At 56.9% G+C, this 57,671-nt stretch carries 29 protein-coding genes, 1 tRNA gene and 1 CRISPR repeat array (1 of these 31 running past the window's edge); of the genes, 16 read left to right on the forward strand and 14 right to left on the reverse strand.

Annotation, left to right across the window (positions count from 1 at the left end; translation table 11 throughout):
- Window positions 1–224 precede the first annotated feature (224 nt).
- Window positions 225–9,652: a CRISPR direct-repeat array (repeat unit 37 nt; unit sequence GTTTCAATGCACTGCGTGCTGTGTGATTCCTGCCAAC).
- Window positions 9,653–10,365: 713 nt separating this feature from the next.
- The 13 genes from cas6 to L6R21_22145 all read right to left on the reverse strand — a co-directional run bounded on the left by cas6 (window position 10,366) and on the right by L6R21_22145 (window position 30,004).
- Window positions 10,366–11,190 carry a CRISPR system precrRNA processing endoribonuclease RAMP protein Cas6 gene (gene cas6, locus L6R21_22085; GenBank protein ID MCK6561898.1) on the reverse strand — a complete coding sequence of 275 codons (825 nt, stop codon included), beginning with the start codon at window positions 11,188–11,190 and terminating at the stop codon, window positions 10,366–10,368.
- A 78-nt stretch (window positions 11,191–11,268) separates the two neighbouring features.
- The gene (locus tag L6R21_22090; protein MCK6561899.1) at window positions 11,269–15,021 is read right to left on the reverse strand and encodes a T9SS type A sorting domain-containing protein; all 3,753 of its coding nucleotides are present in this window, start codon (window positions 15,019–15,021) and stop codon (window positions 11,269–11,271) included.
- Between the two features lie 115 nt (window positions 15,022–15,136).
- Window positions 15,137–15,529: a hypothetical protein gene (locus tag L6R21_22095; GenBank protein MCK6561900.1), complete on the reverse strand. Its 393-nt coding sequence runs from the start codon at window positions 15,527–15,529 to the stop codon at window positions 15,137–15,139.
- Window positions 15,529–16,017 carry a hypothetical protein gene (locus tag L6R21_22100; GenBank protein MCK6561901.1) on the reverse strand — a complete coding sequence of 163 codons (489 nt, stop codon included), beginning with the start codon at window positions 16,015–16,017 and terminating at the stop codon, window positions 15,529–15,531. The genes L6R21_22095 and L6R21_22100 overlap by 1 nt, the downstream gene beginning before the upstream one ends.
- Window positions 16,018–16,278: 261 nt before the next feature.
- Entirely contained in the window at window positions 16,279–17,247 is a 969-nt protein-coding gene (locus L6R21_22105) for a hypothetical protein (protein ID MCK6561902.1), read from the reverse strand.
- 37 nt (window positions 17,248–17,284) lie between these two features.
- Window positions 17,285–19,633: a TIGR03986 family CRISPR-associated RAMP protein gene (locus tag L6R21_22110; GenBank protein ID MCK6561903.1), complete on the reverse strand. Its 2,349-nt coding sequence runs from the start codon at window positions 19,631–19,633 to the stop codon at window positions 17,285–17,287.
- Entirely contained in the window at window positions 19,606–20,259 is a 654-nt protein-coding gene (locus L6R21_22115; GenBank protein ID MCK6561904.1) for a hypothetical protein, read from the reverse strand. The genes L6R21_22110 and L6R21_22115 overlap by 28 nt, the downstream gene beginning before the upstream one ends.
- Window positions 20,256–22,013 carry an RAMP superfamily CRISPR-associated protein gene (locus L6R21_22120; GenBank protein MCK6561905.1) on the reverse strand — a complete coding sequence of 586 codons (1,758 nt, stop codon included), beginning with the start codon at window positions 22,011–22,013 and terminating at the stop codon, window positions 20,256–20,258. Before L6R21_22120 ends, L6R21_22115 begins: the two co-directional genes overlap by 4 nt.
- On the reverse strand, window positions 22,010–24,556 hold the full coding sequence (locus L6R21_22125) for an RAMP superfamily CRISPR-associated protein (GenBank protein MCK6561906.1): 2,547 nt from the start codon (window positions 24,554–24,556) through the stop codon (window positions 22,010–22,012). Before L6R21_22125 ends, L6R21_22120 begins: the two co-directional genes overlap by 4 nt.
- A gap of 1 nt (window position 24,557) precedes the next feature.
- Window positions 24,558–26,225 carry a hypothetical protein gene (locus L6R21_22130; protein ID MCK6561907.1) on the reverse strand — a complete coding sequence of 556 codons (1,668 nt, stop codon included), beginning with the start codon at window positions 26,223–26,225 and terminating at the stop codon, window positions 24,558–24,560.
- Window positions 26,226–26,239: 14 nt separating this feature from the next.
- On the reverse strand, window positions 26,240–27,946 hold the full coding sequence (locus L6R21_22135) for a hypothetical protein (GenBank protein MCK6561908.1): 1,707 nt from the start codon (window positions 27,944–27,946) through the stop codon (window positions 26,240–26,242).
- 99 nt (window positions 27,947–28,045) lie between these two features.
- Window positions 28,046–29,182: a CRISPR-associated ring nuclease Csm6 gene (csm6, locus tag L6R21_22140; GenBank protein ID MCK6561909.1), complete on the reverse strand. Its 1,137-nt coding sequence runs from the start codon at window positions 29,180–29,182 to the stop codon at window positions 28,046–28,048.
- Between the two features lie 745 nt (window positions 29,183–29,927).
- Window positions 29,928–30,004 (reverse strand) — tRNA-Met (locus L6R21_22145).
- Between the two features lie 854 nt (window positions 30,005–30,858).
- Here L6R21_22145 and L6R21_22150 point away from each other — a divergent pair.
- From L6R21_22150 to L6R21_22165, 4 genes are read left to right on the forward strand one after another with little or no spacing between them, the layout of a single operon-like run.
- A complete protein-coding gene (locus L6R21_22150; GenBank protein MCK6561910.1) occupies window positions 30,859–33,558 on the forward strand; it encodes a protein kinase in 2,700 nt (899 codons plus the stop codon).
- A gap of 51 nt (window positions 33,559–33,609) precedes the next feature.
- Window positions 33,610–36,156: an FHA domain-containing protein gene (locus L6R21_22155; GenBank protein ID MCK6561911.1), complete on the forward strand. Its 2,547-nt coding sequence runs from the start codon at window positions 33,610–33,612 to the stop codon at window positions 36,154–36,156.
- Window positions 36,157–36,179: 23 nt separating this feature from the next.
- Window positions 36,180–37,820, forward strand: a complete 1,641-nt coding sequence (locus tag L6R21_22160; protein ID MCK6561912.1) for a protein phosphatase 2C domain-containing protein — start codon at window positions 36,180–36,182, stop codon at window positions 37,818–37,820.
- Window positions 37,821–37,849: 29 nt separating this feature from the next.
- Window positions 37,850–40,234 (forward strand): protein kinase, encoded by a 2,385-nt coding sequence (locus tag L6R21_22165; GenBank protein ID MCK6561913.1) that lies wholly within the window; start codon window positions 37,850–37,852, stop codon window positions 40,232–40,234.
- Window positions 40,235–40,263: 29 nt separating this feature from the next.
- Here L6R21_22165 and L6R21_22170 read toward each other — a convergent pair whose 3' ends face one another.
- Window positions 40,264–41,622 carry a hypothetical protein gene (locus L6R21_22170; GenBank protein MCK6561914.1) on the reverse strand — a complete coding sequence of 453 codons (1,359 nt, stop codon included), beginning with the start codon at window positions 41,620–41,622 and terminating at the stop codon, window positions 40,264–40,266.
- A 461-nt stretch (window positions 41,623–42,083) separates the two neighbouring features.
- Here L6R21_22170 and L6R21_22175 point away from each other — a divergent pair, with 461 nt between their 5' ends.
- From L6R21_22175 to L6R21_22230, 12 genes are all read left to right on the forward strand, one after another.
- Window positions 42,084–44,120 (forward strand): glycosyltransferase family 39 protein, encoded by a 2,037-nt coding sequence (locus tag L6R21_22175; protein MCK6561915.1) that lies wholly within the window; start codon window positions 42,084–42,086, stop codon window positions 44,118–44,120.
- A 216-nt stretch (window positions 44,121–44,336) separates the two neighbouring features.
- Window positions 44,337–45,290, forward strand: coding sequence for a sigma 54-interacting transcriptional regulator (locus L6R21_22180; protein ID MCK6561916.1), 954 nt, complete (start codon window positions 44,337–44,339; stop codon window positions 45,288–45,290).
- 72 nt (window positions 45,291–45,362) lie between these two features.
- On the forward strand, window positions 45,363–47,570 hold the full coding sequence (locus L6R21_22185; GenBank protein MCK6561917.1) for a polysaccharide biosynthesis tyrosine autokinase: 2,208 nt from the start codon (window positions 45,363–45,365) through the stop codon (window positions 47,568–47,570).
- Window positions 47,567–49,078 carry an O-antigen ligase family protein gene (locus tag L6R21_22190; GenBank protein ID MCK6561918.1) on the forward strand — a complete coding sequence of 504 codons (1,512 nt, stop codon included), beginning with the start codon at window positions 47,567–47,569 and terminating at the stop codon, window positions 49,076–49,078. Before L6R21_22185 ends, L6R21_22190 begins: the two co-directional genes overlap by 4 nt.
- Window positions 49,078–50,223, forward strand: coding sequence for a glycosyltransferase (locus L6R21_22195; GenBank protein ID MCK6561919.1), 1,146 nt, complete (start codon window positions 49,078–49,080; stop codon window positions 50,221–50,223). The genes L6R21_22190 and L6R21_22195 overlap by 1 nt, the downstream gene beginning before the upstream one ends.
- 9 nt (window positions 50,224–50,232) lie before the next feature.
- Window positions 50,233–51,723 (forward strand): oligosaccharide flippase family protein, encoded by a 1,491-nt coding sequence (locus L6R21_22200; GenBank protein ID MCK6561920.1) that lies wholly within the window; start codon window positions 50,233–50,235, stop codon window positions 51,721–51,723.
- A gap of 22 nt (window positions 51,724–51,745) precedes the next feature.
- A complete protein-coding gene (locus tag L6R21_22205) occupies window positions 51,746–53,026 on the forward strand; it encodes a glycosyltransferase (protein MCK6561921.1) in 1,281 nt (426 codons plus the stop codon).
- Window positions 53,027–53,125: 99 nt separating this feature from the next.
- On the forward strand, window positions 53,126–54,277 hold the full coding sequence (locus tag L6R21_22210) for a glycosyltransferase (protein MCK6561922.1): 1,152 nt from the start codon (window positions 53,126–53,128) through the stop codon (window positions 54,275–54,277).
- Between the two features lie 188 nt (window positions 54,278–54,465).
- Entirely contained in the window at window positions 54,466–55,206 is a 741-nt protein-coding gene (locus L6R21_22215; GenBank protein ID MCK6561923.1) for a polysaccharide deacetylase family protein, read from the forward strand.
- The gene (locus tag L6R21_22220; GenBank protein MCK6561924.1) at window positions 55,203–55,916 is read left to right on the forward strand and encodes a polysaccharide export protein; all 714 of its coding nucleotides are present in this window, start codon (window positions 55,203–55,205) and stop codon (window positions 55,914–55,916) included. The genes L6R21_22215 and L6R21_22220 overlap by 4 nt, the downstream gene beginning before the upstream one ends.
- A gap of 81 nt (window positions 55,917–55,997) precedes the next feature.
- Window positions 55,998–57,164 (forward strand): glycosyltransferase family 2 protein, encoded by a 1,167-nt coding sequence (locus L6R21_22225; protein MCK6561925.1) that lies wholly within the window; start codon window positions 55,998–56,000, stop codon window positions 57,162–57,164.
- A gap of 434 nt (window positions 57,165–57,598) precedes the next feature.
- Window positions 57,599–57,671, forward strand: partial view of a hypothetical protein gene (locus L6R21_22230; GenBank protein ID MCK6561926.1) — the start only. It continues 2,339 nt past the right edge of the window; the window shows 73 of its 2,412 coding nt (coding positions 1–73); its start codon is at window positions 57,599–57,601; its stop codon lies off the right edge, out of view.

Raw genomic sequence — 57,671 nt, forward strand, 5'->3', positions numbered from 1 at the left:
AGGCTGTTGCTTTTCTTGCCAATTGCCCATTGCCCCCTGCTTCGTTTCAATGCACTGCGTGCTGTGTGATTCCTGCCGAGCAAGGGGCAACGGACAAGGGGCAAGCATTGGCTACGGGGGATGCACTCAGGGCTCTTTCCGTCCGAGCAAGGGCCAAGCATTAAAATGGGCGGCATACTCAAGGCTGTTGCTTTTCTTGCCAATTGCCCATTGCCCCCTGCTTCGTTTCAATGCACTGCGTGCTGTGTGATTCCTGCCAACTGGTGCAAGTCAACTACCGCCTGACGGATGGCTTCGTTTCAATGCACTGCGTGCTGTGTGATTCCTGCCAACCCCCACCGCCCCCACCGCCAGGCTCAATTTTATTGAGTTTCAATGCACTGCGTGCTGTGTGATTCCTGCCAACGGTGCGACCGGCGACGTCGCGAAGTTCCAAGCAATCGTTTCAATGCACTGCGTGCTGTGTGATTCCTGCCAACCAAGAAGGATTTCACGTATCTTCTTGCTAATCACGTTTCAATGCACTGCGTGCTGTGTGATTCCTGCCAACGTTGGTAATACCCCGTATGGCTGGACCCTTGTTGCGTTTCAATGCACTGCGTGCTGTGTGATTCCTGCCAACAAATCGGAGAAGCGGCAAGCGAGCTGGTCATGCTCGGTTTCAATGCACTGCGTGCTGTGTGATTCCTGCCAACTCTCCACCAGCGGGCGCGGTGGCAAGGTATCCTTGGGTTTCAATGCACTGCGTGCTGTGTGATTCCTGCCAACGCTGTAATAGTTGGTGATGTGCGGTTTGATTCTGTGTTTCAATGCACTGCGTGCTGTGTGATTCCTGCCAACTTTGATATGACCTGGAAACTCCCCGACAGTGGTTGTTTCAATGCACTGCGTGCTGTGTGATTCCTGCCAACCATGTGATAAGTGCCATGGCAATTACCGAATAAGTTTCAATGCACTGCGTGCTGTGTGATTCCTGCCAACAAGTGGCGGTTCAAACAGCAGAACCGCATTCAAAGTTTCAATGCACTGCGTGCTGTGTGATTCCTGCCAACATATATAGTCGAAGTAGCCGCAGTATCTGGGCTTAGAGTTTCAATGCACTGCGTGCTGTGTGATTCCTGCCAACGCAAGGACCGTGACCGCACGGTCAAACTGCGCAAGTGTTTCAATGCACTGCGTGCTGTGTGATTCCTGCCAACATGGACAACAAAATGCCCTCAGCACTGCAACAATTGTTTCAATGCACTGCGTGCTGTGTGATTCCTGCCAACCGAGAATTATCCCGTGCGCGTGCGCTACACCATTGAGTTTCAATGCACTGCGTGCTGTGTGATTCCTGCCAACTGGCAAAACAACGACCCCGGGAAGTAAGGCCCGAATGTTTCAATGCACTGCGTGCTGTGTGATTCCTGCCAACAGGAGGAAATTCCTATGTTACGGGCATTTAAAATCATGTTTCAATGCACTGCGTGCTGTGTGATTCCTGCCAACTGCGCTCGGTAATGCCACCGCGGCCATCAATAAGTTTCAATGCACTGCGTGCTGTGTGATTCCTGCCAACACAGGGCTTATATATCCATATGAGGATATTATCTTTCGTTTCAATGCACTGCGTGCTGTGTGATTCCTGCCAACGGTGAATTAGTATGCCTGGAGCAGCGGGTTCAAAGTTTCAATGCACTGCGTGCTGTGTGATTCCTGCCAACGAATACGAAATTATCGATGGTGCCGCGTTTATCGTTTCAATGCACTGCGTGCTGTGTGATTCCTGCCAACACCGTTTTACAGGAGGAACGCGTCGCTCCAGTTAAGTTTCAATGCACTGCGTGCTGTGTGATTCCTGCCAACACTCGGTTCCGCCGACCCCCACTTTCCTGGAAAAATGTTTCAATGCACTGCGTGCTGTGTGATTCCTGCCAACGTACATGCCAGTCCTGTGATGGACAGGGAAGGGTCGTTTCAATGCACTGCGTGCTGTGTGATTCCTGCCAACCCTCCGGACAATACCAGTGGTGTGATATCAAGATTGTTTCAATGCACTGCGTGCTGTGTGATTCCTGCCAACACCCCTTGCGTGGGTGACCCCGGCGGGCGGAAGAGGTTTCAATGCACTGCGTGCTGTGTGATTCCTGCCAACTTACCAGCCCACCGTTTTACAGGAGGAACGCGTCGGTTTCAATGCACTGCGTGCTGTGTGATTCCTGCCAACGAGACGGACCTCAATCAACCGCATCGTCCAGACCTGTGTTTCAATGCACTGCGTGCTGTGTGATTCCTGCCAACCAGGCATTGAGCAACAGCCACAGTGAGGCTGAATGTGTTTCAATGCACTGCGTGCTGTGTGATTCCTGCCAACCGATTCTGTTTGAGCAGGATAGCACCAAGCTGTGCGTTTCAATGCACTGCGTGCTGTGTGATTCCTGCCAACTAAACTCGGAGAAGATGCATCATGAAGAAAATAATAGTTTCAATGCACTGCGTGCTGTGTGATTCCTGCCAACGGCTACTTTTCATACGACCATGGCGACCAGTGGCATGTTTCAATGCACTGCGTGCTGTGTGATTCCTGCCAACCAGTCACCATCGGTTCGGTCGATGGCGTGGTTATGTTTCAATGCACTGCGTGCTGTGTGATTCCTGCCAACTAAGCATAAGTAGCATAAAGGAAGGTGAGAATGTTTCAATGCACTGCGTGCTGTGTGATTCCTGCCAACAGGGAAAGCGACCCTCCAGACGCCATTTGAGGTGCGTTTCAATGCACTGCGTGCTGTGTGATTCCTGCCAACACATCTTTAGCGGTGTCCACGATTCCGGTATCGGTTTCAATGCACTGCGTGCTGTGTGATTCCTGCCAACCCCCAAAACGCAAACCCCCAGTCCCCCCTCTATTTCGTTTCAATGCACTGCGTGCTGTGTGATTCCTGCCAACTCAGGATGACATTCTCAGCCGGGGATGACATTAAGCGTTTCAATGCACTGCGTGCTGTGTGATTCCTGCCAACTGTTCAGAGGGGCGCTCACTCTTGGGCAAGGTGAGTGTTTCAATGCACTGCGTGCTGTGTGATTCCTGCCAACTACCTGGCCGTGGATGGGACCGACATTCATGATTGGTTTCAATGCACTGCGTGCTGTGTGATTCCTGCCAACATGGGAAGTGGATCAACCTCCAGCCGACCCCGAACGTTTCAATGCACTGCGTGCTGTGTGATTCCTGCCAACGATGAGCCTAATGAGGCATGGGTGCCGGCTGGTGGGTTTCAATGCACTGCGTGCTGTGTGATTCCTGCCAACCCTCGTTTCAAGTCGCCGTTCCTGTGAGAGTTCTCGTTTCAATGCACTGCGTGCTGTGTGATTCCTGCCAACTGCTCAAAGGAGGTGATCTCAATGGGCGCCAAGAGTTTCAATGCACTGCGTGCTGTGTGATTCCTGCCAACAGTGAGCAGCAATCCGACTGGTGCCACGGTTCTGTTTCAATGCACTGCGTGCTGTGTGATTCCTGCCAACCGGTTTTCGTCCGTGGTGGGGCAATTACATCCTGTGTTTCAATGCACTGCGTGCTGTGTGATTCCTGCCAACCGTTGGAAAGCTTGGGTGGCAGGCGAGCGAAAAAATCAGTTTCAATGCACTGCGTGCTGTGTGATTCCTGCCAACGCTCCCCCGAGCGGCGACAATCCGCCCAAGCGAAAAGTTTCAATGCACTGCGTGCTGTGTGATTCCTGCCAACTCCCGTTAACGACCGAAGAGCTGCGGCACGGTCCCGTTTCAATGCACTGCGTGCTGTGTGATTCCTGCCAACAAAACGACAGTATATTGTGCTCGCTCAAAATACTGTGTTTCAATGCACTGCGTGCTGTGTGATTCCTGCCAACAACCCCTTATGGAGGACTTATGAGTCCCTGTTACCTGTTTCAATGCACTGCGTGCTGTGTGATTCCTGCCAACCTTAAGTTGTACAATGGGCATTTAGCCCATTTTGTTTCAATGCACTGCGTGCTGTGTGATTCCTGCCAACGAGTCCGTCCGTGGTGAGATGGTGGCGAAATATCGTTTCAATGCACTGCGTGCTGTGTGATTCCTGCCAACGATTCGGACGCGAGTATCAAGACCTTCTACCCATTGTTTCAATGCACTGCGTGCTGTGTGATTCCTGCCAACTCTTTGGGATGGGTACATCACCCGCCACATTGAGCTTGGTTTCAATGCACTGCGTGCTGTGTGATTCCTGCCAACGTTCAACAACATTGTTGTGACGGTGTTCCCGTTGTGTTTCAATGCACTGCGTGCTGTGTGATTCCTGCCAACTCACTCTCCCGGAAGTCTCTAAGGCTTCTGCCAACGTTTCAATGCACTGCGTGCTGTGTGATTCCTGCCAACTCGACCCACAGTAGAGGGGACCGTGCACAGGCTTGAGTTTCAATGCACTGCGTGCTGTGTGATTCCTGCCAACATGAGAACCCGGAGGTTACCGAGGCGGTGAAGATGTGTTTCAATGCACTGCGTGCTGTGTGATTCCTGCCAACACTCTCATGCGTAACGCAGGGGAGCGGACAAGACCTGTTTCAATGCACTGCGTGCTGTGTGATTCCTGCCAACTTCGTAAATCCATGGTGGATTCGGGTTTTTGTTATTGTTTCAATGCACTGCGTGCTGTGTGATTCCTGCCAACGGATTGGAAAACAGTCCTAGCGCCGATACTGCAGTTCGTTTCAATGCACTGCGTGCTGTGTGATTCCTGCCAACCCGGAAGGACACGACCATCTCTTATGCCGGGTCCGTTTCAATGCACTGCGTGCTGTGTGATTCCTGCCAACCACCCCCCTCACGCAGGACGCTTGAGGGAATGATTAGGTTTCAATGCACTGCGTGCTGTGTGATTCCTGCCAACGCCGGAGCGTCGAGTTCCCTCCGGCTTCAAGAAGGGTTTCAATGCACTGCGTGCTGTGTGATTCCTGCCAACTGGGTTGATGACCGCTGCCAGCGACTTCGCCGTCTGTTTCAATGCACTGCGTGCTGTGTGATTCCTGCCAACACGCGGGACGCTGTTCTTTCTCATAAACGATAGGTATGTTTCAATGCACTGCGTGCTGTGTGATTCCTGCCAACATGGCCATCGTTAACGGCCTCCGTGAATCGGTTGAGTTTCAATGCACTGCGTGCTGTGTGATTCCTGCCAACCAAAGGAGATGTGTCCTATGAAAACCAGAGAAATCGTTTCAATGCACTGCGTGCTGTGTGATTCCTGCCAACGATTTCAAGGAGAGCAATCAATGTTTGAGATTAAGTTTCAATGCACTGCGTGCTGTGTGATTCCTGCCAACTGAATGACCTCGAGGTTGTGGTGATCGGCGGAAAGATCGGTTTCAATGCACTGCGTGCTGTGTGATTCCTGCCAACTTTTATGAGCTTCGTGGGTGGTGGACAATCGAATGGTTTCAATGCACTGCGTGCTGTGTGATTCCTGCCAACGGTCGGAGACTCGGTAGTTGCGACAAACATCACATGTTTCAATGCACTGCGTGCTGTGTGATTCCTGCCAACTTGACCTCATTGGGCATGAGGTCGCCACAATGGTTAGTTTCAATGCACTGCGTGCTGTGTGATTCCTGCCAACAAGGTCATGAGCCACACCGGCGCTGTGCTGTTTCAGTTTCAATGCACTGCGTGCTGTGTGATTCCTGCCAACTTTCCCGCAGAGCCCAACACTGGATGTGTGGGTACGTTTCAATGCACTGCGTGCTGTGTGATTCCTGCCAACATCCGATTTTGGATGAGGAAGGCAGTTCACGCAACGTTTCAATGCACTGCGTGCTGTGTGATTCCTGCCAACGTCATACGCTCCTTGGACGGCGCATTGGAAGTCAAGTTTCAATGCACTGCGTGCTGTGTGATTCCTGCCAACTCAACGTAACTAGTAATGTGTAATCTGTAATTCGTGTTTCAATGCACTGCGTGCTGTGTGATTCCTGCCAACGCCACCAGCAGTTGATTCATCCATTGTCGCAGTTTGTTTCAATGCACTGCGTGCTGTGTGATTCCTGCCAACTCTCAGTTGCACAGGCACCCTCGGGTTGGCACGAATCGTTTCAATGCACTGCGTGCTGTGTGATTCCTGCCAACTTAAAAAACGGCTCTTTAACAACGAACAGGGTAGTGTTTCAATGCACTGCGTGCTGTGTGATTCCTGCCAACCTGGATTCTCTCATCGAATGGGCAGAGAAAGTTTGTTTCAATGCACTGCGTGCTGTGTGATTCCTGCCAACACCGCCCCAGCGGGCACCAATCCCCCTGCGACATATAGTTTCAATGCACTGCGTGCTGTGTGATTCCTGCCAACCAGTGAAAGGCGATCCCAACTATATGTACGTTCAGTTTCAATGCACTGCGTGCTGTGTGATTCCTGCCAACCGGGAAAGTCGTGATTAACCCTATCAAGGAAGATTTGTTTCAATGCACTGCGTGCTGTGTGATTCCTGCCAACCCGCCCGGGCTACGCCGGAATCGTCGTGAACAACTGTTTCAATGCACTGCGTGCTGTGTGATTCCTGCCAACAGCGACAACGAGCTCCGCCACGGACCAGGTTTTCGTTTCAATGCACTGCGTGCTGTGTGATTCCTGCCAACTCCACATCGTCGGCGGCTCGACCGCACCGAAGCGTTTCAATGCACTGCGTGCTGTGTGATTCCTGCCAACCGCTTCCGGCAGATTGGTGGCTGGTTTGGTTTTGTTTCAATGCACTGCGTGCTGTGTGATTCCTGCCAACCGTGCAAATGTTTCTCTCGGCTCACATCAGGTAAGGTTTCAATGCACTGCGTGCTGTGTGATTCCTGCCAACCCAGCGGCGCGTGGGTGCGTGCTGACAAGAAAAAGGTTTCAATGCACTGCGTGCTGTGTGATTCCTGCCAACAAGAAGCCCCGTACACCGCCTGGACGTTCTTCAAATGTTTCAATGCACTGCGTGCTGTGTGATTCCTGCCAACCGGTAAACCTTGCCGGACGACAGCCATTCAACATGTTTCAATGCACTGCGTGCTGTGTGATTCCTGCCAACCACAAATACATGCCATACCTTTCGGGAGATGAAAGTTTCAATGCACTGCGTGCTGTGTGATTCCTGCCAACGCCCAAAAAGTCGCGACCCCCAACCCTCAGTTATACGTTTCAATGCACTGCGTGCTGTGTGATTCCTGCCAACAGATTGACGAGGAGGACGAGAATGACAACGACCTTTGTTTCAATGCACTGCGTGCTGTGTGATTCCTGCCAACTCAATACCGCCGGCCGCGAGAAAGTTGTGCTGAAAGTTTCAATGCACTGCGTGCTGTGTGATTCCTGCCAACGGAACCTCCAAGCCGTCCGACCCAGTATCTGCGTTTCAATGCACTGCGTGCTGTGTGATTCCTGCCAACCTAATTCGAGTCGATCTTTTTGACGAGATTGACGAGTTTCAATGCACTGCGTGCTGTGTGATTCCTGCCAACAGGCTGGGCTATTGCCGCCTTCCTGTGCGTTTCAAAGTTTCAATGCACTGCGTGCTGTGTGATTCCTGCCAACACCTTGGCGACTATTGATTATTACGTCGGCCAAGGCTTGTTTCAATGCACTGCGTGCTGTGTGATTCCTGCCAACTTGGACGGTTGAGCGATCACTCATCGGTGACAATCGTTTCAATGCACTGCGTGCTGTGTGATTCCTGCCAACGATGGCGGCATTGGCGCAGGAAATTCGCAAGATGATGTTTCAATGCACTGCGTGCTGTGTGATTCCTGCCAACACTCCCCCAACCGGGCGATACCAATCGCTTATCCGTTTCAATGCACTGCGTGCTGTGTGATTCCTGCCAACGCATGAGTTTCACAACCGCCGTAAGGGGAGTTTGGTTTCAATGCACTGCGTGCTGTGTGATTCCTGCCAACTTGTGAGTCGTTTGCTTCAGGTCGAGGCAATTGACTCGTTTCAATGCACTGCGTGCTGTGTGATTCCTGCCAACTACGAGATCGCAAGGATAGCCTCGGCACACGGGATGTGTTTCAATGCACTGCGTGCTGTGTGATTCCTGCCAACACAAATCGTTGTATCAGAGCACGCTCATCCCGGACGTTTCAATGCACTGCGTGCTGTGTGATTCCTGCCAACATGAGGGAGAGGTTGTTCCCCACCGACCCGTCTCTGTTTCAATGCACTGCGTGCTGTGTGATTCCTGCCAACGAGCGTGCAAAAAGAAAGTAAACGCGCCGACCGTTGAGGTTTCAATGCACTGCGTGCTGTGTGATTCCTGCCAACATCCTGCCACACGCTCATTTGGCAAGGAAAGTTTTGTTTCAATGCACTGCGTGCTGTGTGATTCCTGCCAACCCCCTCCCTCCACCCCCCGTTCCTTCCCCAGCTTCGTTTCAATGCACTGCGTGCTGTGTGATTCCTGCCAACCCTGTCGGAAATAAAGGCCTCAACGTTCAGTCAGAGTTTCAATGCACTGCGTGCTGTGTGATTCCTGCCAACATGAGAAGGCGAGATCAGACAAGAGCTTGATGTTGTGTTTCAATGCACTGCGTGCTGTGTGATTCCTGCCAACAGTTGTTAAACTTACCATAGGAGAAGTGCAATGAAGGTTTCAATGCACTGCGTGCTGTGTGATTCCTGCCAACTGCGTTAGTCGCGCTTCACTCCGGTTGGTCTATATGTTTCAATGCACTGCGTGCTGTGTGATTCCTGCCAACCCCGAAAACGTGCTTCTTGACGGAGCTACCGCTGGGTTTCAATGCACTGCGTGCTGTGTGATTCCTGCCAACCATGCCACTGTCCGGCACCCCTCGGCGGGATCGGTTTCAATGCACTGCGTGCTGTGTGATTCCTGCCAACGAGCAGGTACCCTTCAGTGGTGATCCCGACCTTAGGTTTCAATGCACTGCGTGCTGTGTGATTCCTGCCAACCAAGAAATCAGCTTCCATCGTTGCAACGGGTGGTGTTTCAATGCACTGCGTGCTGTGTGATTCCTGCCAACCTTCGCCCCACATCACCGGATAATTGATTCGTCTCAGTTTCAATGCACTGCGTGCTGTGTGATTCCTGCCAACGTGTGTCCCGTTTTCCTAAGGGACACACAATCTGTGTTTCAATGCACTGCGTGCTGTGTGATTCCTGCCAACACGTTGGTTACCCTTCCAGCCGACCAACCGGGTTAAAAGTTTCAATGCACTGCGTGCTGTGTGATTCCTGCCAACGATGCCGAGGATGCGTACAACGAAGCATTGAAGCGTTTCAATGCACTGCGTGCTGTGTGATTCCTGCCAACTCGCTAGATGTTCAGCTTCGGAAACATCGGAAAAGTTTCAATGCACTGCGTGCTGTGTGATTCCTGCCAACAGAGCGCTTTGGGTTTTGCCACCCGAAGAGGCTACGTTTCAATGCACTGCGTGCTGTGTGATTCCTGCCAACCCGGAGTTGTGAGACGAAGATTGTTGCTAGTGATTGTTTCAATGCACTGCGTGCTGTGTGATTCCTGCCAACGCTGAACGAGCTGATTCGATACAAACCATGAGATCGTTTCAATGCACTGCGTGCTGTGTGATTCCTGCCAACAAAACGAAGTAGATACGCCGCTGTCGTCAGAGCCTGTGTTTCAATGCACTGCGTGCTGTGTGATTCCTGCCAACCGCGGCAGATTTCCGCCACCCTATCTCTCTGTTTCTATTTAGCCATTTTCGGCCGATTCCAACACCCCCTGTTTTTACCCCAGTTAATTTTGTTAAGTCCGCGATTTTCATAAGGCAAATCCAACATCTTCTATAGCTTGACAGTGCCTCTCCTTTCAACATCATTCCATTCAGTAGCTTATCTCAGAAAATCCGGCCATTACAAGAATGTCAAAACTTCCTGTTTGAGCCATACCGCATCAGAAAATCCTGCGGCTTTCCCTCATTTTTTCATCACCTTAACCAGAAAAACCTCTGCGCGGCCCCACGCCACGTTGGTGTCATTCCAACTCAGTGCCAAAGTGCTACAGTTTAATCTAAATAATTCATTCTATTACAGCATGGTGTTCCAGCGGCAGCTCCCGTCCGTTTGTCAACAAGTAAACAAAGGGTAACTCGCATCATCATCATTATTCCCATCATCTTGAATCCGTCTCGCTCAAACAGGACACCCGCGTTTTTGTCAGCAGCGTACACTCAGCCGGCATGCGGTCCTTTTCTGCTCATCTAATTTTCTGTTTAGAATAGACCTGCAGCATGTGGCGCCAGACTTAAATTTCTAAACCAAGCCGAATTTTTCGGTGTTTTTCAGACTCCTTTTTCCGCTGGGGTGGCTGCCGGAGGCCTCAAGCGGCCGGGTCGGTCTTTCCAGGTCAGCGTCACGGCCTCTGCTCTCAGCCGTCTGCGAGTTGCCACGCTTGTCCCATGCCCATGGTGGTGTGCGAGCCGACGCCGCTGAAGTAAGCAAATTTCGCCAACAAATGCAAGCTTTGGCGATAGATGTTCGGCATGGCCGGGTGCAACGCAAAGCGGGCCACGCCGGTGAAACCGACACGCCGGTATTTTTTGAGATCCACCATTTGCGTTTCCAGGCGGCTGTAGGCGAGATGAATGCTGTCAACGAAGTGCTGCACCTCCTCCACCGGCAGGGCAAAAGGGCTGGCGAGTTGCCATTTGTTGAGCAGGTAGCCGAAGACATAGCGCGGCACGGGCAGCGGCAACGCGTGATCGTTTTCCATGAAGCAGGTGGCTGAGTCGAAGCGCAGGGTAACGGACTCGGGCAGTTGGCCGGCTTCGGTGGCAGCTTGCACTTCCGCGGCCAGGGCCGCGAAGGTGGTGGTGCCGGCGTGATGATGCTGCGCCGGCGTGAGGCAGGCCGGGCCGGGCGTGAGCGTGCGGTCATCGAGTTGGGGACCGGGTTGCCGGGCAGCCGCCTGCGCGACAAGCTCGCCGAAAGTCTCTTCCAAGGTCGTGAGGCGGAACCAAACGGTTTGGCCTTGCCGGATTTTGCGCCAGGGGCCGTCGTGGGTGAAGTGGCCGTGCAAGTCGGAGAGGGCGTAGGGCCGGGTGTAGTTTTTGTCGTGCAGCCGGGCGGCGAGTTCGGGCTGGTGGTGTTGCAGCCAGTGCAAGAAGGCGGCATGGAGCAGCCGTCCGGCGTGGCGCGGCACGGCGGTGTCGAGGCCGGCGGTGAGAGGAAAGACGATGCTGGAGAGATTCATGGCGAGGAGCCAATAAAGATAAGGAGCCAAGGAGCCAAGCAGCCGGACTCGGTTATTGGGTGCGGTGTGCGAGTCAGGCTATTTCAGGAGCAAAAGTTTTCGGGTTTGCGCGAAACGGCCGGTAGCGCTGGTTGCTTCCAGCCGGCAAAGATAAACGCCGCTGGGCAGGAGCGCGCCATGCTGGTCCTGGCCGTTCCAGTTCAAGTGATGATCGCCGGCATTTTGCCGTTCGCCGCTGATGAGCATGTTGACCTTCTGCCCCACTGCGTTGTACAGCGCGAGAGAGACAGTTGCCGGCTGCGGCAATTGATACCGAATTTGCGTGCCGGCGTTGAAGGGGTTGGGATAATTCTGCAGCAATGCAAATGATGCGGGCAAACTCACGCGTTCTTGCACTTTGGTCGCATTGTCAAAGACAGCCGCGAGGCGATGATCAGCGCGAATGTTGGCAAAGGTATATTCGCTGATGGGGCCTAGAGAAACACCGTCAACCTGCACGTCGAGAATTTCTGCGCCGCTATCGGGCACGACGTGAAAGCCGAGGCTGTTATTGTAATTGACGAAAATCGTATCAAGTTCAGCATACGTGGAATCCATGGGAACGAGGCGACCGTTGCCCTGGGTGTGCGCGAGGATTTGAAAGGCGTGGAGATAGGCATCGGGGCTGCGATGCGTTTCGAAGATGCCGTCGCCGTTGGCGTCGAGGAGAAGCTGCATGGTTGCAGAAACGGGTTGTGCGAGGCGCAGCGAGCACAGGGCCACGGTTGCGGGTTCCACGGCAACGTTCGCGAAGGTTGCGATGATGCTTCGGCTGCTGTTGGTGAGATCGCGAATCTCGAAATCGAAGCTGCCGGTATCGCCTTGGGCCGCGATGCGCACGAGGTAGCCGAAGCCGCTGGCAGCTTGCGGCAGGCGGATGCGCTGCCGCTTGTGGCCGAGGGAATCGCGGTTGGCGAGATAGCGGCTTTGCGGGATTTCCTCCTCCCAGGTTGAATCCGAGGTCGGGCCGGTGTGGCGGCCCGAGGCGTCATAAACGTGTAGATCGACCGGGCTGGCTACAACCAGACTCAGTGAAGCCTGGCGTTCAAAACCGACTTCATCGATCCATACCTCGGAATCAATGCCCAAGCCGCCGGCGTCAAGGGCAAATTCCAAAGTTTGTATGGTGCCGCGCATTGCGGTGACGTCGATGAAGTTCCACCAATACGAGTCATTGGAGCTGCCGAGCGGAATGGGTTTTTCTTTATCACCGACACGCACGATCAATTCGTCGTTGACGCTGCTTTTGTGAGCGCGATAGGCAAAGTGGATGAGATCGGCGTCGTGCGGGATGAAGAAGTAATTGTGTTTGAGCGAGGCGTCGCCGCGATTGAGCACGAGATGATAATCTTTGCCGCCCTCTGCGCCCTCGTCGCTCACGTTGCCGCCACCCCCGCCGCCATGAAAGTGCCAACCGGGCATGCGTTGGCCGATAGCAAAATTGGAGCCGAAATCGAAATCGCCGTTGAAAATGTGGTGCTGGTTGAAGTAGCGATCTTGGCTATGAGAAATCGTGCCGCCGGGCTGGCCGTGGGGCAGCGTGGCGATGGTTGCAATGTTGCCGGCCACGGCTTTGCTGAAATTGTATCCGCGCGTAGTGCGTTGTTGATTGGGATACCACGTGCCGCCGATGTTGATTGCTGCGCCGGTACCGTCTTCTTCTGCAGCGTGATCGATGGTGCCGTGATACCAGACGTGAATATTCGAGTGCGACATGTCGTGGTAGTTTTGCGAGGTCTCCGACAAATCCAGGCGGTACCGGCCGGCGGTGATTTGTTCCAGTCCATTCAAGCCCGCGCCCAGGTGCCAATAATTGTCCGCATAGCTCACGTTCTTCCAGCAAACGACGGCATCTGCGGGCTGATCGTTGATGAGCGTTGGTTCTTCAAGGTGATTGACACTGTAGTCATCGGCAGTCAAAGGATCGGCAATATGATCGCCCTGCAGTTTATCCCACGGATGCGCATCGAGAGTGGTGAAGTGAATGTTGGTGTCGATGTTCAAGTTGGGCTGCAATTTACCCGCCGAGCTGGTCCACGCATCGAGGCGCTCTATACATTCGCTCGCGACGATTGTGCCTCGGCTGTGGCCGATGAAGTGGAGATTGTCGAGACGCCACTTGCCTTCCAATGCGCCCTTGAGCAGCAGCGCGGCGAGCGCATCGCCCGCGCCTTCGGCAAATCCGAGCGTGGCAAAATCGGATTCCGTGATCCAATCCATCACGACCACGCGATCACCGCCGCCGGCTACGCTGCGCTCGTTTTCCTCGAGAATTTGTCCGTCGCGCAACGTGTAAACGATCCCGCCTGTTCGCCGGGCAATAGCCTCGGCCATGGTCCACAGCCAATTCGGGCGTGTGGGAGAGAGAGAAAGACCATGAACCAATACTGTCGTCACTGCCGGTGCAATCGTGAAGGCTGCATCACTTACGTCGCGCGTGTTGGTGTCGCCGGCATCGATGACTCGAACCAAACAATTGGTTGAAGGCGCATTCGGAATTTCCCAGGCAAACGTGCTCATGGCGGCATCGATATTTTGCGCGATCGGCAGCCAGGTTGTGCCGGCGTCAATGCTGTATTCGAGATCAAGCCATTGCACTTCATTGCTGGTCCACCAAATCGATTGCGTCGCACCGGTTTTCCAATTCTCACCGCCATTGGGGGAGAGCAGGGTGAGCCCTTTACCCGCAGTTGCAACCGTGCTTGCAAAATAAATTTCACGATTCCCGTCACGATCATCCTGCCACACGAAATGCCCGTTGCCATCGGCGAGAATGGCCACCGCCGGGCTGGTGGAGTTTGCGCCGAAATCGGAAATGCGCGTGTCGGGTATCGTCTTTGTGTTGTTGTCTACCATGCTATAATAGATTTCCGGCGCGCCGTCGCGGTCATCCTGCCACACCGCGAGCATCTGGGTTTCCGTGTCGTCATTGGCGGCGAGATCGAGCGCGGAAGTGTTGCCCGCCGCCTCGGTGAAAACCGCGCCGCTGAAATGCACCGCCTCCCAATTGTTGTTGATGCGGTCGAGAAAAAAGAAATAGCCGCGATTGTCATCAACCATTGCAATGCGCGGGTGATCGGCGCTGGCACGACTAGAAACGTTGAAGCAGCATTGCGTGTGATTGTCTGGATAGATGCGATGAAAAATGAGACGGGTGTCGAGGAAAAAGCCAGTGTAGTCTTTGTAAGCCACGTAGAAGCTGCCCTTGCCGTCGCCGTCGATATGAGGTTCACGGGTGAGATAAATGTACTCCGTGTCCAGGATGATTTCATTGCCCACAAACGCGCCGGCGGGAGAAATCTTGCGAAAACCGATTTCATGCGCCACGCCGTTTTGCTTGGTCCAAGTCACGCCGGCCGTGCCCTCGGGCTCGACGGCGATGTCCGGTGTTTCACTGTTGCCGCCGGTCACGCGCTTGGGCGCGACGAGGCCTTCGCCCGCACGGTTGAGTTTGCAGTAATAAATCTCGTTGCCTTCCTGCCAGGCAAGATGTGCATGGCCTGAGGCATCGACGGCGATCTTGGGCCGCTGCGAGGCGCCGCCGGTATTGGTCACGTGCACGTCGCTCGTAAGCTTGCGGCCCTGCGGACTGACGAGACAAAAGTAGACTTCCCAGTTGCCGTCGCGAGAGTCCTGCCAGGTGACATAGGCATTGCCCGCCGGATCAACTGCGATGTCCGGCGCTTCGGAGGCTGCGGGGTCTTGCGTAAGGCGGAGGTTGGTGAAAGACTGCGGCGCGAGATGAGATTTGGCAAAATCTTCCGGCGCAGGAATTTTCAAAACAGCGGGCATGGGCCCTGCTTCAAAAGCGTGTTGGCTGAATGCCGGCGCGGTTGTAAAGAGAAACACGAGCACAAGAGATTTGAATTTCATATGAGTCCCCTTCTTCTCAGGCAGATTGCCTTAGTCACTTCGTCAAATCGAATTGTTCAAATTCCTCTTGCGTGCAGGGGATGGTGAGCACCGCGTCGCCGCTGCCGTCCATGATTTGGTTGATTTGCGCGAGGAATTCAGGTTTATTCAAGTAGCTTAATGAAAAGCGGCTGCCTTTGGTTTTCATGGGAATCATGCCGAGGCGGCCGAGAATTTCTGCGCGGGTCAGCTCGGCGCGGCGCAATTCCACGGGCAACTCCAGCGATCCTTTCCCGCCATGTTGCAGCGTAACGGTGATTTTTTTGCTTTGCCGGGCTTTTTCATTCTGTAGATCTTTTTGTACTCTGCGCGCCTTGAGCCACGCCAAAAGCGAAAAGAGCGCGGCGAGCAGGCCGACGAGGGTGCCGAAGGTGTTGATGAAGTCCATTATTGTTCCTTGCGTTTTTTGAGCCAGGGGTCACAATCGCGATGAATGTGCACGCCGATCTCACGCTTGCCGTGGGTGCGATAGAGCGGCGACTCGACGGCCTTTTCAATTTGCGCGAGGATGAATTCCAAGCCGGCAATTTCGTCTTCGCGATTCATGCGGTCGTTCTCGGCCATACAGATGAGATGGTCGATGCCGCCGTGACGCAGCATGAGTTGCAAACGAATGCTCTCATTCGGCGCAGCAGCCATGGCTTTTTCGAGGAATTCCTTTTCGACTTCAAGCTGCTGTTTGTGGACTTCTGCAGCCTCGCGCTGGGCCATTTTGTCATACAACTTTTCTTCGTATTCCTGCCACACCTCGACGCGGAGGTAATCTTTCTCTTCGCGCTCATAGCTAGGCGAGAGCACGCCATAGGTGCATTCATCGATGGCTTGCTCGACCCATTCCACTTCCTGCGCTCTGGTTGATTCTCGAAATTGTTCCAACGCTTACAGCGCCTCGGGATGGTTGGCGTGCGCGAGTTCCATGACGATGCGTTTGAGCTCTTCTTGCGTCGTGGCCAAATCGTGGAGGCGAGTGATCCACGATTTGAGCTCGGCGGGGGTGAAGTTGGGAAGCATGAGGAGGCTCCTTTCCAGGGCTTATTCAATTTTTTTCCATCACTGTCGCCCATTGTACTGTTGGCCTTCCATGATGATGAAGCCAAAACCTTTCTGGCGTCAGTAAACTCAATCTGTCCCATGAGCTTAGTTCTTCACCGCACAAACTTCGCCAATATATCGCGCATAATCAAGCAGTGAATTGGTCATCTCTTCTATCTTTGAGCCAAAAACATTGGAAATTGCCGGAGAAAGCGCAATCTCATCAGGCGGTGGAGGATTGGTAATGGAATACCGCGCCCTAGGTTTATTCGTTTCATCCATCTTGGACTCAAAAGTATCGGAGCTCACTGGAGAAATATCCCTCTCATCAGGTTGCAGAGGCTTGTTAATGAGATCGGTATGAAGGCGTAACAGATAAGCGTAATCACCCTTCCCTTTGATATTCTCAAGGTTTGAGCGATACCTTCTACCAGGCCGGCTCGGGCTGTGAACAAACTGATGGCGCAAGCAAAACAAAAGCTGAATGTCAACATACGCATCAAGTCGAGCTTGCTCCGATTCGAAAATACTGTTGGCCGGCCCAAGCTTGTTGAATGGATTCTTTTGCAGCATTTGCTTGTAAATCTGATTAACGCTGTCGAAGTTTTGAAATGACCGGCATTCTTTGGAAATATAATCATCGAGGTCGATAGGATTGGGAGGAACGGCTACACTTACCGATAGCCCAACCTTTTTCTTTACCGCGCCGGCTAAAAAGGCGTCAAGCCCAACGACCAAAAGCGCCTGTTCAATCAAGAAATCGCGCAAGAAAGTTTCGAACGCTGTGCAATATGCTATGGCTGTTCTGCGATGCGTTTCTCGCTGCCAGATGTTCAATTCCGCCTCGGCAAAGGAACGCTGGGCATATTGCTCTTGTTCATTTTCTCTCAACCTCAGAAGCTCGGCCGCTGGTTGTTTTTCTTTTTCTGCAAAGTCCAGTTCCGCAAATGCCTGCTTCCATTGTTGCTCGGCCTCTGATCTTGATGCAATCAGGAGTTGTGTGATTTCAGCGCTTCGTCTTCTGATGACCTCGATATCATCAGCGATTTCGATAAAGCGATCCAACGCATCCATAGAACGATCTTCCTCTGAAAATTATGCTCGAAAGGTATCAATTGACCACTGCGCCATCCCGCGTAATCAACGGCAAGCCGCGATCTTCGGTTGCCAGCGCTAGCGGTTGATGCACGTAGCGATTGTTGCCCATGAACCATTCGAAATTTTTGCCTTCGGGATCGGGCCGGCGTGAGGAACGCGGATAGTGAATGGGCAAGTTCGTAGCTTGCTCGCTCAACAACGCCCGCAAGTCTTGCACGTTTGGCAATGCATCGAAGTTGGCACAGCGGTGAAAATCCGCGAGGACAGCCTTAAAGGTTTCCACCAAACGGCCTTGCCAATTGGGAACCGGTTGCCAGCCGTCATGCTCAAGGGAATCATAGCGCTGCCCGGGATCGAGCACCTGCAACTCTTTGATCGTGATTTTGACGCTACCAAAGCCCAGCGGCTTCGCAAATCCCAGCCGGTGAAAACATTGTTGATCCATCTCCAAAGCCCACAAGAGCGCGCCCAGTTCTAACGGTGCCAAGTTTTGGAAATGAATGTTGAACTCAAACCGCGCGCCGGGTGCAAGCGCATCGCGAACCGTGCGGTTTTGATCGTCGCAACGGCCGCCGGCGCGATAGTAGTTTTCTTCCTCCGCTCGTTTGTGGTGGCGATAGAATTTTCTGCCGCGCAGCAAAGCACTAGAATCATTGTAATCAGCATCAACAGTCGCTTGTTGCCGGCCATCGGATAGATAGAAGCTGGTTGTCGTCGGTTTAGGTGAGGAAAGAATGGCGAGCGGCGTCTCGGGCAGCGTGCCATTGTCATACTTCAGTTCGGCATGAGAAATCTGCACGCGTCCGGCGTAAGCAACGTGCTTACTCGTGTCGCCTTTGTTCCCATCATCTAGTTGATGTACCCAGCCAAAAACACGGCAAGCAGGGCATAATTCGTCATAGTTTTCACAAGGACTGAGAGACTTGGGCAGAAGCTTGCTGATTCTATTATCGTAAGTAACGCGAGGAACGGATACCGGCACAATGAATTCCGCCTCCTTGTTTTCATCGATCATGGCATAAACCAAATCTCCATGCTGGAGTGCTTTGCTCTCGTTTTCATGCACGATGAAGCGGCTGTACGCCGGCTCCTTGCCGTCCGGCCGTTCCGGCTTCTTGCGATCCCGTATACGACTTTGCACACTGTCGCGATGCCGATCTTGATAGTCTTGAATCAGCGTCAAATAGTCTTCTTCTACTTTACCGTTCAGCGAGATCACTTTGGCTTTTTCCAGGTCCTCGCCGCAGAAAAAGAAGCGTTCATCGTGCTTGTTTTCGATGTTTTGATTGGTTATGCAAAGATAGCCCTGCGCTTTTCTTTCACCATCACGAAGAGGGCTCAGTTGTTCTTCAGAATGAGCAAGCTGCTCAACGTTCCAAAATTTGAAATGCCGCTGCGGATGCTCGACCAACCGCAGCCTGGCCCAGCACTGCGTTTTATGCTCGAAACCATTGAGCGCCAAATCCGTGCGCGAGCCGTACGGTGAACTGCTTTGCGCATTGCGGCTGGGGCGAAGCATGCTGCTCAAATATAACGGCACCCAAGCTGCATATTGAGGCCCTTCCGGCCGTTTGCCGGGGCGCAATTCCGTAAAGCCGGGCAGAAGGCGGAGAACCCATGCGTCGGTGCCATTCTTTTCAATGCGCGCCGGCACGAGCTTCAACGCCTTGGCCGGTTCCAGATGATAACTGAGTCGGGAATCCGTTAAATTACTGAAGCAGGAATTGGTGACGGTCTCGAACACGCTGCGCAGCATTCCGCGCAAGCTCGAGCCAGGAATTGCGGGCTTGCCATCAATTTTGAAAAACTCATAAGCATTGTGATCCTGGCGGTGCTCAATGCGCTCAGCGCTGGAGATGAACAACGGCGAAAAGGTTTCGAGCAAACAGATGATTTTGCCGCTGACGCCAATATAGCGATCATGCGGCGGCGGCGGACATTTGCCCAGTAGCAAATCTTCTTTTGATCTCGTGCTACCGGCTTGAGGCTGTATATATCCTTTCTTCTTCAAAGCCGAACCTACTGCCGTATCCGCCGAACTTATTTCACTCTTGCCATTCGAGGGAGGAATGAAACGCACAAAGTTATAGGGATTCAAAAAGCGATAAGGAGGCTGCGCACGCCGTTCCGGCGGCGCAGGCACCTGGCCTTGACCCATCACCACCTGTACCGAAGTTGCCTGCAAGCCGCGCGGTCCCTTTTTGAATTGGTACTCCACTTCCATCCCGACTTGGAGCTGTTCGAATCTGACGTCGCCCTTGACCACGGAAAGATGAAACCAGACATCTTCGCCACCTTGGCTGGGTTGAATGAAACCGTAGCCTTTGCTCTCAATCACGCGTTTGATTTTGCCGGTTGCCATTTCTTTATCTCCTTCCACCAAACAAAAGCGATTTGGCCGCGGTCCGTGAAGAGATCGTATGCAATTTTCACGCGCGTGCCGTTGTTTTCTGTTTGCTGTTCAATGTCGAGCGGATAATCCAACTTCGCCCATGCCACACGATCGTCGTGCCAGCGCTTGCGCGTCGCGTCGTATTCTCCCCAAAGCAACGCGACATCTAGTTTCCGGCGACGGCGCATTTTGAAATCGGGATTGGCCTGACATTCCGGGCTGTGCTTCCAAAAATCTTGGGCATCTTTCGGCGTGGCTGGCTGTGGTTGCCCGATAAAATGCCACAAGAAACGCTTGCCGTCACGACGCAAGCTCAAGTCTCCGGCTTCACCAAAGATGCGGCCACGCTCAAGCAGGCTCCACTCCGCCACTTCTGGCTCGGTGAAAGTGATGCGATGCTCATATTCCCAAATGCGATAAGGCATGCGCGCTAAATCCCAAGGCTTCAAAAAGCCGGCTGCGGCATGCTCCAAAGTTTCGCCTCCCTTCGCTTCCAACACTCCTCCTAAGATAGCGACGCCGTCGTCTTTGCCAATCTCGGGGTCGCCGAGCAACTCCTCAACGGCATCTTGAAAATCTATGGCATCTCGCGTCATCGCCAAGCCTCCTTGGGATAAAGTTTAGGAATCTCAAGCTTGTCGTCAAAGTAGGTATCTGCTTTCAAATACAAATCATCGGAACCCCGTTTGAAACTTCGCCTTGTCGCGTTGAACTCATCGACCCATTTTTGCGCGAGCTGGCAAAGCTCCTGCTTTTGATCGGTCTCGCGCGTATCCCAGATCAATAAGCGATAGAGTCCCGTGCTCGGTTTGATATTCGCAAGTTCGGGCGGGCCGAAAAAATCATCTTTAGCAATGAAACAGTAATTCACCAGGAACGATTCGATCTTCGCGCGGCCAAGACCTTTCGCGCCGCCAAAGCCCACGGGAAACATGCCCTCGGCAAGATCGCGCAACACCAAAGCGAGCCAGCCAAGCTCCCACGCATCCGGATTTTCCACTTGCATGCGCACGCGAAAGCGCGGCTGCCACAGCGCCAAAGCATCGAACTTCGCGCCTTCTTTGCCGCCTCCAGTAAAACGGTCAATGGCGAGAAAATCGAGCACTTTGCGCAGAGTATTCGGGTCAGCTTCCGCGTCTTCAATGATCAAACGGCTGCCGCGATGCGTGTTGCCGAACAGGCGGCAGGCCAGACAAAGATGCTCGTCCGGAACTTCCTCTTCGGCATTCTTGAGCAACGCATCGCAGCTTGCAAGCGGAATTTGATCCGCTATCTCATTTTCATCTTCTCGGCGCCGCATGGGATCGCATGCCGGGCATTTTTTGCCGAAGGATTCAGCATCGTTCACATCCTCATCCTGCGTCGTCAAGGTACGAGCGATTTTTTCCGCTTGCGATCGAAGCGCGCCGCGCAAACTGGCCCCGGGCAGAATCGGCCTTCCGGTCGGGCTCATGAAATCGAGCAATGGCGCGTGATCAAAACCCGAGCGCGTCGAGGCCATGGTATCGTTGGTGAGAAAAGGGCCGTCGATGATCAAATCGAATTCGACTTTGACGAATGACCGCGCGGCAAATTCACAAGCGATGCTATTGCGATGCACGAGGTTTTGCGCTTCGATTAATCGCGAGGCGAGCCAATCATCATCCGCATGCTCGGCTTTCCAAGGCTCATCTTCGCGCAGGAAATTGAGCAAGCCTTCGCCGGTTGAGAGATCGCGCTCCACCAACTTTATCTCGGTTAAATCAAAAGCGCCCAAGCCGCGCGCGACGCGGCCTCCGAGCCAACAACGGCCGGCTTGCCATTCCGCAAGCGTGGCGGCTAGCAAGCGCTCGTCATTCTCATTCGCATCTTCGAGTTCGAGTCGCAATTGCAACGCCGTGCCTTTGGGCAAAACTTCAAGATCGAATTTCGCCGCGGCTTTGCTGGCGGAGCTGCGCGTGGCGCGATCAATGCCGACACCATCGCGAATGCGCGGCGTCAAATTTTCCGGCAATGCGGCATAGGCATGTGCAACGAGAAGGCGCGAGGCATAGCCGCGAATTTCTTCCGTATCGTCGGCACTAGGGTTGAAATCGCCGAAAAGGTGGCACACCTCGCACGGGCAAGACTTTTCGCTCTGGTCGAGTTGCGCGTTCTCCGTTTGCAAAGCGCGGCAAGAAGAGCCGAACAATCGCGGCGCGAGCCGCGTGGCAATGGTTCGCAGTGCGCCGCCGATCGCGGTGCCGGGGATGAGGTAATTTCCTTCCGCGTCGAGCCGGCAAAGATCGTCGGTTACTTCTCCGCCTTTGCCCGTGCCGACATGCACCGCAGTGCGCGCGACCAATTTGCCGAGAATGCTGCGATATTTCATGATTGTTTCTCCTTTTGCTCCACACATTCCGCGAGACGATCGGCCAGCATTTGCACGAGCTTGGCGCGCAACACCGGCGCGTGGGCTTTGGCTTCAAGCGTCTTCAATCTTTTTTGCAGATGTGCAATGGCGTCTTTCGTTTGCTTTTTGGAAAAATGCTCTTTCGGCTCGCGTGTGACATTGGTCAACAACTCCGGCTTGCCGAATTGTTCAATCTCCGAATGCAATTCGGAGATCGGCCGGCTGGCGGAACTCCACAACCAGCGCGCCACCGATTGCCATTTTTGAATTTCAAACGCATTGGTGCATTCCGCGCTTATCAAACTCTCAATATCCTTGTCGGAGCGCAACTCTCGCTGCCAATTGCCGATGGCATCATATTCCGCATAAACCGCATGGCCTTCGGTTTCCGGTTTGGCTTTCGGCTCAGCCAGCTTCATTTCGCTTTCGATTTTCCATGTGGTCCCCTCGATGTCGCCATGATCGTAAAGCGGATGGTTGAAAACCACCATGCCGAAGCCTTCGTTGCGTCGTAGGCCGAGGCCTTCGCTTTCGATCTTCTCGAGACGCGTCTGCAATTTGCTCCGCCACTGTTCACGTTCCTGCTCATTTTGGAAAATGGGAGGAACGATTCTGAAACCGACCGCGGAGCCCACTTTAATGGCAAGGTCGCGCCAACGCGGCAGCCCAAGCTGATTGTTGAAATTGTCCACCGCGCCGGCTTTGCAAAAAGCGTGAATGATTTTGGGAAGCTTGCTCTCGGGATCGCGCTCCAGTTGGAACAATTTCTCGTCATCGCACAACTCTTTATCGTCATTGAGCAACGCTTCAATCCAAGCTGCATCATCGAGCGTTTGGCGGAAACGTCCCCAATGATCCGGCAGAATCGTATCCGAGAGCAGAGTCAAAGTAAATGTCAAAGGCGAGCCATCCGCCGGCATTTTCAGGCGCGCACTCATGGGCATGCCACGCCATTGATCCACCGCGGAGTACTCTTCCAGCAAAACGGTGACGAGACCATAGCCTCGCCGCGTGGCTTTGCCGAGGCGCAGGGTGAAGGCTGTTTTCACATTCGGAATTTCCGCGAGCGCCTGCAAAGCGAGCCAAGCGTTTTCATCCTGGCAAAGAATTTCTCCCATGAAATACTGGCCGCTTTCGAGCGCGACGTAGCCATATAAATCGCCCGTGCTCACTCGCTGCGTGTGCGGATTGAGGCGCGGATGCAGCTCATCGCGACGCTCAGGAGCAAAGTATTCCTCGCCGCGCGGCAAGGCTCTCACCGGCAGATAACCTTCAACCGGAACCATGGGGACATCGTCATGTCCAGCACCCTTGCAGATTGGACACTCCGAAGGAATTTCATCTTGTCGGGCATAGCCTTCGACATGATGATTGTTCGGAAAGTCGCCTGACTTTGGCATCAGGTCTTTATAAACTTTGCAGGTCAAGAAATCGCGCGGCGCGGGAACCATTAGACCTAAATTCGTGAGCACTTTGTTTGCAGGGTAACAGGGAGAAATGCGCACCTCGCCGTGCAAGAACAAACGACGAAAGGCCTGATAAGCTTGGTTGTCGCGAAACGCGGCGTCGGCGCCGGCATCGACGCGACCGCTGAACCGCCATTTTTCCGCAGCCGCGCTTGCCAATGCGCCCCAGAGAGTCGAGCCATTGATATAATCCACGCCGTCAAACATATTGCCGGCCTCCGAGCGTCGCGCAATAAGCGCCGGCTCGTCGGTGCGGATGATGACGCGAAAACGTTTAGGCCCGCCGCTGCCGGTTGCCGGCGCCCACACCCGCTGAGACTCATCGAGGTTGACAGCCTCTTTTTCCAGCCAATACTTTTTAAAATCCGCGAACAGCTTTTGCTCGGCGGTTTTATCGACATGGCCGGCGTCATCGATCACGTGAATCACACACTGGCCGCGGCCACGACGCCGAGCCGATCCCAATCTTCTCACCATGCGCGCCGCGGCGAACAACAAAGCGGCATCCTTGCGAGCTGCTTCGTCATCTCTCGCAAACGTCACGTTGAAGTGGAACAACAAACGATGATCGCCTTCTTCTTGCATGAACAATTTACTGCCTTCGGTTCGGCGCGTGCGCGGGCTGACACGCACACGGGCAGCAAACTGCGCTCCGGTCTGCCCTGCCCGCCAGCGGGAGGATTTTGCATCCAATGGTTTCACCACGTTGCCGGGGCGCGCGGAGGAGATGTGCCAATTTTTTGGTTGAGAGGGCGAGCCGAGGATGCGACATAACGGGCATTTTTCCAAATCCGCGCAATACGCCACGGCTTCGCTGCGTTTCGCCTCACGGCGTCCATTCTCGGATTTGCAATGCTCCTCAAAATATTTTTCCAGCGGCGGCATTTGCAATAAACGCCACATGCCGTCGCGCAACAGCCCGGCTATAGTTGTGCCGCGCAATACCGGCACACGGTCGTGGTCACGCTGCAATGCAGAATCGACTACTGCGCCGACACCGTGTCCTGCGCCGATGTGATAATCACTTCTAATTTCGAGTTGAAAGTTCAGCTTCATGTCATTCTCCCGCGTATTTGGATAATGACTCGTCAAGCTTGTGCGCGTAGCTCCACATCATGAGCAAGTCCGGCAAGCCGTGGCCATGATAGCCTTGATCGTTTCGTTTCCTCGGCAGCGAAAGCCGCTTCCAATATCCCTTCTCGGCTTGCGCTTCATCGCCGAGATCGATCAAAGCCTGTCGCAATTTTTTCGATAGACTTTCCGAGCGCGCGATTCGCGAGCGCAAGCCCTGAAAGCCCGGAAGCCATTCGTCTTCATTGAAATCTTTGTTTTGAAAATCCGCCGGATCATAAAACTGCTCGAATTCGGCTCTGCGTTTGTTAGGCAGATATTTGAGCTCTAAACGGTGTTTCAAAATTTTTTCGACGGACAAGCCCGCCTCCGGCAGCGGAGTGCTTGAAACAAAATATGGCCGCAGAGACGGATAATGCCCCTTAATCTTGGCATCCGGCACTCTGCCCAATTGATTACCGGTGATGACTTCGAAATTGAGAGTAGAAAAATACTTTTCTCTTTCGATTTGAAGGCGGCGCGCGATTTCCTTGGCGTGCGCCAGCAACTTTTCCCCGCGTTGGTGCGCGAGCATGTAGGGATAATTGGCTTTGCATATCACGACTGCAGCAGCAATGGTGGGAATGGGAGGCTTGTTTGGATCAAAAAGCCCGACCTTGGTCAAAGCTGTTTTCATATTCTCTTCATACGCTGAACAAAATCGCGCGGCATAATCCAACGCCCACGGCGCAGGAAGAAGGGCGAACAAATCATCGCCGCCTAAAATGAGCGGCAGCACAGGCAGCACGTCTTTGTCTTCTTGACGTAATTGTCGCTTTAAAAGTTCAACGCAAGGTTCAGCCAATGCCGCTCGCAGTGATTGTGATAGCGCCAGGGAGAGTGCTCGCATTTTCTCCTTTGATGAGCATTGTTTGAATACTGCACCCATCGCATTGCCATCTGCAAGCAAATAAGCCACGTAACGCTTGGGATCGAACTTGGCAATGGCTTCGGTCCAATCGCCGCCGTCGGGTCTTCGCAGAGGATACTCGCCTTCATTCCATCCGGCCTGTTTCCAAATAGTTTCGCGAAATCTGTCGAGAAAGCCGACGTCGGTTTGCAGTCCTTCCTGACGGTCCCTTTCAACAGCTTTGTTGATACAGCTTTGACAGAGATAATTGGGCCTTTCGGTTACGTCTTCTTCGAATCTACTTTTGTGATGAATCGCCATTCCCATGCCGCACGAGGCGCAAAACGCCGTAAAAGGTAGATGAAGTACGGACGCGGCAATGTCGCCGCGATTCTTGGCTTTGCGCAATTCGTCGTGCGCCTCTGTATTGGCCTTGTCAAAGGCTGGCGGATCATAAGGCACAGGCTCGGCAACCGTCAAGCTGCCGCCCGTGCAGCGGCGATAGAGTTCCGCTAAATCATTCCCGAACTTGATCGCGGTGTCGCGGGCATGATCGCCATGAAAGAGAATACGAAAAGCGCCGCCGTCATTGACGATGAGATCATCTTTAGGATTGCCCTTGTGCTTTTGCAATAAAGCCTCTGCGCCTTGCTCGCAAAAGCGCGAGAGCAATTGGCTTCCGCCCACGACTTCACGCAGTCGCGCGGAGCGAAACAGCAGATCCTGAATCTTATCGGCTTCCGCCGCGAGAAGATAACTCGACATGGTTTTGCTCCTTTCTATGATTTTCTTGCAGGAGGCAAGAAGTCTATTCCACATTCACGGCACAGAGTTTCCCACGAAACCGCCGAGACGTCAAAAGCTATTGCGGTTTTGGTTTGCACTCCATGCTCCGCCCAGAAGTCACGAAAATTGTCGAAATTCATCTTTGCTATTCGAAAGGCGGCTTGCGCAAGCTTCTTTGTAACCGATAAGCAAAAATGAATTGCATTGTTGCGCAAATCCGGAAGATCAGCCATTTTGAAGCCGTCTGCAATCCATTCTTCGATGATGAGAGGTGGCGTTCCAGCAGGGTCGGAACGGTTGAGCGTATAAGATTTTTCTTGAAGAGAGGCATTCACACTTTTTAGGATGGTATTTGTTTGCCACATCCCAAGCCTGGTAAAAAAATTAAAAACGTCCTGTTCGGAACGCAGCGGGGGATTTTTCGTTATGCGACGAAGGCGTTTTAAAATAAACAGCCTTGAACGACAAAGAACTTCGTGCAAACTGGCCGCCCGCAATAAAGCGGAGCGATAGTCTTCGTTCCTTTTGATGAGGCGGTAAATTTTGGCTAACTCATCACGAGCGTAAATCAGCAAATTGTCAGTCGTGAGATACAGCGATTTGGGCAAATCCACCTGGCCTTGCTGTTCCCTGCCCGTTTGTAATTTGGTTATCTGCCTGAGAAGTTGCGCACCCGCATCTCCGGCGCTTTTTTCTTTCTCAGCATGCGGCCAATCGCTCAACTCCTGAACGGCTGTGGGCATAACGAATTGGGGTTGATTGGGTTTTGGAGCGTTGTTGTTTTGATTAGTTGCCGATGCTTTAATTGGTGTCGGTTTAGATTGAGAAACGACGTAATCCTTCAACGCGCCGGTGTAATCCGCATTCTCCCACAGCTCATAAATCTTCAACGCCTCCATCAATTTTTCGGCAGCCTGCTTTTCTCCATCCGTGAAGAACTGCTCCGTGTTGCGGCGAAGATTTTCAACCAATTCTCTCGCGTTGCGAAAGGCATATTGCTCATAAAGCCTTTCCGCCTGCTGCCATTCGCGCAGCCCAAACAGCTTGTAGGGATTTTCGAGAATTTGAATATAACAAGCGTCTCCGTAAGGCCGATTGAATTCAGGCTCGTACGCGTCGTCGTCAAAATCGACATACGAAATGTCGATGTCGGCGTAGGCGCCAAGAAGATAAGCACCTGCCACCATGCTCTTCTTGCCGCCGGTGATGTCGAGCACGACTTGCTTGTGCGTGTAATCTTTCACTAGATCAATAACTTCCTTACGGACCTGACGAAATACCTCTTCAGGCTTGTGGCTCTTGAGCACGGTGCATACAATTTCCGGCGTTTTCGCAAGAGCCTTGAGCTTTGGATTCTTCTCGAATAGTTGGATAATAAGATCAGCTACAAAACTGCCCCAGTCACCGCCTCGGAGGTTCGTGCCGTAAAAATCATTGAGCAATAACAAAATCTTTTTCGTCGGCTTCCAGGCGCAAACGGACTGGAGCAATGGCTCCAAAGAATGCCCCGCTAGCATGATCAGAGCCTCGCGAGAGGTGGAAGGTAGTCGTGGCGGCTCTCTCGTGCACGCGAGTGCAAGCTCATGCGGAAGAAACTTCTCAATGTAATCCTGCCAACGCTCAGGAGAATCAATCGGAGTTTTTTTATATTTTTCCCAATAGTGGATTTTGAGATCGTTACGGTATTCTGTCTGGTCCATCTTTTATTTTTCTCCTTTAGCGAGGCTATCAATGGCAAGCCTGCTTAAGTTCAATGAATGTCGTAAACTTCTTGTGGAAATCCCACCTTCCCAACCTTGTCACAATCTTGCCTCCGGCAGCCGAATGAACTCCCGATCCAGCCGAATGCCATAGCATGTGTCCCCGCGTGGACCGATGGCGGAAACAACGTACCACCGGTGGAAATCCTCCTCCGGAAATCTCTCACAGATTTTGCGTTTGAGATTGCTGAAATGGGGACGTAGATGCTCCAAATCGATGCGGCCTTCCTTGCTGAAAGCTTTGAGAAAACGGCTGCGCATGCCATGGCGCTGCACCAGAGTTTCATACAGACTCTTCATACGCGCCGAAGCCTGGCGGGAGAAATGTCCATCGGCCTTTGGCTTCTCGAAATAGCTTTCATAATTCTCCCGAGCAACACGTTCATCGCGCTTGGCACTCTTCTCGACAAAATACCAATAGATTGCCAACTCCGCTGGCTCCAGGGGAATTGGAATAGCGCCGATCAAAATGCGATGCTGATCAACGTCAATGCTGAGTGGCAGGAGTTGGGGTGCAACATTCACCTCGCGCTGCACCCACGCGAGAATGTCCTGATAGTCGGGAGAGCGCAGCAGCTCCGCGGGCACATGCGGCCGCAAACGCAGGAAAGGAATTTCTACGAGTTCGACGTGCACATCCTTTGCATCAAAAGCCAGACCGCCGTACGTAGTCATGGGCCTCGATTGGCGGGGCGGAAAGAAGAAATCCGAATTTGTCTCCGCCTCCCACGGCGCGACAAAGAGATGGTACATGTGATCCTGCGGCCTTGCGAGAAGCTGCATCACCATCGCGAGATAGACGCTCATGGTGCGCCTGCCGCCCGCAACAACGGTGTGCAAACAAAATTGTTTGTCGGTGGTCATTTCCATCACTGATCCCATAATCAAATCCAAATACGCCTGACTTTGGCGTGAGTTGGCGATGTCCGCTATTTCGTCGCCTCCGAGACAGGCCACGCGCACACTTTCCGCCGAGAACTGAATATCAGTAAAACACTCGGGATACTCACGGCACAGCTTGTAAAACTCACCGGCAACGGGATTCAGCAGCTCGGAAACGATTTTTTGTTTTGCCACTCCACTCGCTATGCCAATCACCTTTGTTATGGCGATCCTTCGTTTGACACACAAACCGTACAGGGTCTCAGTCAGCACCTTGGGGTGCAAGCCCAGCATTGCCAACAGGTGATGTTTCATCAAGGATTCCGGAATGGATTGGGTTCTTTGTGCAAGGCGTGAGTTATCGAGGTGCCTACCTGGCCACCATCGGAATACTTCACGGCTGCCCGGCCAGTAGTTTTCGGGATTCAGGTCGGACCCGCGAGACGCGCTGGAAGTGATCTCCTTGGAACGAGCACCAGAATAATTGCCATGTAGGCGGTTACTGCTTCTATGAATTGTAGTGGGATTTCAGCCAGGGTGGAATTCTTCCCGCGAAGACTCGCAAGGGCAGGGAGTGTGAAAACGTGGGTCAAATTTGTCATGCCGACCTCTTTTCCGATGCGAAAACTTCACTTCTGAAAAATGGTCGGGATGGCACAAGCGGTCGGCCAAAGTCAAGAAACCGGGCGCTTCTGTCTTCCCCATGGATTGACCGAAACTCTCGTTGCTTCAGTCAACTCCGCAGGGCAATATATTGCGGCAGAATCAAAATTCAAGTCAAAAAGTGCTGCTTCTCAAAAAAGTAACACCTGGGTGGCTCGGGCAGAGCGGCCTCTCAGTGGGCGGGTGACGAAACTCAAGAGGCGAATCCCCCCTTCAATACGAGAGCCAGCTACTGGCAGGGTCATTCCGGCATCGTGCATCTCTATCGTCATTCCAGCGCCAAAAGGTGTACAAACTTGTCCATCTCTGTCCCGGCCACAAAACAAAAAAGGGAATCGCGGGGATTCCCTTTCTGATCAAAATCATTCACTTGGCTTGGTTGCGGGGGCGGGATTTGAACCCGCGACCTTTGGGTTATGAGCCCAACGAGCTACCAGACTGCTCCACCCCGCGGTGTTTTGTGAACGCCTGCCAATATAGAAGATTCAGCCAGAAAATCAAGCTATTTCTTGCCATTTTCTTCGGCCGCATTGGCTCATAAATATTGTTACCGAAGGTTTTTTGAAATGGCAAGAGGCAATTCACCAAAATGCTTTGATGCGATTGGGGAAAGCAGCTCTTGCATTTCCGTTCATCTTACTAGTGAATTCCGTGCCTTATGCGGCTCCACTTGACTCACACTTCGCTGGCGGCACATGGCCTATGACTCCGTGCAGTCTCACTCACCTCACCGCGGCGAATTTACCACACTCTGCAATTGCAGGGCAGTGCAGCTTGCCGCAAGGTTTTGTCCTCTCTGCAGAAATAAAGCCACAGGAAAAAGCTGACGGTTTGACATGCCGGACACGCTTACCCCGCAAGCAGGGGTAGCTCTCCATTTCTCCCCCGTTTAGCTCTGCCCAGCCCACTCCCGCCTTTCTCCGAAAGTATGCCATGACAATTCGCAAAGTGACAAAGGTGGCGGTATAGTTTAGCAGGCCGTGATCAAAGTGAAGTACGCCTGGACGTAGATTGGAAGTCTGATTGAAGGTTACGGCGAGGTGTTTCCGCAAGAACGGTATGCGCCAGTTAGATTTAGGATGAATCGCTCTTGGCCTCGTGCTTTCCACACGCCGCACGCGAAGCCGCGGCCAGCCTCGACCTTTTTGCGTTCTGCGCGTCAGGTCGGGCATTTAGGATGAAAACATGGTCGTTCCTCCTTGGCTGAAGAGCCGCTTCATTCCCCTCAACCTGGCGATGGTCCCTCAGTCCCACAATCTACATCACTGGCCTGCATCGCGCTAACCGAGCTTCAGAAAGGTGAGTCCATGGAAGTCGCAAAAGTTCTGGACGACAAATATGAGATCATTTATGAAATCAAACGCGGCGGATTCGGCGTCATCTACTACGGCCGTGACCGCCTGTTTGACAAACCGGTCGCGATCAAGGCCATTCCTCCCGAGTTGATCGGCGAAGCCAGATACATCGACATTTTCCAGGCTGAGTCGCTGGCGATTGCCCGCCTCAATCATCGCAATATCGTCCGCATCTATGACATCCGGCGCGGAGAGGGCGGCCAGTTCTACATTATCATGGAATATGTCGATGGCCTCGATTTGGGCAAACTCATCCGCGCCAGCCGCAAGGAGCCGGCGCTGCTGCCGCCCTCTCTCGCCGCCTACATCGTGGCCGAGATTTGCGCCGGCCTCGATTATGCGCACACCCGGCGCGACCCGGACACGCATCAGCCCTTGCATCTCATTCACCAGGACATTTCGCCCGGCAACATCATGCTGAACCGTCTGGGCGAGGTGAAGATCATCGATTTCGGATTGGCCAGCGCACGGCGCCACCAGGCCGACAACAACCGCAAAAATGAAGTCGTGGTACAAGGCAAACTGACCTACCTGGCGCCGGAACAGGTGAATGGCAGCGGCAGTCTCGATCAGCGCGCGGATCTGTTCTCGCTGGGCGTGGTTTTCTATGAAGCCTTGACCGGACAGCGACTTTTCAAAGAGCAGGACGCCGAGGCGATGATCCAGCATCTGCGCAACGGAGAGTGGGACATTTCCCTGCTCGCGGAGAATCGCATGCCTGCTGCTTTGATCAACATCGTCGAAAGGGCGATCCAGCGTGAGCCGAGCCAGCGCTTTCAATCGGCCAATCAAATGTACATGGAGCTGATGAGCTACCTTTCGCAGCAAGCGCCGGCGATGGACTATGCCTTCGAACTGGCGAACAGGGTGGAGCGCGTCGCGCCGGCGCGCGAATCGCGCGCGGCTGCGGACGCGGCCACGGAGCCGGCTCCGCTGGGCGGCTTGGTCGAAACGCCAAGTGCCGGCCAGCGCCTGGAGGAACCCGCTAACTCGAGCGGCTTCTTTGTGGAAGAAAACAGCACTGAGGCCGGCTTCGAGGCGGCGCCGAAGACCCACGCTTCGTTTCAGCAATCGCGCTTGGAAACGGAAGGCGGCGGCGGCGAGAAGGACGAGTTCGAATGGAGCCGGGGATCTGCGCGGCGGGATTTTCCCGAAGAGCTCGAACTGACGCCCGAACCGGAGGATGCCGATCAGCGCGCCAAGAACGGCAGCGAACCGCAGGACGTTGCCTTCTACAAGGTCATCGCCGAGGAGGAAGAAGAGGAAGAAGTCCGCACCATCATCGATGTGATTCGCCTTTCCGCCCGCTCGCACAAGAAGACGATTCTTCTGACGGTCGGCGGCGTGTTGGCGGCATTTCTGCTGTTCACGCTGGTGGATACCTTCACCCGCTGGACAGGCTGGGGTGCGTCGATCTACGATTTTCTCTTTCCGCCTGCCATCCGACTGGTATCGTTTCCGCCCAATGCCCAGGTCTATCTCGACGACCGGTTGCTGCCGAAAACCACGCCGCTGGCGATCGAGAAAATCTCACCGGGCGTGCACAAGCTGACGCTCACCCTGCCGCGCTTTGAGCCGATCACGCGGTCGATTCAAGTGGCGCCGCAAGGCCGTGCTTCGATCATCGGCGAGAGCGCCAGCGATCAAAATCTGCCCTATGTTTTTCGCTTCAAGACCATCCTGGAAATCTCCTCCAAGCCGGAGGGCGCCGAGGTCTTCCTGAACAATGTCAAATATACCCAACTCACGCCCTGCCGGGTGGTTTGGGAAGTGGGCGATCCGCTGGAAATCGAAATGCGCAAAGAAGGTCTCTCCCCGCTGCAGGGCTTCACGCTCAACACGCTGGAGGGTGTCGAGACCATCACCGACCGGCGGCTGTGGCGTTTTCAACGCATCGAGGAGCAACGCGAGCATTACGCGCTGGAAGGCATTTTTGCCAAGGCCATCACCGTCACCTCCGTGCCGGACCATGCCGAAATCTACGTCAATGACGGCACCAGCCCGATGGGAATGACCGGCTACAGCAACGAAATCCTGCTCGCCACCGGCAGCCACACCATCACGTTGCAGAAGCCCGGCTTTCTGCCCAAGTCCTTCAGCATTACGGTCGACGCCAACACGCCTTCGAATTATCACGAGGTGCTGTCGCGCGTGGTGCGCATTTTCGCCAAAGACGGATCCGATCCGGGCGACAATGACATCGGCGCGCGCGTGGTGGAGTTGATTTCCGGCGGGCAGCGGGTGCGCACCCGTTCGACCACGCCGTGCGAATTGACCCTGTTGCCCTACACCTACACCGCCATTCTCTCGAAGGAGGGCTATCAGGACTACACCCTGACCATCCCGCCCACCGGCAACATCGCGATTGCCCGCATGGAAGGTGAGCGGATCGACGTCGAAGTGGTGGTGCAGGATGAACAAACCGAGGCGCCCCTGAGCGGCGTGCAAATCAGCTATCAACCGCTCTCCCAGCCCAATGCCGTGCCTTCCTTCTTCGGCCAAACCGAGGAGAGCGGCACGGCACTCAACAAGCTGGCGCCGGGGCAATACCGCTTTCGCGTCAAAAAATTCGGCTATCGTCTGGCGGTGAAGGAGCTGAAGGTCAGCGCCACGAGCAAGCGCCTGGTGTTCAAACTGCAGTCGGTTTCCTGATTGCGTTAAGGGATTAATGTCACAGCCTTCCATGGGAAGGGAGAAGAGATCATGCCCAAGCTGGTTCTCAAAAAAAAGGCGGAGGTGTTGGCGGAGTTTCAGTTGAAAGGCGCCAACTCCGTTTTCACCGTTGGCTCCGAGGCCGGAAATGATGTGGTCATCGCGGACCGCCAGGTTTCGATGCACCACTTGCATATCGAGCGCCAGGGCAACCGGTACTTTGTGCGCGACCTCAAGAGCGCCTTCGGCACGCAGGTGAACAACCGCCGCCTCCACGACAAGACCGAAATTCACGACGGCGATGCGATTCAACTCGGCGATCACACGCTGGTCTTCCGCAACCCGCTGGAGGCGGAAGAGGCGCCGGCGGGCGATCGCGCCGGCCGCGGCTCGGTGAATGATTTTTGGAGCGATGTCAAAGACGCGGTCATCGACGTGGTGCAGGGCGAAGCCACCAGCCCCGGCGAACGGCCGCGCGAGCCTCATTTCTTCGACATCCGCGAACCCAGCGACCAGGATCGCATCAAGCGGCTGGATGAAGCCGAGGAATTCAAAGCCGACAGCCTGAAAAAGGAGCTTTCCGAAGTCCTGGAGCAGGTTTCCGCCGAGGAGGAAAAAGACGCCTTTCAGGCCGGCCGCGAAGTCGAGAAGTCGCCTTATTACCTGCTGGCGATCTACGGCCCCTATTTGGGCAAGCGCTATCAGGTCAATTTTGGTGAAACGCGCATCGGCCGTGATGGCCGGCTGAACGATATCGTCATCCGCGAGAACCGTAAAGGTGAGGTCGATCCCAGCATCTCCCGCCGCCACGCCACCATCACCTATCGCGACAGCAAATTCCACCTGAGCGACAAGCGCAGCAAGAGCCGCACGTATTTGAATCAAGACATGCTCAGCGAAACCGATGAATGGCTGATCACGCCCGGCGATGAGATCGAAATCGTGAGCGACCAGCAGAGCACGATTTTCCGCTTTGTCGCCGAAGGCAATTGGGATTTTTCCTATCCCCGGCGCGCCGGGGCCTGGTGGCTGCGCTACCGCTCGCTCGCCATGAATATCGGCGCCGGCGTGCTGACCACCATCGCGTTTGCACTCGCGGTGCTGGCCTGGCAGGCGCGCGCCGTGGTGACGCACACGCCCGACCCGCTGCAGGTGCAAAGCAAGATCTTCACCAAGATCGATCTGACCGACGTCGAAAAGAACACGGTCAGACTTTCGAAATCAGACACCCGCATTCCGCCCAAGCCGCTGCTGGCCGATATCAATGCCGACAAGTATGTCGATCTGGTGGTCACCAAAAGCAACGGCACGCTGGCGGCGATCGACGGCCGCAGCCGGCGCCGGCTCTGGCAATCGAGCGGGATCGTGCTGGATCACAGTTTTCCCGCCACCGCCGCGGACTTGAACGACGACGGCAATGACGATCTCGTGGCGCTGACCGCGGATGCGCATCTGGTGGCCATCGATGGCCTGCATGGCGCGGAGATTTGGACCAGCCCGTTCTTCGAATCCAAAATCATCGGGCCGCCGGTCGTCGGCCGCTTTGACCGCAACGACAGCCCGGATGTGGCGGTGATCAGCGCCGACGGCAAACTCGAAATCGGCTATTCCCGCATCTTCAAGCCGGAATGGGTGGAGGTGAAAATGGGATTGGTCTCGCAGGCGCCGCTGTCCACCGCGGATTTGAACAATGACGGCTGCGACGAAATTCTGATTGGCACCGATCGCGGGCTGGTGCTGATTTTCGACGGCGCCGAGCGCCGCCTCGCGGGCACGGTCGATGTCAATCTCAGCCTGAACAAACTCAAAGGCAGCTACAACGAAGACAATCAAATCCGCTATCCGGTGGGCGTCGCGGATCTCAACGGCGACCAGCGTCCCGATCTGGTGGTCGCCAGCATGCAGGGGAATCTGGTTACCATCGACATTTCGGAAAGAACCCCGGAAGGCAAGATCAAGGCGCGCGAGTTGTGGTGGAGCGCGTTGGCGCCCGCGGGCATGCCGGTGACCGAGTTCAATTACCCGTTCAGTTTGGGTGATGTGGACGGCGATGGCCGCAGCGACGTGGTAGTGGTGGGCGCGGACAGCTCGCTGCAGGCGTTTTCCGGTGCGGGCCGCGAAGGCCAGCAGCAACGCAGTCTGTGGCGCGTCAGCAGCGGCTCGATTCTGCATTTGCCTGCGCTGTTCGATTTCAACAAGGATCGCCACACCGACGTCGTCATTGTCGAACTTTTGGGGATCATCAAAATTCTCGACGGCCGCAACGGCGGCATCTTGTGGGAGGAGCACAAAGCGCTCAAGCATCCCGCGGACATGCCGCTGCTGGCCGATGCCGGCGCGAACAACACCATGGACATTCTGGTGCTCAACTATGACGGCACGGTGAATGATTTTCGCAGCAATCGCCGGGTGGCCGCGGGCACGATCGTCTGGGGCCAGCGCTACGCGGATGCCACCAATCGCGCCGCCGTCACCTACGTCGAGCGCACCACCGGCGCCTATGATGCCACGCTGATTTTCAGCGCCGGCGTGATCCTGCTGGCGAATCTCGGCAATTTCCTGCTGCGCCAGCGCCGGCGTAAATTTGCCAAAAGCTGAATCCCGAGGGAACGAGGCGTGTCATGGAAATATTGATGGCGGCAGCGACCGATCGCGGCACGGTGCGTGAGGGCAACGAGGATTTCTTCTTCTATTCCAAAAAGAAGAATCTGGTCATCGTGTGCGACGGCATGGGCGGCCACAAAGCCGGCGAAACCGCCAGCCGCATTGCCGGCGAAACCGTGCGCGACATTTTCCTCTATCCCGACCTCGCCGAAATCGCGCGGCTGGGGCAGGACATCACCGACCGCCTGCCCGTGCTCGCGCTGCGGCTGGTGCTGGGCGCGCGCCTGGCCAACCGCCGCCTTTTTCTGATGGCGGAGCAGGATCCAGCGCTGCGCGGCATGGGCACGACGCTCGCCGCCGTGGCCTTCTCCGATCATTCCGCCTGCGCCGTGCATGTCGGCGACAGCCGCATCTACCGCCTCACGCGCGAGAAGATCCAGCCGATCACTGAAGATCACAGTTGGATCAATGAACTGTTGCAGGACCGGGACATCAGCGCGGAGGAGGCCCATCATTTCCGCAAGAAGAACGTCCTGACCCGCGCGCTCGGCACCCATCTCTCGGTCAAGATCGATGTGCAGTGGTTTCCGCTCACTTCGAACACCACCTTTCTCCTCTGCACCGACGGCCTGCACAATGCGCTGCCCGAGCAGGAGATTCTGAAAGCGCTCGCGCCGCGCGAAGATACCGGTCTGCAGAAGAGCGTCGAGCAACTGGTGCAGCGCGCCAAAGAAACCAACGGCTCCGACAACATCACCGCGGCCGCGGCCCGCGTGAAGAAAGTGCCGAACAAAGCCTCGCCCTGGGGCGAAGCGAAAATGACCATTCCCAACGAGCCGGCCAAGCTGTTGCCGCTGGAAGACCGCTTCATCAAAAAACAATTTCGCCACGCCGAGGTGCCGGCGGCCTCACCGGAACGGAAACAGCGCTCGCCGCGGCGACTGCTGGTGGCGGGCGCGCTGGTGCTGGTTTTGGCCGCCTCCGGTTTTGGCGTCATGCGCTCGTTTCTCGGGCGTCAGGTCGAGGCCGATGCCGCAGCCGGGAATGCCGGTGAAACGCATGCCGGGCTGCTGCCGGCGAGTGATGCCAACACGCGCGAGGGCATCACCGTGGTGCAGCTCGACAGCAGCCTGCTCGATTTGCCCGCGCCCAGCGCGCCGGCGCGCACGGCACGGGCGGTGGCGTCGCAACGAGCCAGCGGTGCAGCAGATTCTCTGCAGGCCAGCGAACGCGAATCCAATCGCGCGCAGGCAGCAGCGCCGCCGCCCGCGGCAGGCACCGGGAGCGCGCGTAGTCCGCAAGCAGCAGGCACGGCCGAGGCCGGTGACGCAGCAAACGAACCGAATGCTTTTCCCAATCTCGTTGAGCGCAGAGAGGAAAACAGCGCCACCGCGCAGACCACCAGTCTGGTGCCGCAGGCCGGCGGCCGCATTTATTTGCCCGGCTTGAACCGGCCGCGCTACAACGGCGCCTTGCTGTTTGTCAATGAGGCCTTGATCGGGCCGGTGCGCCAGGTTGCCGATGTCGGATTCTTCCTCCGCCCCGGCCAGTATACCATTGCGATCAAAGACAGCCTGGGCCGCATCATGCACCAACGCGCAAACATTCGAGTGCTGGAGGGTGACGTCAAACCGCTGGAATTCAACCGGCAGAACTAAGGACACCTCGTTGCGCGTTCGCATTCACGATGACCAATTTACCCCAACAGGCCAATCGTCTCATTTCCATCCTCCAAACGCTCGCCGAGGCCTACTACAGCCGCGGCCAATATGCGGACGCTATCGAGAAATTCGAACAACTGCTGCAGGCCGGCGCCGAGTCGCCGGAGATCATCCACAAACTGGCCCTCGCCCATCTCGCGCGCCGCGATTATTCCCCTTCTGCCAAAGCCGCCTACGAGCGCGCCTTCGAGCTTTTTCCGCAGGAGGAAGAGCTGTGCCTGAAGCTCTGCCAGGTTTTGCTGGCGCAGCGCGCGCTCGACGGGTTCTCCTTTCGCGTTTATCAACGCGCGCTGGCCTTCCAACCTCCCTTTGAGAAAGACATCTATCAATCCTTCTTTCTCTATTTCCAAAGCCAGAATCAACTGCAGCACGCTTATGAAGCGCTCAAACAGGTCGTGCAATTGGAGCGCGGCCGGGACGCAGGCAATTTGTCGCGCCTGCAGAAGCTCGCCTGGCAACTCGGCCGCGAGAGCGAAGCGGAAACGCTGCTGGAGCGCCTCGAAGCCGTCAGCCCGCATACCGAAGTCATTCACCGCTTGCGCGGACTCACCGCCGCCTTTCGCATTCATCGCGAGCCCGAGGGCGTGGGGTATCCGCCGGCCGCGGCGCAGGTCATCAATCGCGCGCTGGCGGCCTATGGCAAATTGAACAGCGTGACGCTGGTGCGGGAATTTTGCCAGTTGCAATATGCCTTGCGCCTGGTCGAGTCGCGTTTGCTCGGCTGGCAGCCGGCCGTGCCGCTGCCGGCGGCCGCGCCGCTCGCCACCGCCGCAAGCACCGCGGAAGCCGGCGTGCCGCTCACTTCCGCTGGTTTGGCGGGAGAACTGTTTGCGCGACTGGCCTCGGATCTGGGAATGGATGCCTCCAGCCTGCATCTGCCCGGCGCCACGCTGCGCGCGATGGTGCTGCAGATCAGCAATCTCGAAAAGATCGCGCAGCAAACCAGCCCGCAACTGGCGGAAAACCTCGCCGGCCGCTTCTTGAATTTCTCCGCAAAATATCTCAGCAAAGCGGTGAATGCCGTGTGTTTCACGCTCAGCGACGGCATGATTGCCGTGGCCGGCGAATCCCTGCAACTGGCGCAGGCCACCGTGGAGCTGCTTCACAAGATCGAGAACTACAATTTCTCCGCTTCGCCTGCGAGCCGGCTGGCCGTGTCGATGGTGGTGCATGCCGTGCCGCCGGAGGCCGCTTCCGCCGCGCACGCACTTGCCGCGCTGCATCTCGCGCTCAATCTGGTGGCGGCGCAGCAAACCGGCGGCAGCCGCGAGCATGCGCCCGGCAGCCGCCTGCTGTTTGAGCGCAGCTTCTATGAACGGGAAATGAATGTGGAAACGGTGGCCGCGCGCCTGGGCGGGACTTATGTCTCCGAACTGCCGGGATTCCGTGTCGAGGCCTATGAAGCGGTGTGGTACAATCCGCTGGATTATGTGGAAGAAAAGCGCAGCTATCAGCTCGGAAAATTTCTGGTGGTCGAACGGCTGCGCCACAGCGGGTCTGCCGGCACCTATCGCGGCCGCGACCGCCAGTTGGAGCGGCGCGTCATCCTCAAGGCGCTCAGCCCGCAACGCAGCCTGCGCCTGGCGCAAAACCCGGCACAGCGCGAACACATGATCAAAGCGTTGCAGCGCCTCGGCCGCCTGGAACAACCCGGGCTGGCATTGCTCTACGATCTCGGCTATCAGGATGGCCTGTTTTATTATGTCCGGGAATATCTCGAAGGCTCTTCGCTCGGACAGAGCCTGGCAAACAAAGGCCGTTTTTCGCCCTTCGAGACTTCGGCGATCGGCATCAAAATCTGCCGGGTGTTGCAGCAAACGCACAAACAAAAAATCGTGCACGGCAATCTCAAGCCCGCCAACGTTTGGCTGATGGCCAACGGCGAGCTTAAGATCACCGACTTCTTCGTGCCGGAATTCATTGCAACGCCCGGCGCGGCGCAACGGCCGGCAGGCTTAGGCTGGCGCTATTGCGCGCCGGAATGGCTGTTGCACGGCACACTCACGCCGGCTGGTGACATTTATGCGATCGGGATGATTTTGTATGAACTGGTGGCGGGTGAGCCGCCCTTCGCCAAGCAGGAAGAGTTGGAAAGCCCGGCCGATATCCACAACCTGCCACCACCCGTGCTGACCGGCCTCCAGCCGGAGATCCCCGCGCTGCTCGCCAGCATCATCGAGCGTGCCGCTGACCGCTCGCTGCAACGCCGCTTCAAGAGCCTGGAGGAGTTGGAAGCCGCGCTGCAGGTCGCCCTCGAACAATCGCTGCCGAGCGATCAACCCGCCGCGCCAGCCGGTCCGGCCGCCTCCCTGTTTTCCTTCCGCCGCATGCTGAAATCGCGCAATGAATGAAGCCGGCCGCGCCGAGGCCGGTCGTCGCTTCAGTGAACCGACACGTTCTGCGGCGGCAGCGGCGACTTATCATCTGGTGACACGCCTGCAATCCAGCCCTCTTGCTCGCGTAAATCGATGAGATAAACATCCTGCGGACCGCCGAGCTTGCGCCAGTTGCTACTAAAGAGAAGGAATTTGCCGCTGCGGGAAATCACCGCATTGGGTTGGTCCCAATAGATGTTGTAGGAATAATCCCCCACCGAAAAGCGCTGGCTGCGGTGATGCGCGATGCGCCGCACATGGCGCGAGCCGTCGAGTTTCACGGCAAAAATCTCGTCATCGAAAGGGTGCACGTTTTCATCGGCAAGATGCTCGGGCGAGCTGTAGGTGCTGATGATCGCCCAGCCGGGCACGTCAAAGTTGCGGCAGGAAACCAGGCGGCTCAAGCCCCAGGCACAGCCGAGCAGATCGGTTTTCTCGCCGTTGTCGAGGCGGTATTTCTCGAGGTGCCGCAGACGGTCGGGATAGGTGGCTTCGGCATTGTCGGTCACGTAGACTTCCTGGCCCTCTTCATCATAGCCCAAGTCGGCGTGATCGCTGAAGGGGTAATAGGCAAAGGGCATGAGTTCGAGGTTCGGCGCGCGATAAACATCCAGGCCCTGCCACTGCCCGTCGCCGTGCGGGGCGCCCACCAAAACCACAAGATACTTTCCCGAGGGCGACGCGCTGACCCAATCCACCGTATGGCCGGTGGCGGCGATGGTCGCGCCCACCCGCTGCCGGCTGGCAAGATCGAATAGAAAAAACTCCTGCAAGCCGGTGGACCACGGCCAATTTTTGCCGGCCAATCCCACATAGCGGCCGTCGCGGCTGAAGTTGCCCTCATCGAAATCGGTGACAAACTGATATTCGGGGAAAGTGTGCACTAAACTGGTCTGTCCGCTGGCGAAATCGTGCACCATGATTTTGTTGGCATCAAACCAGTAGAGCCGATTGGGATCAGTGGGATGCCAGCGCGGTTGCGGATCGGTTTGCGTGTTTTTCACCGGCGCCCGCTGCAGATAGGCGCCGGCAATCGAGTAGACGTGCCATTCGCCGCCGCGGCGATAGATGAGAATCCGGGATTCATCGGCATTGAAGGGGTTGAGCTTGGCATAATAGCAGATGAAGCCGTCGCTGCCCTGTGCCGCGGCGTCGGTCAGCCGCATGATCGTGGTGCCGAACACGGGATCTCGATAGCGCGCACCCTTGGCCGGTTTGGCCAGTGCCGGCTCGGGTAGCGGATCATGCGAGCTGATCATGCCGGCGGCTTGCGGAAGCCCGCTTTGCGCCAGTGCTGCCCACGGGCATGCCAGCAACAAACTCCCCACCCACACACCCAATTCCTTTTTGAGAGAATGCCTCACAACAACACTCCTCGTCGTTGCGGTGATCTACAGCAAGAATGATAGTTTATGAAAGTCTGATTCGCGCCAACCGCGCCACCGCTCGTGCTGCGACGCGAACCGGGAGAAAGGCGCGCAGCATTCGTCATTCACCTGCCGGTTCGCCGTTCGCCGGCGCCACGCCGACCGGCAGTGGTTGCAGCCGGCAAGCGTGGCAGCGCCGCACGTTATCCATTTCTTGCGCCTCAGGCAAACAAATTTTGCTTAACAATCTGCCGGTTGCCGGAGCGCGGCGCGGCGTAAGGAAATTACAGCGCCGCAAGAATCCTGGCACGCTCTTCGCCAATCGGCGGTGCTGGCCGGTATTCTTACGGCATCCGTACCGCCACCCAACGTGGCAAGCCAGGGGGTAGGGTGGCGGCGCCAACTACTGCGTTGCTGCAGGATGACAACGCTCTGCTCACCTGTAATCCGATTCATTCATGCGCAAGCCGAATGCTGCGGAATCTTTGGTGGCTCTGATGGTGGGCGCAGGCATGGCTCTGCGCTTGATCAATCTTGGGCATCTCAACTTTTGGGGAGACGAATCCATCACTGCCCTGGCGGTGCAGGGCATCCTGGAGCACGGCTACCCGCAGTTTCCTTCGGGCATGATCTACTTTCGCGGCCTGCCCACGCTCTACCTGTGCGCCTTGTCTTCACTGATTTGGGGCGTGAATGAGTGGGCGTTGCGCCTGCCCAGCGTCCTGTTCAGCAGCGGCACGATCGTGCTCGTCTACCTGCTGGGCAAGCGCCTGTTCTCGATCCAGGCCGGTTTGCTCGCCGCCTTCCTTCTGACCTTTTCCTATTGGGATTTCGAGTTTGCGCGACATGCGCGGATGTACTCCGGCTTTGCCTTTGTGTTCCTGCTCACGCTCTATGCCATGTATCGCGGCGTGGTGGAAGGTGAGCGGTTCTGGTATCGTGCCAGTTTGGTGTGCGCGGCAATCGCAATCCTTTTCCACGAGTTGGGATTGACCCTGGCGCTGGTCTACTTCGCGCTGGGCATTCGTGCGGGCTGGCCGCAGCTCACCCGGCGGCGGCTGTTTGGCGCGGCGCTGGCGCTGATGGCATTGGCCGGATTGCATTTTTCCCTGGTGCAATACGGCTTTGCCATTCCCGGCAAGCTGCACGGCCAGCAGGAGGTTTTGTATCCCACCAACCTGGTCAGCTCGTTCCTGGACAAATTCTACGGCCTGCTGCCGCGCCAGGTGTTCCTGGATTTGTGGCCGATGGCGCTGCTGCTGCTCTTGTTGGTCATTTTGGCGAAGACGCGGCACATCGAGGCGAAGGTGATTTTTTCCGGGAGTTGGTTGCTGCCGGTAGCCGCCTTCCTTGCCGCTTATGGCCAGCATTTGACCCTGGCGCTGCTGCTCATCGCCATCTACTTGTTCTTCACCGGCAAGGGGCTGCACGGCCTGCGCGAGCCGGAGGTGAAACTGGCGCTCACGCTGATCGCCGTCATGTTCGGTTTTTGGATGATACATGACTGGCGCTTGGGACTGGAGGGCGGCATAACCGGAGCGGCAGAGCGGCTGCGCGCGCTGCTCAAACTGCAGCTCGGCTTGCCCAAACTTTATTTCGTGGGTTTCCTTTACACCTTCCCCAAGATGTCGCTGCTGGTCCTCGCTGGGCTGCTTTGGTTGTTTCATATCAATCGTATGCCGAACGGCACGGCCACCGCATACTTTGTCTGCCTGGCGTTTGTCGTGCCGATGCTTGCCACCGGCTACATCAAGACCAACTGGGTGGAATATCGCTTGAATTTCCATCTGAATCCGCTGTTCGTTTTGATCCATGCGTGCGTTTTTTGGGGCATATTCACCCATGTGCGCGGGATCTGGACCACAGCGGCACGCTGGCAGGCTGCGCTCTCCGGCATGCTGGCGGCGCTTGCGTTTGTCGCAGTCAGCGAGCAGATCTATCCGCCGCGCCTGGTCGAGGTGCTGGCGCGCACCTATGGCAGCCCGGTCGATCCCCGTTCCGCGCCCGGCTCGCATTTTCGCCTCATGCCGGATCACGCGCATGCGGGAGAATTCGTGCGGCGCAGCAAGCAGGAGGGTGACGTCATCATTGCGATGGATTGGCTGGCGCAAAGTCACTACCTCGGTCACATTGATTTCTGGCTGCGTTCCGACGCCTTCGTGCCGCAAACCTACCGCCTCAGCGGAAACTATTTCGACATCTACACCGGCACGCAGGTGGTTTCGAATCTCGCCGAACTGGAGCGCGTGATCACCGAATACTCGGGACGGCGCATTTGGATCATTACCGCCTCGCCTTACACCGAAGCCGAACTACACATCTCCTCCGAAATCATGGATTTCCTGCGCACCCGGCCGCAGCACGTGGTTTTTCAAGGCCGGGATGCCAAGTCGCTGGTCTACCTGTTTGCGCCGCCCTCCTGCCGCCCGGCCTACGCGCAAGAGCAACTCACCCAATCCGCCGGGCAGCCCTGTGCAGGTACGCAATTGCACTAGAATGCCGGTAACCAATTGACATCAAAGTGGCCGTTTGCGCGGAGGCACCGCCCGAAGTGCTGCGCTGCGCCCTTCACCTCAGTTCGTTCCCTGTGATGGCGGGGAGTCGCCAGGCTTCTTGCATGAAAGTTCAGGACTATGCTGCGAAATCTTGACCGAAGAACTGGAGCCGTTAAGGGGAGTCTGGTTGCACGTGTGTTGGGGCGGCAAACACCCGTGCCCAGCACGCCGGCGCCCCTCGCTGCGCTCGGCACGAACGCCAACGATTTGGCGCGCTCCTTCATGCTGCTTTCCCTCCATCCTTCGCTAAACCAGATCTACAAGCGCATAGTCCGAAGCGTGGACAGCCAAATACCACTCTTGTTGAGCGGCGAAGCCGGCACCGGCAAAGAAGTACTGGCACGCGTCATCCACAGCGCCGGCAGGTTTCGCCACACGCACTTCACCGTCATTCCCTGTGCGGTGGCGACGGAAGAAGAATTGGAGTTGGCGCTCTTCACTGCCGCCGATGCCACCGCAGGCATGGCTCACAGCCCCGCCGGCAATCAGGCTGCCGAGGCGGCGGTAACGCTGTTTTTGAAACATGTCGAAGCCAGCTCGCCCGCGCTGCAACAGCGACTGATCCGGCTGCTGCAGGAGAAGAGCGTGGTCCACCCGCTGACACGCGAAACCAGACGGTTGGCTCTGCGGGTGCTCGCCTCCTCGCGCAAGATTGTGGAACAGGAAGTGGCGGCCGGCAATTTTCGCCGGGATTTGTTTTACCGCCTAACCATCACCGCACACGTGTTGCCGCCGTTGCGCGAGCGCAAGGAAGACATTCCGCACTTCGTGCGCCATTTCGCGACGCGCTACGCCGCGCGCTTGAATGAGCCGGCGGCCACCTTCAGCGCGCCGGCGCTGGCCGCGCTGCAAGAATATGACTGGCCCGGCAATATTCGTGAATGCCAACGGGTGGTTTGGCAATCCTTGTGGCAACGCTCGCCCAAGATCCGGGTCATTGACAAAATCAAATGGGGGACGGTGGAAAATCCGGTGGTGGCACCGGACTTGGCAGAGGGGGCAGGCGCTGGGGGCAACGGCAACCTGCCGGGCGACAAACTTCTGCCGCCGGCGGCCTCGCCCGCAAGCAACGCGAGCCGCATTCAGGCGCACCAACCTCAATTCGTCTAAATCTCCGATTACGGGCGCTGCTTCATGCCGGCAGCGCTCTTGGCAGCTTCTCCACGCAAGGAGGCAGATAGAATGGATTTCGACAAACTCCAATTAAGGGAGCACTGGCACATCATCTACAAGCACCGCAAGACGGTGCTGTTGGCCATGGCGGCGCTGGTGCTTCCGCTGCTGGCGCTGCTGTTGTTGAGCAAGCCGCAGTACAATGCGTCCATTGCCCTGTCGGTCACAGATGATGCCGTCACCAGCCTGTTGAGCTCGGACATCGACGTCAGCCCCGACCTGACCGTCGGAAACTACATGGACATTCTCACCAGCCAGAGCTTCGTCGATCGCGTCACCCGCGCCGTCGCGCAAAACGTGCCGAATTCCGCCGGGGCCGCCAAGCTCAAAAAAGCCAACGGCGATTCCACTGCGATTGCCAAGGCGCACCGCGAGGCAATGATCTATCTGCTGGATCACATGCAAACCGATCATCGTGGCGGCAATGTCATTCGCGTCACTATCGAATCCGGCAATCCGGAAGAGGCCTACCAACTGGTGCGGACCATCGGCGAGGAATTTCGCCGGCAGCATCTCGAGACGATTCAGCAGCGCATCGATGCCCTGCATGCCTTCTACAGCGACCGGTTGCGCCAGACTTACCAGCGCGTGGTGGAAGCCGAGGAGCGGCTGGCCGGATACCAGCGCGCGCGCGGCATTGCCACCAAGACACGTGAATCCGACCGCATCAGCGAGCGCATCGAAGCCTTCGAAAATCAGATCGTGGATCTCATCAGCCAGCGCGAACTGCTCGCCGAACGGCGGCGCACGCTCGAACAGCAAATCGCCCAGCTCAAGGAAAAGGCACCGGCGCTGGCCACCATGGAATCCCAGATTCCCCGCATCGAAGAGCTGAAACGCCGGCTGCTCAACCTGCAAAGCCAGATGCTGGCGCAATCCGTGCTCTACACCGACAAGCATCCCAAAGTGCAAAGCTTGAAGCGCGACGTTGACGCGACGATTCATGAGCTGCGCGGCTTCGCCAGCGCCTCTTCCACCCCGGATTCGATCAAACCCACCGACCCCGCCATCATCTGGCATGATCTCTACGTCGAAAACCTGCTGGCGGAGGTGGAATACAACAACCTGGTCAGCAAAATCGCAACCCTGCAAAAACTGGCGAACGAGTATCGCAATCGCGTTTTCGAACAGCCGCCGGAAGAGCAACAGGAACTGCTGAAGCTGCAGCGCGAAGTGATCGTGGCGCAGGATGCGCATCAGGCCATGCTGCGCACCAATGAGAAGATCCAAAGCCTGGAAGCGGAGAAGGCGCTCAACGTCAGCATCATCGAACCGGCGCAGCGGCCGCTGAAACCGGTGCCGCGGCGACGGCCCTTCAAGATGATCATGGGCGCGATCATCAGCGTGATTTTGGGGGTGGGCCTGGCCTACTTGCGCGAGGCCATCGACCGTTCGGTGAAGACGCCGGAGGAAATCGAAAAGAAGCTGGGCTTGTCGGTGCTGGGCTACGTCGTGGATGCCAGCACTTCGCGCAGCACCAGCACCAATCTCGCCGACAAGCTGGTGCTGCTGGAGGAGCCCGGCTCGGAGCTCGCCGAGAATTTCCGCGCCCTGCGCGTCAACACGGATTTGGCGCTGGCAGAATGCAAAAACGGCCAGATCGTGATGGTGACCAGCCCGGGCGTGGGCGAAGGCAAATCCACCATTGCCGCCAACCTGGCGGCGAGCTACACGCTCTTCGGCAAACGCACGCTGCTGCTCGATACCGACTTGCATCATCCCACCATGCACCTGCGCCTGGGGGTGCAGCACGATGCCGGTTTGTCGAACTGGCTGGCCGGCGAGATCCGGCCGGAAAACATGCGCAACAGCGTGACGCTGAACGGCTCGGCGCTGGACTTCATCACCACCGGCACACGCCAGGTCACTTTCCAAAAGCTGTCGATCAGCTCCAAGATGCAGTCACTGTTCGTCTCCTTGCGCGAGCAGTATGATGTCATCATCATCGATGCGCCGCCGATCATCCCGGTTTCCGATCCGCTGCTGCTGGTCTCCGATGTCGATTTGATTCTGCTCACGCTGGAATCCGGCCGAACGCCGATGGAAGCGGCAAGGCAGGCGGTGACCCTGCTGCGCCGCGCCAAGGCCCAGGCGCTCGGCGTCGTGCTCAACCGTCTGCGCCTGGAAGAACAGTACGGCCCGGATCGCTATCAACCTTCTTATCTGCTGGGCCGTCGCGCACTGCTGCCGGAAAGGGCAGGAACGAGCGCATCATGAGCGCGCGGCAACGACAAGATCAGCTCAGCCGGTACTATCCGATGGTGGTGGTGCTCGCTTCTGTGCTCGTGGCCTTGCTGGTGGCGCAGTTTTCCGCGGGCATTGCTGCCGGCCTGGTGCTCGGCGGCATCCTCGCCGTGCTGGGCCTGGTGCATTACGAAGTACTGGTGCACGGGCTGATCGTGCTCCTGCCGCTGCAGTCCTCCCTGCCCTACAGCTATCAGGCTTTGCAGACCTTCAATCCGTTCAATGCCCTGGCAGCGGTGATGTTCGGCACCTGGTTCGTCAACGCCATGTTGCAGCGCCGGCGCCTGCTGCACGGCAGCGTGATGAATCTGGCGCTGCTGCTGTTCTGTCTGCTGTGTTTGGCTGCGCTCTTGAAAACCGCGAACGCGGCAGGCAGCGCTTACATGGCAGAGCAGTTCAACCCGCTCAAGCGCTGGCTCAGCCCCATGCTGCTCTTTTTCCCGATCGCCAATGCCGGCTTCAGCCGCCCGGCCCTCAAACGGCTGGTGACCACGGCGGTGGTGATGTGCGGCGTGGTGACCTTGTGGACCGTCAAGGATCTCGTTGCGCTGGGGTGGGCGCAAATCTCCGAGGAAAACCGCATCGGCGGGCCGTTCGGCTTCGGCGGTGAAAATGATTTGGCCGCCTTCTTCGTCTACTACCCGGTGCTGGCGCTCACCATTGGCTTGAGCCAAACGCGCCTCGAGCGGCGTGTTCTCCTGCTCGGTCTGTTCGGCCTGGCGATGATTTGTTTGCTGCTGCTGCTCTCGCGCGGTGCTTATCTCGGCATGCTGGTGGTGCTGGCGTTCATCGCGCTGGTGCGCCACCGCTGGATGATTCCGCCGCTGGTGCTGGCCGTGATGTTCTATCAGCTCTGGGCGCCGGGGACGGTGCAGGAGCGCATGGAAAGCACGCAATTGCAGACCGCCAACGAGTCGGTCGGCGGCCGGGTGCCGGCGCCGTACGAGTCGGAACGCAATCTCGAGACCAGTTCCGCCTTGCGCTGGCGCATCTGGCGCGGCGCGGTACGCATCATCGAGAGCCATCCGGTCACCGGCACCGGCTACAACACGTTCAGCATGGCGATTCCGGCCTACGCCAACATCGAGCGCAACATGGATGCCCACAACATGTTCTTGCGCGTGGGCGCGGAGATGGGCGTGTTCGGGTTGCTCAGCTTCCTGCTGATTCTGTTCGTGCCGTTTGCAACGATGCAACGCATCTATCGCACCACGGCCGACGGATTCATGCGCGGCTGGATGCTGGGCGGCATGGCAAGCATACTTGGCATTGTCGTGGTCAACATTTTCGGCTCCCGCTTTGTTCGGGAGGAGTTGGTGGGACTGCATTGGGTTCTGGTGTCCCTCACCTATGCTTATGTCTATCTGCGCCGGCGGCGGCTGGCGCAGCGGTCGCCCGCCGGTGCGCCGGTTCTCCTACCGGTGACCGAGGCGGCTGCCGGCCGTCACGCCTCGGCTTCCTTGTTGCCCGATCGCAGATAATGGCCGCACCGGTTGCAATTGTCTATTTGACCGATAAGCTCACACACGGCGGCACCCCGCTGCAAGTCGTGGAGCTGGCGCTGCACCTCGACCGCCGGCAATTCCAGCCGCATGTGATCGTGCTCTCGCAAGTCGACCAGGTCTTGCGCGAGCGCCTGCAACACGCCGGCATCAGCGTGAACGTGATCGGGCAGGCGAATTGGGTGCAGCCCGGCGCGGTCGCGGCCGCCGGCAGGTTGTACCGCTGCCTGCGCCACATTCGCCCGCGAATTCTGCACGCGTTTTTGGCAACCGGCAACGTGCTGGGTGCGCTGTTGGGCAAACTCGCCGGCGTGCCGGTGATCATCACCAGCCATCGCGACCTCGGCGGGTTCGACGGCGTGCACATCGTCCGGCTGAACGATTGGATCGACCGCCACCTCGCCACCACCGTCACGGCCAATTCTCGCGCAGTGCGCGCTGCCGTGGCGCGCCGTTCCGGCAGGCAGGCGGAGGCGATTTCCCTGCTCTACAACGGTATTGACGCCGACCGCATCGCCGGCGCCGCCGACCGGACCGCCAAGCGCCGCGAGCTGGGCTTGCCGCCGCAGGCGCTCGTCATCGGCGTCATCGCCAACTTCCGCGCCGCCAAGGGGCACCGGTATTTGTTGCAGGCCTTTGCGCTCATCGCCGGCCGTTTCCCCGACGCTCTGCTCGTGCTGTGCGGCCAGGAAGCGCAAGCCGGACAATTGCGCGAACTGCAGGGCTTGGTGGCGGCCTCCGGCCTCAGCGGCCGCGTGCGGTTCCTGGGACCGCGCCGCGACATCGACGAGGTGTTGCACACTCTGGATGTTTTGGTTTCGCCTTCGCTGTCCGAAGGCTTTTCAAATGCGATATTGGAGGCGATGGCCGCCGGTTTGCCGGTCATTGCCACGCGCGTGGGCGGGAGCACCGAACAGGTGGCGGACGGGATCACCGGCTTGTTGGTGGCGCCGGCCCAGGTCACGGAGCTGCAACAGGCGTTGCTCACGCTGTTGGACTCTCCCGCGCTGCGGGCCAGGATGGGCGAGGCGGCGCGCGCACGCGTACAGGAATGTTTCAGTGTCGAGGTCATGGCGGACAACCATGCCCGGCTTTACCATGATCTTTTGCGTGTGAAGGTTTGATTCGATTACATGACCCATTCATTAGGACGATTTCTACGCCACTCCTCCCACTACTCCATCGGTGAGATTCTCATTCTGCTCTCGACTCTGGTGTCGTTTCCGGTCACCACCCGCATCTTCGCCGTACACGAATACGGCCTGATGAATCTCATCTCGAATGCACTGCTCGTGCTGGTGGCATGCGCCAAATGCGGCCTGCAAAACAGCGTTGTCCGCTACTATGATGAATATGCCGAGCACAAGCAGCCGCACAGCGTGCAGACCTTCATCTCCTCGCTGCTGCTCGGCGGCCTGGCGGCGGCGGCGGCCTTCACCGCGTTGTGGATCGTGGCGACCACGAGCTTTTCGGAGTTCTGGTTCGGCGAAAGCGTTTTGCCCAGCCTGCTGTTGCTGAGCAGCGGCTTGATCTTTTTGCGCGCCGGCGAAAGCCTGCTGCTCGCCTTCCTGCGCGCGGAACAGCAGACCATTCTCTTCAACGGCTATCGCGTGATCGCGAAATATGTCACGCTCGCCGCGATCTTGGGCACGCTGTTCTTCATTGCGCGCACGCTCAGCGGCTTCTACAGCGCGCAGTTGTTCGCCATGAGTCTGGCGTTTTCGACCCTGCTGGCGTTGCGCTTGCGCAAGACGCCGCTGCACTGGCGGGATTTTTCCGCCACAGTGTTTTGGCAGGCACTGGTCTACGGTTTCCCGCTCATCGGCTTCGAGTTCTTTTCCATGCTGCTGGCTTACATCGACCGCTACCTGATTCACTTTTTCCTCGACGCCACCGCGGTGGGCCTGTACAGCGCCTCCTACAATCTGGCCGATTATCTCAAAGACATCGTGGTGCTGCCGTTTGCCAGCGCCATCATGCCGGTGTACATGCAAACCTGGGCCAAAAAAGGCAAGGAAGAGACCCGCAAGTTTTTGCAGAGCGCATTGCGCACTTATGCGCTGTTCGCCGCCCCGCTGATTTTCGGCTGCGCCGCGGTCGGCAACAACTTCATCCGCGTGGTGGCCTCGGAAAAATTCGTCGCCGGCAGCGCCATCATTCCGTGGACCATCGTCGGCCTGATGATCAACGGCGCTCTGCCCATTCTCGCCGCCAGCCACTACATCCAGAAGAAAACCCGGCGGCTGGTCGGCATCCTCACCGGCGCGATGCTGGTGAACCTGCTCGCCAACTGGCTGCTCATTCCGCGGCTCGAGATTCTCGGCGCGGCCATCGCCAAACTGGTGAGTTATCTCTTCATGGCGGTCGTGGTGACCCTCTACACCAAGCGCTTCCTCGGGCTGCAGGTGCCCTGGGTGGCGGTGGGCAAATATCTAACTGCGGGTGCCCTCATGTATCTGGCGGTGGCCAGCGTGCATATCTCGACGCCGTTGGTCGATCTCATGGCGGAAACCGCGGTGGGCGCTATTGTTTACTTCGCGGTGGTGGTGACCATCGATGCCGTCTTTCGCGAGAATCTCAAAACGTACGTGCGCCGGCGCCTCGAGCTGTTGCGGCGCGGCTGAGCCAGCGTTTTCGGTGAATGCAATGACCAGCACCAGCAAGCAGCGAATCGCCTTTCTGCTCTCCCAGTTTCCCTGTTTCGATGAAACGTTCATTCTGCGTGAGATGACGGCGGTGGCGGCCGCCGGCTTGGTGTTCGACATTTACTCGATCAAAAAATCACGGCAACGCGTGCGCCATCCGCAAGCCGAAGCGCTGATGCCCCATGTCATTCACCGACCCTTCCTGCTGTCCTGGGAGTTGTGGCTGGCCCAGCTTTACTTTATGGCGCGCCATCCGGCGCGTTATGTCCGCACGCTGTTGCGGCTGTGCTGGGACAGCCGCCAACGGCCCAAAACATTGCTGAAGAACCTGCTGCTCTTTCCCCAGTCGGTCTGCTACGCCCGCCTCGCGCAGCGCCGTGGGGTCACCCTGGTGCATGGCTTTTGGGCAACGTTTCCGGCAACGGCAGCGTGGATCATTCACCGCCTGACCGGCTTGCGCTACAGCTTTTCCGCGCATGCGCATGACATCTACGAAGACGACACCCTGCTGGTCAACAAGCTGCGCGCCACCGATTTCGTGATGACCTGCACCGCCTACAACCAGGTGCATCTCACCCAGCTCGCGCCGGAAAAGGGCGGGGACATCAAACTCGTCTATCACGGCCACGATCTCGCCGCATTTCGCGAAGATGCCCAGAACAAAGACGCCCCGGCGGAATTTCTGCGCATCCTTTCCATCGGCACCTTCTACCGCACCAAGGGCTTCGATACGCTCATCGAAGCTTGCGCGGTGTTGAAACGGGAAGGCGTGCCCTTGCAATGCCGGATCGTGGGAGAAGGTCCGGAGAAGGCGCGGCTGCAAGCCCTGATTCGCAGCCGCGGACTGGAGCAGGAGGTCACGCTCCCCGGCTATCTTTCGCAGGAAGCGCTGCGTTCGCTGCGGCGCTGGGCGGATGTTTTCATCCTGCTGCCGCGGCCTTATCTGCATTGGGGCATTCCCAACGTTTACATCGAAGCGCTGGCCAGCGCCGTGGCGGTGATCGCCACGCCGCTGAATGCGATCGGCGAATTGATCGAACCCGGCCGCACCGGCTTGATCGTTGCCGCCGACGATCCCACCGCCGCGGCTGCCGCGCTGACCCGTCTCTTTCGAGACGCGGAGCTGCGGCGCAATTTGGCGGCCGCCGGCCAGCAGCGCGTACGACAATTGTTCGACGAGCGCATCAACTCCCGGCGCGTGGTCGAGCTTTTCATGGAAAGATTGCAGCACGAGCGCAACCACCGGCCGCGCCGTGTCGCGCAGGCACCGCCGGTGACCTAGTGGTCTGCTGCCTCCATTCTTGGAACCGGTCCTACGATATGTCGCGCCGGCGAATCTTGTGGAATATGCGGGTCGGCGCGGTCGCCGGCCGAAATGTTCATGGCAAACTCGAGAACAAAAACCTCCTCTTCTTTGCCTCTCAGCGTCCTGCACCTCATCGAAGACCTGGATCAAGGCGGGGCTGAGAAAGTGCTGGTCAATCTCGTTTCCGGTTTGAATCGCGGGAGATTCTCGCCGCTGGTATGTTGTCTGCGGCACCAGGGCGTGCTGGCCGCGGAACTGGAGGCACGCCGCATTCCGGTGGTGGCTTTGCACAAAAAAGCCGGCATCGACCTGGGGCTGCTCGGCCGTTTGCAGCAGCTCCTGCGCACCCACCGCGTTGCAGTCGTTCATTCTCATGTTTTCACCGCCAACTTGTGGGGCCGATTGGCGAGTCTGCTGGCCGGTGTGCCGGTGCGCATTTCGCACGAGCATTCGACTTTTACCGTTGATGACCGGCTGCGCCGCCGCATCGAGCGCTTGCTGGCGCCGCACACCAGCCGCATCATTGCGGTTTCAGAACAACTGCGCGGCCGATTGCTGCGCGAGTGCCGGCTGCCCGCGGAAAAAGTTGTTACCATTCACAACGGCCTGCGCCTGCCGCTCACCCGCAACCAGCCGCGCCAAACGGAGCTGGTGCGCGAGCTTGGCCTCGAGCGCTTCAGCCACCTGATTGGCGCGGTGGGCCGGCTGGAACCGCGCAAGAACTTTCCGCTGCTGCTGCAGGCGATGGCGATCGTGCTGCAGGAATTTCCCCAAGCCGGCTTGTTGCTGGTGGGCGCAGGGCCGGAGTCGGAACGATTGCAGCAGGAGGCGGCAAGGTTGGGATTGCGCGAGCAGGTTGTCTTCGCCGGGCAGCGCAACCAGGCGCATGAGCTGTTGCCTCTGCTGGCGGCGTTCTGCCTGCCTTCGCAAACCGAGGGAATTTCCATGGCGATTTTGGAGGCCATGGCCGTCGGCGTGCCGGTGGTGGCCACGGCGGTCGGCGGTAATCCGGAAATTATTCCAGAGCCGCGCCATGGCTTGTTGGTGCCGGCCGGCGAGGTGAATGCCCTCGCGGCAGCGCTTCTGGAGACTTTGCGCGATCGCACCGCGGCGCAATCACGAGTGCAAGCCGCGCAGAAATTCGTGCAGCAACATTTCACCGAAGCGGCCATGATTCGCAACGTGGAACAACTCTATGTCGAGGCGGTGGCGGCACGGCGTCGATGAAGCTACAGTCCCGGCGCCGCACTTGATCCTGCCAATCCTGCTCATGCCGTCGATTGCCATCGCGGTGCAGGCGGGCTGCAGCGGGAAGGAATCACGCCCAAGCGTCACAAGTTCGCGACAAACGCGCGAAGCTAGCCGACCAGGCCGGTAAATTTACTGAATAGCTGTCCGTATCCAGCATGGTTTTGATGTATCATAACATATCGGCAGGCCGGGGAAAAGTAGCATTTCGTGAATGGCAACCGGCCTATGACGTTGCCGCGTCAGAGTTCCAGGCGCATCTCGAACTTCTGGCGCAATGGCGCCGGCCGGCACATCTCACCTTCGATGACGGCTACCGCAGCCTGCTGGACTGGGCGGAGAAACTGCAGCAGCTCCGGCTGGCAGCAACCTGCTTCGTCACGACCGCGGCCATCGGACAAGCGGGGATGCTGCACGCGGCAGAGATTCGTGCCCTGGCGCAGGCGGGCATTCACATCGGCAGCCATTCCCATTCTCATCGGTTTTTGGAGGGCCTGACGCCCGCTGCGCTGCATGACGAGATTTTGATGCCCAAGAAAATTCTGGAAGACTTGCTCGGCCGGGAAGTGGTGAGCATGTCCCTGCCTGGCGGCCGCTATGATCGCGCCACTTTGCGCTTTGCGGCTGCCAGCGGCTATCGGCAGATCTTCACCTCGATTCCGGGCCGGCCTCCGAAGAAAAACGCAGCGCTGGCGTTGGTGCCGCGCTGGGTCATCACCGCTGCCACTTCCCGGCAGGAATTCGAAAACATCGTGCGCGGCGAGGGCTGGCACGTGCTCAAACAACGCAGCCGCTATTTCGCGGGTAGATTCGGCAAGCGCTTCCTGGGCAATCACAACTATCACCGCCTCTGGAGCAAGCTGCACCACCTAAAAACCTCATCCCTAGCTGAAAGGGACCAACCATGAAACGACACCTCCTTTTTCTTGTTCTGGTGCTCTCCGCGGCGGCTGCCGGCGCTTTCGCCCAAACTGCCGCCCCGGAAGCGCAAATGGCCGAGCCGTTGAACAAAGCGGCGTATCGCGTCGGGCCGGGCGATGTGCTGCAAATCAGCGCCGGGCCTGCTGCCCTGCGCCAGGAGAGCTTTGCGCGCGCCGAACCTGTCGGCCCGGACGGCCGCATCTCCTTCGATCTCGTCGGCAGTGTGTTCGTCGAAAACAAGACCGCCGACGAAATCGACGCCGAGATGACCCGGCTGCTGAGCGAATACATCATCGATGTGGAAGTGACCGTGGTGATCGCCTCCTATCAAGCCCGGCGAGTGTTCGTGCTCGGCGAAGTGGGCCAGCCGGGGCAATACGTGCTGAGCAAGAACATGTCGATCATGGATGCCCTGACGCTGGCCGGCACGCCCACCGTCCGGGCGAGTCGCGCCAAGATCAAGCTCATTCGCAGCAGCTCGACGGCCAGCAAACCCGCCATCATCAAAGTCGATTTGAACAAGATCACCAAGAAGGGGGAATTGGAGCGCGACCTGGCGCTGGCGGACGGTGACATCATCGTCGTGCCGCCCGATAACCTCTCGAAAGTCGGCTACTTTTTGGACAAAGTGCTGCGGCCGCTGCAACCGCTGTTCTACATCGGCGTGATCACCGGCTTCATCAACTCAGTCTTCTAGCGCGCGGACGCTGCGGCTGCCAAACGGACGGTGGCCGGGATATGAAAGTGCTTTGGCAAACAACATATTCTGGTACCGTCTATGGCTCTGTTCTGGCAAGCCGTGGTCTGGCTGTGCATTGGCATGCTGGGCTACACGTATCTGGGCTACCCCCTGTTGATGTATCTCCTGGCGAAGCTGCGCCGCTTGCGACAGCAGCCCGCGCCGGCGGCCGCGCCGGACACCAATCACCAGGACTGGCCGTTCGTCAGCTTTCTGATTCCGGCGCACAATGAGCAGAGCGTCATCCGGCAAAAGGTCGAGAATACGCTCAATCTCGATTATCCCAAAGACCGTCTGCGCATCACCGTGGTTTCGGACGGCTCGACCGATCAAACCAATGACATGCTCGCCAGCTACGGTGAAAACGAGATTCAATACATTCCCCTGCCCAAACGCCAGGGCAAGACCACGGTGTTGAACCAGACCATTCCCACGCTGCCCGGCGAAATCATCGCGCTCTCCGATGCCTCCGGCCTGCTGCAGCCCGATGCGCTCAAAAAGCTCGTGCGGCATTTCGGCAATCCCCAGGTGGGTTGCGTCTCCGGCGTGTACATGTTCGAGACGGAAGATGACTCTCTGCGCAGCATGACCGAGCGGCTTTACTGGCAGTATGAGACTTTTCTCAAGAAGTATGAAAGCCAGGTCCACTCCGTGATCGGCGCGCACGGCGCGCTTTATGCCTTTCGCCGCGCGCTCTTCCTGCCGCTGGATCAAAAAGCCATCAATGACGATTTCATCGTGCCGATGCAGATCATCCGCCAGGGCTATCGCGTGCTCTACGAGCCGGACGCGGTGGTGATCGAGCGCGAATCCACCAATCTCAACGGCGAATTCCAGCGCCGTATCCGCATCAACGTCGGCAATTTTCAGATGATCTACGTGCTGCGCAGCCTGCTCAACCCGCGGCGCGGCCGCGTGGCTCTGCAGTTCATCTCGCACAAGGTGCTGCGCACCATCAGTCCGGCTTTCATTCTGCTGCTGCCGGTCGCCTGCCTGCTGGCGGAGGCGCCGCTCTACCGCTTCATGCTCGAGTTGCAGGCGGCGTTCTATCTGATCGGCGTGCTCGGCTATTTGCAGGAATTCTTCGGCCTGCGCATCAGCTATCTGTACATGCCGTTCTATTTCCTAATGGGTAACGTGGCTGCGGTTTTCGGCTTCGTGCGCTTCATTTTGAGGAAACAGTCGATCCTGTGGCGGCGGGTGTAGCGCTTCATTGCTCACTCGGCCGGCACCATTTTCGCTCGCGGCCCTCACTCCCATGCTGTGCGCGCGCGGGCAACTGAGGTTGCATTCGTGGTCGATTCCCGGTGCCAGAGAACTCCCCTGGCCGCCGATTTCAGGAGTTCAGCACTTGTTGCGCCGCGCTCGACTGATTTCACCCGCGAATTACCAGGTTGTAATGCCGTACCAGTGCGAGGCAGCTTATGACTTGCTCCGGCGCACCGAATGGCCATGCTTCTCGCCGCCAAAGTCTCTGATTTGATTCTGGTTCCGGTTCCTGCCTGGAAAACCCCTCTGCCCTGCTTTTGTTCTCCGCTCCGGGCATTGTTTTTGCCCAAGATGAGCTAACCGCGGTCGTCTGCCGCTTTGAAAACAAACTTTAACATTTGACCGTTGACATCACAGAAAGAAGTTTGGCTGTGTCTCGCTATCATCACTTTTTCCAGGGGTTGGCGAAAGCGCTCGCGCCCGTGCTGATTGCCGGCGCGCTGG

It is taken from the genome of bacterium, from assembly GCA_023150945.1.
In the GTDB taxonomy this organism is placed as follows: Bacteria; Zhuqueibacterota; Zhuqueibacteria; order Zhuqueibacterales; family Zhuqueibacteraceae; genus Coneutiohabitans.

Excerpts from the sequence above, each read along its gene's own strand:
- L6R21_22190 (MCK6561918.1), top strand. The coding sequence starts at position 47,567 with ATGAGCGCGCGGCAACGACAAGATCAGCTCAGCCGGTACTATCCGATG.
- L6R21_22110 (MCK6561903.1), bottom strand. The coding sequence starts at position 19,633 with ATGGCAACCGGCAAAATCAAACGCGTGATTGAGAGCAAAGGCTACGGT.
- L6R21_22200 (MCK6561920.1), top strand. The coding sequence starts at position 50,233 with ATGACCCATTCATTAGGACGATTTCTACGCCACTCCTCCCACTACTCC.
- L6R21_22175 (MCK6561915.1), top strand. The coding sequence starts at position 42,084 with ATGCGCAAGCCGAATGCTGCGGAATCTTTGGTGGCTCTGATGGTGGGC.
- L6R21_22185 (MCK6561917.1), top strand. The coding sequence starts at position 45,363 with ATGGATTTCGACAAACTCCAATTAAGGGAGCACTGGCACATCATCTAC.
- L6R21_22195 (MCK6561919.1), top strand. The coding sequence starts at position 49,078 with ATGGCCGCACCGGTTGCAATTGTCTATTTGACCGATAAGCTCACACAC.
- L6R21_22155 (MCK6561911.1), top strand. The coding sequence starts at position 33,610 with ATGCCCAAGCTGGTTCTCAAAAAAAAGGCGGAGGTGTTGGCGGAGTTT.
- L6R21_22105 (MCK6561902.1), bottom strand. The coding sequence starts at position 17,247 with ATGGATGCGTTGGATCGCTTTATCGAAATCGCTGATGATATCGAGGTC.
- L6R21_22130 (MCK6561907.1), bottom strand. The coding sequence starts at position 26,225 with ATGTCGAGTTATCTTCTCGCGGCGGAAGCCGATAAGATTCAGGATCTG.
- L6R21_22160 (MCK6561912.1), top strand. The coding sequence starts at position 36,180 with ATGGAAATATTGATGGCGGCAGCGACCGATCGCGGCACGGTGCGTGAG.
- L6R21_22150 (MCK6561910.1), top strand. The coding sequence starts at position 30,859 with ATGGAAGTCGCAAAAGTTCTGGACGACAAATATGAGATCATTTATGAA.
- L6R21_22215 (MCK6561923.1), top strand. The coding sequence starts at position 54,466 with ATGTATCATAACATATCGGCAGGCCGGGGAAAAGTAGCATTTCGTGAA.
- L6R21_22125 (MCK6561906.1), bottom strand. The coding sequence starts at position 24,556 with ATGAAGCTGAACTTTCAACTCGAAATTAGAAGTGATTATCACATCGGC.
- L6R21_22220 (MCK6561924.1), top strand. The coding sequence starts at position 55,203 with ATGAAACGACACCTCCTTTTTCTTGTTCTGGTGCTCTCCGCGGCGGCT.
- csm6 (MCK6561909.1), bottom strand. The coding sequence starts at position 29,182 with ATGCTGGGCTTGCACCCCAAGGTGCTGACTGAGACCCTGTACGGTTTG.
- L6R21_22090 (MCK6561899.1), bottom strand. The coding sequence starts at position 15,021 with ATGCCCGCTGTTTTGAAAATTCCTGCGCCGGAAGATTTTGCCAAATCT.
- L6R21_22120 (MCK6561905.1), bottom strand. The coding sequence starts at position 22,013 with ATGAAATATCGCAGCATTCTCGGCAAATTGGTCGCGCGCACTGCGGTG.
- L6R21_22205 (MCK6561921.1), top strand. The coding sequence starts at position 51,746 with ATGACCAGCACCAGCAAGCAGCGAATCGCCTTTCTGCTCTCCCAGTTT.
- L6R21_22165 (MCK6561913.1), top strand. The coding sequence starts at position 37,850 with ATGACCAATTTACCCCAACAGGCCAATCGTCTCATTTCCATCCTCCAA.
- L6R21_22210 (MCK6561922.1), top strand. The coding sequence starts at position 53,126 with ATGGCAAACTCGAGAACAAAAACCTCCTCTTCTTTGCCTCTCAGCGTC.
- L6R21_22115 (MCK6561904.1), bottom strand. The coding sequence starts at position 20,259 with ATGACGCGAGATGCCATAGATTTTCAAGATGCCGTTGAGGAGTTGCTC.
- L6R21_22095 (MCK6561900.1), bottom strand. The coding sequence starts at position 15,529 with ATGGACTTCATCAACACCTTCGGCACCCTCGTCGGCCTGCTCGCCGCG.
- L6R21_22225 (MCK6561925.1), top strand. The coding sequence starts at position 55,998 with ATGGCTCTGTTCTGGCAAGCCGTGGTCTGGCTGTGCATTGGCATGCTG.
- L6R21_22135 (MCK6561908.1), bottom strand. The coding sequence starts at position 27,946 with ATGGACCAGACAGAATACCGTAACGATCTCAAAATCCACTATTGGGAA.
- cas6 (MCK6561898.1), bottom strand. The coding sequence starts at position 11,190 with ATGAATCTCTCCAGCATCGTCTTTCCTCTCACCGCCGGCCTCGACACC.